Origin of the sequence: Bacillus sp. FSL K6-6038, from assembly GCF_038050455.1 — a bacterium.
Classification (GTDB): Bacteria; Bacillota; Bacilli; order Bacillales; family Bacillaceae_G; genus Bacillus_A; species Bacillus_A pseudomycoides.
On record NZ_JBBOUH010000002.1, the window covers coordinates 173,015 to 214,516 of the forward strand.

Consider the following 41,502-nt stretch of genomic DNA (forward strand, 5'->3'; position numbering starts at 1 on the left):
ACACGATTTACAAAGCGTCTACCTAAATGAATGGATGTAGCCATAAATAAATCCCACAACATAATACCTGCAAAAATAGCTGTACTATACCATAAAGCCTGTTCTTTCCCAATCGTATTTATTGCATTAGTGAGAACTGAACCATAAATCCCTATCCAAAATACAATGTTTAGTGGATTTGAAATAGCAATGGCGAATCCGGATAGAAAGGATTTGAAGGGATGTTCCTTTTCGCCTGTTAAAGAATGCTGTACTTGTTTAGGAGCATCTTTAATACTTTCATATCCTAAGTAAAGCATTGTAACAAAACCAAAAATCCAAATACAAAGTTGGGCAATTGGAGTCGTTAGATATGTCGAAACACCAAAATAAATTAGTAACATCATAATTATATCTGCTGACATTGCGCCTACTCCTACCAACCAGGCACTCCAAAAACCATTCTTTATTCCTTTATTTATTTGAGCTACATTAATTGGACCTACAGGAGCAGAAAGAGAAACTCCTAACAATATATAGCTAAATATCATGCTAATCATATTTCTTTGCGCCTGTAATAGGACATCTTACTACACTTTCATCATTCGTCTCGGGTAACATATATTGTCTCCATTCGTATGAATCTTTTGTACCATAATCACCTATATCAGGGTGAATTGAAATGTCATCATATGCTAACAATCGTTTTCTAATGACTTTACGAACTTGTTTCCCTTGTTTTGTATCGCCTGTAATATCATCCAGGGTTCCTCGAGGTTGTAAAGTAATTTCGAGACCAGTGTCTGTGTATCTACTCTTTCTCTCAGCATAAATAGGAGCTCTACAGACCACAAATATGGGTTCACCCGCAAAACAAAATTCCCACTTAGCATGATAAGGGTCTGTTGGTATCTCTGAATTCCATGGTTCAGGGTCATGTTTTATTAAAAATTGTAGTACGTTCCAGAATTGTTTTTTATACTCTTCAGCCATCAATTGTTTATCTGAAGGCTTGAAAAATATTACGAGTGTAGTTCGTTTTGCAATTTGTTGATATGTTTTTATATATTCATAAATCCCATCTCTAAGTTTCATTAACTCTCTTTCATCATAGGCCGAATCGGCAAATAAGTATCTGGACCATCCATGTTTCTCAGAATCTACTGCAAAATAGCAAGGGAATGGCTTAGAATTATCCATAATGCTAGTATGAAAATTATTGAAAGATTGTATTTTCCAATCTTCTAAGAAGTCTATACTTTGTTCTTTAAGAATTCTTTTTTGATCATACAAATAAGATTTGGTAGATTGTATTACCATGCTAGCTCCTCCTTAGTATGCCTATAAATTTATTATTTTTTCTCATAAAATAAAATACTATTTTTCACTATATCTAAAATTTTATCGATATCTTTTGTGTGTATTTCAATTGTTAGCTCAGGTACGCCTGGAGATAGTAGAAACTTATTATAGTTATAAATTTTTCGATCTATAACTAGGGTAATTTCCTCTTGATATCCGAATGGTGCTACACACCCAGGAACACAAGAAGTTTTTTCAATTAACTCCTCTTCTGAACAAATAGAAATTCTCTTGCCTGTTAGCTCTTTCATAAGTTTTGAATCTAATTTTTCTCCCTCAATGGTAACAAGTACATAATTGTTTCCAGATTTGTCTTTTAAAAATAAGCTTTTACTTGGGACTCCTTCCAAGTTGAATCTTTCTCTAATCTTTCTATCTGTATCATAATTTAAAATTGGTTCATGTTCATATTGTGAATAAGGTATATCGGCTTCTTCTAAAAGTTGTATTACTTGATTATACATATTCATTCTCCTTTTGCATTTTTTTTACTGAATAATACGCTTTTTATATCTATATAACTAATATTTTCTTAATAGTTCCAAATAAACAATTGGAGATACTTAGATTAATGGTAATAATAAGCATTTATCCCTTAATATTCTATATTAGGAATATATCACAACTTTTTTGCTGTTTTTAAAAATTTTAAACTTTTCTTATGTAATAAAGTATTGATAAATATTTTTCTGATTTCTTTTCGGGTTTTGAGTGTCTCTAAATGAAAACTCTTACGCAAAAAAGACCACTTAAGGAAATTAGTGTTCTTTTTTTATTTCATTTTGGAGGAATGTATTTTAGTGAAAAATCTTGTTTATCTTGTAGCTACTCCATCAGTAAAAGGGGTACCGCCACATCGCTATCAAGCTAACAAAATAAAATAACCCCTAAAATGAAAAAATACGCTATTTATAATGTTGCTTTTAAATAAAGTCACGGTGTTTTAAAAAAAGATGCGATGTTTTGAATGAAGTTAAACCGTTTGTAAAAATGTTTAATCAAAATCCTGTCCTGAAAAGCTGGACTTTATTCTCTCCTGGTATTAATGAGTAAAAGGAATTTCGTATTGAAATGAGAAATAATACATTATTATCTATTAATGAAGGAGAAAAGACAAAACGAATAGCATTAATTTAATAAAATGAGGAGGATTATTTTGAGCAATCGAGTTTTAAACCTTACTAAAGCAATTCATAACATAATAGATGAACAATTTTCTGGAGCTATTTACATCAAGGATAACAATGAAGTCTTATTTGAATCAGCATTTGGTTATGCGAACAGGGCTGATAAAAAATTGAATACTGTTCATACACGCTTTGGAATTGCATCTGGCTGTAAGTTGTTTACAGCTGTTGCTATTTGCCAACTCGTTGAAAAAGGTTTATTATCATTTGGAACTCGTCTTGAAGATTGTTTGAACATAAAATTTCCGCATTTTAACAAAGACATAACAATTCATCACCTTTTGACTCACACTTCTGGAATACCGGACTATTTTGATGAACAAGTAATGGATAACTTTGAAGACCTTTGGAAACAAACACCTATGTATCTTTTGAATGACGTAAAAGATTTTCTTCCTTTATTTCAAAAGGAGAATATGATGTTCCAACCTGGAGATAAATTCCACTACAATAATGCTGGATTCATTGTTTTAGGTTTAATCGTAGAACAACAATCAGAACTTTCTTTTACCAACTATATTGAATCAAATCTCTTCCAACGATGTGGTATGAGTGATTCAGGATATTTTCCTTTAGATCAACTCCCTAAAAACACTGCCTATGGGTACATAGATAATAAAGATGGAACATGGAGAACGAATATCTACTCTATTCCGATAAAAGGTGGAGCTGATGGGGGTGCTTTTATCACACCATCAGATATGATCAAATTTTGGGAAGCATTGTTTAATCATCAGCTTTTGAGTAAAGAATGTACAGAAATACTTTTGAATTCACAAATCCATGTTAAAGATGGGGTAGATTATGGATATGGACTTTGGATCACTAAAAATGAAGAATCTATAATTAAGTATCATGTAATGGGATATGACCCTGGCGTAAGCTTCCATTCTGCTTTTTATCCTAAGTCAGGAATCAAGATAGTATTACTTTCAAATAAAAGTTCCGGATCCTTTGAAGTAATGAAGGGAATTGAAGAAATTTTTGAGATATAATCAAACTTTTTTATAAAATAATGATTCAATTGAATATATTAAGAGCGTGTTTTGATCAATCTTTTTTCAAAACACGCTCTTTCTTTTTGAGCATTTATCAAGGTTATTAGTATCAATTTGATCAATCTTTATTCCAAAGCTACACGCCATCAAGCCAATGACAACAAATATCTCATAACAAAAGATTTTTTTAAGTTAATGGATGTGTAGCAAGACCCCATAAATAAAAAAGATAAGACCAGAGTTGGTCTTATCTATGGCATAAGGAGAAACAAATAGGGTGATAACCATCACTTTTTTATCATATTACATTAACTGTTAATTTTGAATATTATAGATAAAAACAGTGACAATATCCATATTGAGAAATTTATTACTAATTTGTTTGTACAGTATCAAAAGGTACACCTTTTGGAACGCTGGGAATTACATGAAATATACGTTCCAAAACCTTAAAAATCCACTTTTGAAACGTACCTAAAAAATAGACACCTTTTGAAACGAATTTGCTATAATATGTATTATAAAACATCAAGAAAAGGAGATTCTGATACATTGAATAACAGAAAATTCGGATACATCCGTGTGAGTAGTAAAGAGCAAAACGAAGGTAGACAGCTAGAAGCGATGAAACAAGTGGGTATTGATGAAAGGGATATTTTCATTGATAAACAATCTGGTAAAGATTTCAATCGCCAAAAATATCAACTTGTAAAAATGATGTTACGGGAAGGAGATATTTTATATGTACAATCATTAGATCGTTTTGGGAGAAACAAAGAAGCGATTTTAAATGAATGGAAGGATATCACTAAAAATATTAAAGCCCACATCGTTGTAATTGATATGCCTTTATTAGATACAACTAAGTACCAGGACAACTTAGGAAATCTTATTACAGACCTTGTACTTCAAATTCTTTCGTGGCTTGCTGAAGAAGAGCGATCAAAAATAAAATTTCGACAACAAGAAGGAATACATCTGGCTAAAAAACAAGGGAAACATCTCGGAAGACCGAAGGTAGAAATTACAGATGAATTTATCACTGCTTATAACGCTTGGAAAACAGGTACGATAACTGCTGTAGAAGCGATGAAACAAACTAATCTATCTAAAACTACATTTTATCGACTTGTGAAGAGATTTGAAAATAAAACGTAAAAACAAAGTTGAGGGGGATAAAAGTGGGTAGAAATGAATTATGTTTTTGTGGTAGTGGCAAAAAACAGAAAAAATGTCATGATGATGTAGATCCGAATAGTTATATAGGGGTCACCATACATAGATAACGCTTTTATATGCTGTCGTTATCTGACTTTTCTCCTACCTTACATCAATAAATTCAGATATAATAAAATGTATAGTTACAACAATTTATTATTAGGAGGTGTAATTATGTCATTTGCAGCATGGAGTGCAATTTTTATGGCCTTAATTGGAGCAATGTCCGGAGCAATATTTGGTACAATCTCTTCTAGAAATAAGAGCAAAAATACCAACTAAAAAACCTAATAATAAAAGTTAATACCTATTTCAGTGACAGCTGATACATCCTTAAAATTCCAGCTGTCACTTTCTCTTTAAATAAGGATTTTATTTAAATTTATTTATAATCCCTCTAACTAGGGGTACCGTCCATGCCCATCAACTTAAGAATTTTATAACGCCTCAAAACGAGAAAAATTACGGATATGTTTATCTAAAGAAGGGGGGATTAACTTGAGAAAATGTGAGCCAAGCTCAAGATATTGAGCTTGGCCCTTAGGGGTGTATTTTCTTAGTGATTGTAATTCATATTATCACCTCCTTTAATGGATATTTGGAGAACAAAAATTTAAAACACATAATAAATTAACTAATATTGTTAGGAAAAAGAAACTGGCAACAACTCAATACCTCTTGAAGTAGCTGTGATCCTACGTGTTGGGCGTCTCAATAATCGTAAACGACTCGACTCTTCTAAAAGACATAAAATCAATTCTTTAATTGCTAATTTACCAAAAAAAGTTCCTACACATGTATGTGGTCCCCAACCGAACCCCAGATGTGGATTTTTTGAACGGTCAAGAATTATACTATCAGGTTCAGGAAACACTTCCGGATCCCTATTGGCTGCAGCAAACAGTACTACAATTACATCACCTTTCTGAATTGTAGTTTCTCTAATTTTTGTCGTTTTGGCAGCTATGCGACCCGTTCCTTGTGCTGGTCCATCAAAACGAATTAATTCATCCACCCCAGTGTCAATTAAAGATTTATCATTTAACTTATTAAATACTTCTGGGTGTTCTAATAGAGCAAGTACGACATTACCAAATACAGCATATAAAGATCCAAAACTTGCATTAAACATCGTACCAGTTGTATTACGAATGTAATGCTCAGGAACATTTGTGTTTTGAGCATGTTTCCTAATGTATGAAACAATTCCTGGCCTATCTTCAGCAGCAAACCACTCACCAACAAGAGCATTGAGTTTTTCGCGTGCTTGATTACCTGGTTCAATATTCTCAGGTCTTAGTCCTGAATCCATTTGTCGAGTAATAGCTTCCGATATTTCAAGAAAAGAATCCAAGTTTGGCTCATCAACACCAAGCGTAATTGCTGTCATACTTAATGCTAGCGGAGCGGAAACCTCTCTCATAAAATCAAATTCATTTATTGATTTGTGTTTTTTTAAAATATCTTTAATTAATACATGTATTTTCTCTCGAACATTATTAATATCCTGTGAATTAAAAGCTCTCGTTAATAGATTACGCAAAGGTATATTGTCAGGTGGATCCAAAGATTGAACATTATGACGTACATCTGGAATTTCAACTCCAACTCGTCTTCTATCAGTTGTAAACACTTCATGATTACGTAGCACTTCTTTACAATCATCGTATCTTGTTAATACCCATGATTTCATTCCTTCATGCCAATAAACGGGAGCGTTCTCTCTTAACTTTTTATAAATAGGATATGGATTCAATAATGTTTCAGGATCGAGAGGATCATATTTAAGTTCTATTTTTTGTAACATAATCGTCTCCTTTCACAAGAAATAATGTTTTTATCTTTTTCTATAAATTAACAAGAGCTCTCCTAATCACCAATACCATCCTTAATTGTCTCCTCACGAAGGGATTCTAATTTGGAAATTGATCGAATCTTATTAACATAAATAGGAGCAGCATGAGTTATGCTAAATTCACTAGCTATTATTGCACTCGCTAAAGAGATGTCAGTAAACTTTTTTCCTTTCTTATTAAAACTCTGTAGTTGATTTATAATTGATAAATCAAATTTAACATTTTTAGCGTAAATGTAAATATTTTGAATTTGTAGAAATATTATTTTTACTATTATGAATATTGTGACATATACGATTTTAATTTTGAACAAAGTTGCGATGTTTTACCCCTTTGGATCTGTTGGTTCTGTTGCAAAGTTTGAAAAAAGCATAAACAGGTTGGTAAATGAGGAATAATGTTTAGGAAGTAGCTAGTAATTGTTGAAGTTCATTGTACGTTGAAAAGGCGGAGTCTCTTTGTAGACTTCGCCTTTGTTTATATAGGGCATGAATGGTCTCAATACCTTTTATTGTACGTGAAGCATGACGAAGATTTTGAAATCCTGCGGATTTGGCAAAACGTCTCTTTACATGCCTATGATCTTGTTCAATAAGATTGTTTAAATTCTTGTAAAATAATTGGCTCCTTTCATGGAGCTTTTTTTGTGGCTTTGAAATAGAGGTGAACTGTTTATAAAAAAGTCGATTATCCTTTAGCGTACGAAATTCGCGAAATGTTGGTGCTACCTCTTGTAGTTCCATTCCTTTTGTCTAAATAAATTTAAAAACATATTGTTATATTCTTAAATTCATAATATAATAAATTTATAAAATTCTTAATATTCAGAAAAATAAAAGGAGGAATTATTATGACAATCGCAATGGCAGTTTTAAAATTTTTAGGTGGAATCATTCCATTCCTACAAGAACTTTTAAAAGCGTTCATGTAATCTTTACTTCTTTATAATGAATTATCATCATACAAATGATCTGTTTATCAAGGCTAAATTGATGTACAGATCATTTGTGTGAGTCTAAATAGTAAAAAGGCTTATTTCCTCAAAAGGGCTAAGTCTTTTTTATTATTTCTTGTGAAAAATATATAAATTTACTCCTTTCCAAATACATTTAAGAATTATAGTTATCTATAACCATAATTTTATACTTATAGGCGTACCACCAACATTTTAACGAAAGTATACGCTGAAGATATGCAGGATTTCATGCAGATTGCGAGAATGGTTTGAACTACCAAATGCTATTGTGATAGTAATGTATGAAACCTTGCATACAGAGAAGAGAACAGAAAACTGGAAAACTCTTGGTATGAATGGCTTTCTGGGATTTGGTTACTACTGATAATAGGCGTTATGTTAACCGATCATGTATATCCTATACAACCAAAATTACACAACATATCACTTTTTCTGAATGGTATAATTAGGAAAAAGGGAGAAACTCAATGAATTTTCTCATAGAAAGTTTTGATGCTATATTCAATATACTGTATACGTTTTTTTCAAAGGGAATTTGGATAGTCCTGTTCTTCTTTTTCCTGAATAAGTTGTACGAGAGCCAAAGATTGGCGGCAACATCACATGTGATTACTGCCGTTCTTCTTGGGCTTTATCTCTTATACATTATTTTTAAGACCACTATACCACTCTTTTTAATAGAGAGAAGTTTGCTCTAAATTTTAGGAGGCATTGAGATAAACATGGAAGAATCATTCAAACAACCTGCATATTTGCCGATGGAAGCAGAAGTGCATGATTATTTGATTTATGGGTCAAGTCTTGTGATTTTTGTTGCTTTGGTCGTCCTTGTTTATGGAATGCTTAAATACAAAAGCAAAGCCGTAATTTGGTTTATTCTCCACCTTACCGCATTCTCTATTAGCTTGTTTATTCTACTCAGACTTTTGCTTGGACCTAACTTGTCAGACTACAATATGGAGTCGGAAAATAACTCTGTTCAGTTAGCACTTGCGGGGATTTCTTGGATGATTAGTATATTTTTCTTACTAAAGGGAGTTTTCAAATTACTTGCTCGACAAAAATAATCAACTTCCGTTTTCGATAATTATGTAAATGAGCTGTCCATATGGGCAGCTTATTGTATTTTTTGTAAAATGACAATAAAATTGTTGAATTTCCAAAGGAGTCGTTACATTTACAATAAAGTTATTTAAAAATGTCAGTGATGGTATTCAATTAACGAAATAAAGTTTATTCAGTTAACTGAGCAGTTTGATTAATACATAAAGGAAATTAAGCTGGTTTCATAGAATTAATTAGGCAATTCATTATCTTGGAGGAATGACTGAATGGCTGAATTGATTTACCATGTTGCGGTTTCACTGGACAATTTTATTGCGGATCAAGGTATGATAGAAGGAAATATTAATAATTCTCTCTTTTTATTTGAGGGGGATCATGTCCCAGACTTTTTAGCAGATATTCAGGAATACGATGCCGTGTTGATGGGGGGGAAAACATATGAGTTTGGGTTTCAATTCGGTGCTAAACCTGGTGAACCTGGATATAAGGGCATAAAACATTACATATTTTCAAACTCCATACAGTTTGAGGCAAACGAGGAAGTTGAACTTATTAAAGGAGATGCTATAGGGTTTATTAAGAACCTCAAAAAACAATATAACGGTAAAATTTGGTTGTGTGGAGGCGGAGAATTGGCTGGGTCGTTGTTTAAACATAAACTTATTGATCAATTAGTATTAAAGGTTAATCCAATTATAGTCGGTGAAGGTATTTCTCTATTTGGTAGCGTAAAACCACGTCTTAAATTAAAGTTAGTGGACATGAAACAGTATTCTAATGGAGTTATCAAACCTACTTACAATATTATTTATACTTAGAATTATCATGGAGAACTACTTTTTTAAATTAATTTTAAAAAATAAAATTTCATCCAATTGTTCCACTATTGCAGAAGAATACTTAACTTATTAAAAAACTTTATTGTTGCTGATTTTTTAAAAATTAGAGAGGGATAAATAAAATTAAACAACTATTCTAAACATCGTTCGATTGTTCGGACGGTGTTATGCGTGTTTATAGCGTAGAAATTAAACAACTTTATTATCATTACACATTTTTTGCTTAGCGTGTTTTTTTCCAAAATGTTGGCGGTACCCCATGCCAATCAACTTAAGAAAACAAATCCACCCCAAAACGAAAAAAGTGAACTTAATTATCATGAATAAATGTGGCGTGAAAAATGTTGTTATGGGCATATTTCGAAATCTTAGGGAGAATAAAAAAAGATATTGTTATATTCTTAAATATGTAATATAATGAATTTATAGAATTCTTAATATTCAGAAATTTAAAGAGGAGGAAATAATATGGCAATCGCAATGGCAGTTTTATCATTCTTAGGTGGAGTAATTCCACTGGTAGCAACACTTCTAAAAGCATTCATGTAATAGAATTCTCTGCACTTATTTATAAAAATTATCATACAAATGATCTGTATATCAAAAAAGAATTGATGTGCAGATCATTTGTGTGAGCAAACTTTAAACAAGAAAAAGAATCCCAGAAATCATAAGGGATTCTTTTTTCTTTATGTAATTACGGCATTACCATGTTTGCTACCGAGAAGTGGTGTTATGGTAACTAGGTGCGAATAGAATAAACAGTTTCATCATGTTATTTTTAATTATGTGATTGTATTAGAAAGTAGGTAATGATTTTGAATAAGTGGATTTTGTTAAATAGGGAAGAGTATGAGGAGGTTTGGGATAGATTTGAAGATGAATTTTGTTTTAATCCTAATATAGATGGTGACCAATCATTTGAATTTTCTTGTCCATATATTACTTATGATTTATCTAATTGTTTTGAAGGAAAATGGACTGATGACGACTATAATATTTTTGATCATATATTATTGGCAGCTCTTATTCTATGTACCAAGGAACATGAATATATATATGCGTTAGATTGGCAGCATGCTGGCTACTGGATGAATCCTAGTTTAAATTTAAATCTAAACGAAGATGATCATCAATGGAAAATCCCATTTTTTCCGGATGGAGATTATTATTTCTTTTTGCAAAAAGACTTTAAATGGGGTTATTTAGGACATCCTTGGGAAAAAACTATTTATATTTTCGGGGAAAAATTAATTGAAACATTTAAAGAATTGAGATCTAATATAAAAAAATAATAGAGTATAACTTTTTACTACAGTTAATGGGAATTATATGAAAAAGCTAGTATGGATCTAGCTTTTTTTTTAATCATGGATGCCCTATCCTCTTTATTTGTAGTGTTTTGGATGTATACTTTTGTTAGCGATTTTAGAGGGAATGGATAAAATGAAATGAATTCAATAAAATCAAGGAAATGAAAGTAAACTAATATTAAAAAATTTACTTTTATTAATAACAAAAAAGTCCCTTAATAATGCTAAAGGGACTTTGCTCACACAAATGATCTGCACATCAATTCATCTTTGATATACAGATCATTTGTATGATAATTTTTATAAATAATTGCGGAATAATGAACTTACATTACTGCTTTTAAAAGTTCTTGTACAAATGGAATGATTCCACCTACAAATTTTAAAACTGCCATTGCGATTGCCATATTATTTCCTCCTCTTTTTTCGTATTAAGGTATGATAATTTTTATAAATAATTGTGGAACAATGAATTTACATTACTGCTTTTAAAAGTTCTGTTACTAATGGAAGTACTCCACCTAAGAATGATAAAACTGCCATTGCGATTGTCATATTATTTCCTCCTCTGTTGTTGATGCTAAGATGTGATTTATCTTTATGCTTTCATTATAGTAAGCGCTTACATTTTTATCAATACATTCTTATATGCAATATTGCATATAGGGAGGTAATGAACTATCACATTTTCGCATTAAGACATGTATTAGAAATTAATTGTTCCCTAAAACAAAAAATGAACTGAATTCTCATAGACAACTGTAGTGAGGTGAAATTTTTGTTTTGGGATACTCCAAAGTATTAGGTTGATGGGCATATGGTGCTACCCCATCGCTATCAAGCCAAGAAAAAGAATTCCCCCCAAGACGAAAAAAATATACTATTCTTTTAATTGAAATCACCATACATACCAATTCAGAAGGAATAGTATATTTGGTTCTGGTGCAAAAACTCTAAAACTTTTGTAAGTAATCTTCTAAACTTGGACATACTGATAGTATTACTCTAGAAAAAGGTGTGTGATCGGTATGAAAAAGGAAAATTTGTTCAAATGGAAGCATTATCAACCTGATATGATTTTATTAACTGTGAGATGGTACCTACGGTACAACCTCAGTTTTCATGATTTGGTAGAAATGATGGAGGAACGAGGTTTGTCTATTGCTCACACCACCATTATGCGTTGGGTGCATCAATATGGACCTGAATTAGACGAAAGAGTACGACGTCATCTTAAGACGACAAATGATTCCTGGAGAGTCGATGAAACGTATGTGAAAGTAAAAGGTCAATGGATGTATTTATATCGCGCAGTAGATTCTGAAGGAAACACCATTGATTTTTATCTAAGTGAATCAAGAGATAAACAAGCAGCCAAGCGCTTTTTCAAGAAAGCCTTGGCTACTTCTCATATTTGTAAACCTCGTGTTATAACAGTAGACAAGAACCCAGCCTATCCCGTAGCGATTCAAGAGTTAAAAGAAGAGAAACATATGCCTGAAGGCATACAAATAAGGCAAGTTAAATATCTCAATAATATAGTGGAACAGGATCACCGTTTCATTAAGAAACGTGTACGTTCTATGTTAGGATTCAAGTCGTATGAAACAGCCACTTCTATATTGAGCGGCGTTGAAGCCATGCATATGATGAAAAAAGGACAACTTAACCTACAGGTGAAGTCTGCACAAAATGAAGTTGGGTTCATACATAAGTTATTTGGATTTGCATCATAATCTGTCATTGAATAGGCCATGTAGGTTCTATACCTCTATCAAATGGTTTTTGCACCAGAACCTTCTTTTTTATTATAATACATTGGTATATGTAAAATAATAAGTAGGACCGCTCTCAAATAGAGGCGGCCTTATTTACTTTCGTATTTTAAACTGTTGTTATTCCCCACATACTAAATTCATAATAATATTCCGTTCTCTCAATACATACACCGAATTCTAAATCATCACCAACTAATACAAAATCAGCATACCCAGTTAGAAATCTTGAAATGGTTGATAACTCTTCTAAATTATCAAATACTTCAGAGATGTTCAGCTTAACTGCTTCAATTTTACCACCTCTAGAGAAAAAGAGTCTTCCTTGATTAACTGGAAATTTAATACTTTTAGCTGTTTCTTTTAACAGTGCTATTGATAGTTTCCCATTTTCTTTATAATCAGTACTACCAAAATTTTTTATATTTGAATTTTGTTCTAGCTTATTAAATAATTCTTTACAAAGTAAATCATTAGATTCTGCATCCATAAATGAGTCCATAGAAACGGTAATAATATTAGAAAGTTCGTTTATAAGTTCCTTTCTACTAGCGTTTCTTTTTGCTTTCATTTTCAAAATTTCCATTCGACTTTTATTCGCATTACTCAAAACTTTTCACACCTTTAGTTTCTTATTTTTTGCCTTTTTTCTTGTAACCCTCAATATCTTCGGTTCTGGTGCGAAAACGCTAGGAAAATTGCAATGAATCTATAAATCTTGGACATACTGATACTACTAATCTAAAGAGGGTGTGTAATTGGTATGGAAAAGGAAAATATATTCAAATGGAAGCATTATCAGCCTGATATTATTTTATTAACGGTAAGATGGTACCTACGGTACAACCTCAGTTTTCGTGATCTGGTAGAAATGATGGAGGAACGGGGTTTATCCATTTCTCACACAACCATTATGCGCTGGGTTCATCAATATGGCCCTGAATTGGATAAGCGGATCCGACGTTATCTCAAACAAACAAATGACTCTTGGAGAGTCGATGAAACATATATTAAAGTAAAAGGTCAATGGATGTATCTGTATCGTGCTGTTGATTCGCAAGGAAATACAATCGATTTTTGCCTAAGCAAAACAAGAAATCAGAAGGCTGCAAAGCGCTTTTTCAAGAAAGCTTTGCGGTCTTTTCATGTTTCAAAGCCTCGTGTTATAACAGTTGATAAGAATCCAACTTATCCTATAGCAGTTGAAGAATTGAGAAAAGAAAAAAAGATGCCATTAGGCATCCAACTAAGGCAAGTGAAATATCTCAATAACATAGTGGAACAAGATCATCGGTTTATTAAAAAGCGAGTTCGTTCGATGTTAGGATTGAAATCCTTTCGCACAGCTACATCCATTATTTCTGGAATAGAAGCTATGCATATGGTAAAAAAAGGGCAACTTATTTTACTGGACAAGTCTGTCCAAAATCAAGTGAAGTTCATCCATCAACTATTTGGAATTGCTGCTTAAGACTAGATTCCACTAGGAAACTTTTCGCCTCTTCATATCTTTCGTAAGTATTTGCACCAGAACCTTTTATCTTAATTATTATCAAACAAAGGAAGAACTAATTCAAGCTATTGAAACATACATCTATCATTACAACTACAAACGATTCCAAAAAAGGCTTAACCATCGAGCTCCGATTGAATATCGAATCTCGATGGCTGCATGGTCTTTTTTTACAGCTGTCCACTTGACGGGGGTAAGACCAAGAAGTCTGTCCAAAAACAAATCAAGTTAATCAACTCTTCGGTCTCACCGCATAGTAGTAGATTCCTAACGGAATCTACACTGCTATTTCTAATCTACATATTATTTGCACCAGAACTGGTTTTTCTATATTCCAGCTTTGACGACTTTCCAAACCTGGTTGCTGCCTGCATTTGGTTTCCATACACCGACGGGTGCATCTTCTTCCTTAGATTCACCGCTTACGTCTAGTAAATTTTCACTCTGTGCATTAATGAATGTGTACTCTTGATTTCCGTATGTTGATAACATCCATTTCTGGTTAACGGCGCTTTCATCATCCTTTTGTACAACTGCAGACCCATTTTCAACACCGAGTACGTTCCCACTCGCAGTATCGACAATTTTGTAATATTCCTTCGTGCTATATCCATTTGTCACTTTCTGAATGCTCCACTGCTGGCTTTCTTTATCACGATCATAGGTTTTTTGAACGATCGATTTACCATCCAGTCCCTTATCAAGCACTTTTCCACTATTCACACTGGAAATTGTGTATTTATCATGCGTATTCAAAAAGATATTGTTTTTATTCACTCCACTCACACCTGATATCACAAACGTTGTAATGGATTGTGGTTGAACAACAGTCGATAAAGTTTTATCGGAAATCTTGATTTCTTCTTTTTTCTGCACATTGTCTACAGCTGATGTCACATAAGGTGTGGCTGCTGAAGTTTCGTTTACAGACTCGAACCCGGACAAGTCAACGTTTATCGATTTTTCTTCTGACGATGAGTTTGTATAGACCACAACAACCGAATTATTCTTGCTATCAATAGCCGCCAAGGTGTTCTGGTTATTAGAATTAATCACCTGGTCACCAGGTCGTATAAACTTACTGTAGTTGCCCATTGTATAGTACTTTTTATTTTTATTTATCTTCACATTACTAGGATCTTTCGGTGCAAAATCCACTTGCATAAGTCCCCAGTTACTATTTTCATGCTGAGGATCCATATTCACTTCATCTTCAATCGCCTGCCAAGCAACCCATGCTTTCGGTTCCAGTTGCTGAATATCAGCTTGAATTCTCTCTGATAAAGCAAGTCCTGGTCTGATATCCTCATGATTTTGGCCATCACCGCCATGACCGAGATCATTCTCAGACATCCATAATGGTTTCCCCGTACCTTTAGCAATATCTCTCACCGCAATTCGGTCACCGGTATTGTAAGTATGTACATTCAACCGCCCAATGTTGTTGCGAATAGCACTGTCATACTGGTCCCAATCGTGTCTAAAATGCCCTGGGCTGGTCTCGTCCATACCTGACACAGAAGTACTCAATCTTTTTTCATCCAATTGTTTCTTTACCTCATTGATAATTTTGGCTTGTGATGCAGGAGACCAGTTTGATCCTTCTTGTTTCCCTTTCGCTTTCCAAAAACCTGTATTTGGTTCATTTATTGGTGAAAGGGTTTTAAATTCAATATCCATATCTTGCTGTAAATGTCCAACTACTGTTGTTAAGTAACTTGCAAAATTTTCATATTGATCAGGCTTTAGATTGTCATCCCATGGATTCCAATTTCCGGATACATATCCACTCTGAGTCATAAAATATGGAGCTGAGTTTGAAAATGCTTCAAAAGTATCTGCCCCTCTTCCTTTGGCTGCCTGCAACCACCATCGCTGGTTGGCATCTGCACTCCAATTCCAATGCTCGGGAGTCTCGGGATTCCACCAATTCTTCTGCTCAGTCCAATTCTCAGTACTCCCATTTGGTGGCCCATATTCAGCAGGTCTATTCCAATAACCTGGGACCGCCCCTCCTTTACGCATATATGGAATCGTTTCAGAAGAGTCACCCCCGCCTATATTATAACGGGCGATATTGAAATTAAGTCCACTCTCACTATATAGAGCATCTGCCAGCTCATTTTTAATGTTATCCGGCCACCCGCCCGTAATATTAGCAAACCACGCCAGAGCTGTTCCCCATCCATCAAAGGGCGCATGTTGGTAGCTTGGGTCTAGTTTAATTTTCTCCTGGGTAATATTCTCCTGAGTAATATTCACTTTATTAACAGTTTCGTCATTTGCGAAGACTTTTGATGTTGTGGGTGCAAGCACGCCGAACGCAAGCCCGGTGACCAAACTACATGTTATAAGTTTTTTGTCAACTTTCTTTGATTTCCTTAACACCATTGAGTGCTTCCTCCTTTTAATTTAGTTTTTAAATATGTTTTATAAGCGAATCTCTGTCGTTTTTTAATTACAACCTAATCCCCCCCGTACACATGATTAAAGTAGGACCTCCCAGTTGTTTTACTGGTTGTAATTGAGCATGTTCACATTTTTCCATGTTTTGTTTTACACCTCTTTTTTGTAAAAGAGGAAACACAAGGCTTTTATTACATTTCAAGATTATAATAAAAGCTCTTAGAATTCCCCCTCAAATGTCCTATTCTTAATTCAATTTATATTATTTTTTTTCGATTCCCTTGAAAGTGAAGGAATACGTATAAGTTCGGTTAGCATAAAGTGTAAACTCCGGATGAGTTGGTTGTCCCCAACTATCATCACCACCGACACCCATCTGCTTGTGATTGACTCTTAACGCAACTTTATTGCTCTTAGGCAATTTGTACGGATGGTCATGTTCCTCCAACTCAAATGGAGTATACGGCAACGCATTGACTTCAACTGTTGGCAATCCGGAAACCATTAATCCGATTCCTTCATTATTTGTAATAGTCGCCCATCTTACGTCTACCTTATTTCCACACTCCTGTGGCTTTAGATAAGGAGTATATTGATCCTTTACTTTACCATTATGGATGGCAATCTTTGCTCCTGTTGCTCTGTCCCAATAGTTCTCATGAGGACCTTTTCCGTACCATGTGATGTTTTCAAACGCTTGGTCCATGATGACCATCATGCCAATTTCCGGGATTTCCGGAAGCTTTTCACCAGGGCAAAGTTCCTGCTTCACTTCAACAAGCCCATTACCTAGGATGATATAACGGATTTTACATTGTGACGGTGCATCTGTTGAAAGCTGAAATTCTGCTTCGATAGTTACCACATTAGCTTTACGATCAATAGTTAACGCTTTTAATTCTCTTTTTTGGCCCGCCTCTCTCCACGTCGCAGATCTTGAAGCCAACCCTCTTCCCCTTGCTATGTCATTGTCCGTGGAAGCTCTCCAAAAATTCGGTTCAAAGCCGCTCTTTAATAGTTCATGACCTTTATAAGAATACGATTCTATGTTTCCGTTCTCTTTGTTGAAAACAATCGCAAAGTCCTGACCCTCTACTTGAAGTTTAGTGTCACTTTCAACTATCTTTACTTCTGGATAGTCGTTTTCAATCGTTTTGATTTCCACCTTTTCAACCGGTATAATAAATTGTTCAAAGGCAATTTCATGGCCTTTTTCTGCCCATAATGTTTCCTCTTTTAAGCAAAGACTAACTGTTAAGATATATTCATCTGATGTTACTCTTTCTTCCGGCAACTGATAAGGTAGTTGAACAACATCGGCACTAATAGGCTGAATGTCCACAATCTCATACCCTGTTTCAATTACTTCTCCATTTTTCATGATTTCCCATTGCAGCTGATAGTCTTTGAGATTCGTAAATAGATGTTGGTTTATTATTTCAACTGTACCCTTCTTTAAGTCAACTGCTTTAATTTTTACACTTTGATAGCATTTCTTTACTTCAAAAATCTTAGGAGTGATGGTACCATCAGCAAAAATCAACCCATTTCCAGAGAAGTTTCCGTCATTTGGTGTATCGCCGAAATCACCGCCATAAGCCAAATATTCAATTCCATCAGCTGTTTTCGTCTTTAACGCCTGATCTTTCCAGTCCCAAATAAAGGCCCCTTGAAGGATTGAATATTTGTCAAATAAATCCCAATATTTAAAGAGATTCCCGCACGAGTTCCCCATCGCATGGCTGTACTCACAGAGAATGTAAGGTTTAGTCGGATTATTTTGAGCATATTTCTCCACATTATCGACATTAACGTACATAGTACTTTCAATATCCGACGCGGCTTCTGACGCACGATAATGAAACACACCTTCATAATGCACAAGTCTTGTTGGATCATTTTCTTTAAAGAATTGATGCATCTTAATAAAGTTATCACCACCGAACGATTCATTGCCAAGAGACCAGATTATGATGGAAGGGTGATTTTTATCTCTTTGAAACATCGAATTACAGCGATCAAGGACATTTTCTGTCCATTCAGGCTTACTCCCCGGTACCGTATCGCCCTCTTCCTCTTGTCCATATTCCCATGTACCATGTGTTTCAAGGTTCGTCTCGTCAATCACGTAAAGACCGTATTCATCACAAAGTTCGTACCATACTGGATGATTTGGATAATGTGAAGTTCGAACCGCATTGATATTAAACTTCTTCATCAGCTTTATATCATGGACCATATCCTCATAATTGATGTCTGCACGTCCTTTTTCCGCATCAAATTCATGACGATTAACTCCTTTAAAGACAATACGTTTCCCATTGATTTGCATTAGGCCGTCTTTTAGCTCAAATTTTCGGAATCCGACTTTACAGCTTTCCGTTTCAATAATGTGACCTTTTTCATCTTTCAAACTTAAGACAAGCGTATACAGATTCGGATGCTCTGCACTCCACTTCAATGGATTCTCTACAAATTTTGAAACATTTAAGACCACTTCAGCTTTACCATCGATCACTATATCAGCCGTAACTGGCTCATCAAACACTTTGTGATTGTCTTGATCGTACAACATGGCTTCAAACGAGACTTTACCTACATTCCGTTCAAAATAGTTTGTCACTTTCGCTTGAATCTTTACATCCGCATTCTCATAATTTTCATCCAAATCTGTTGCAACAGAAAAATCATAGATGTGTACCTCTGGTGAGGAATATAGATAGACATCTCGAAAAATTCCGCTCATTCTCCAAAAGTCCTGATCCTCAAGCCAACTTGCATCACACCAGCGGTAAACTTCGACAGCCAGCTTATTTTCACCGTCAATAAGATAAGGCGTTAAGTCAAAATCTGCTGGTGTAAAAGTATCCTCACTGTAGCCAACAAACTCCGCATTAACCCAGACATAAAAAGCTGACTCCACTCCCTGAAAACTAATATAGACAGGTTGTCCATCCCATGCTTTCGGTACAGTGAAAGTCGTTCTATATTGCCCAACAGGATTATACTCTGTCGGAGCAAACGGCGGTTTGATATCTTCCCTTCCTTCCCATGGGTATGTCAGGTTCGTATAGTGTGGGTAATCATATCCCTGAAGCTGCCAATGTGCTGGGACCTTTATTTCCTTCCATGTACTGTCGTCATAGTCGTTTTCGAAAAAATTCCGGATTCGTTTTTCTGGATTTTCTGAAAAACTAAACTTCCAATCTCCATTTAAACAGTGATAATAATTAGAAGTATTTCGATTCCCTTTTAATGCTTCTTCTACCGTTGTATATGGCATCAAAGTCGCATGAGGTTCCAGCCGATTCAGTTGAAAAATATCAGGATTGTTATTCCATTCCGGATATCCATTTTTAGGTGGTGTATAGTTGAATTTCTTTAATGTTTTTAACATATTATTCCTCCCCTTCCGAAAGAAAAATTCTACTTAATTTTAAAAATAGTCATAATCACTCTTACTCTATATCAAGAATATCAACCAGTGTTACAACATTTGTTTATATGGTTTCAACGTTATTTAACGATTTCTCGAAAGAAGTCTCTCTCTTCAATAACTAGAAATTTCGATTTTACTTCCCGATAGAAACCGGTTTCTTTTTAACAAAAATGACTCGAGTTCCTTTTGGTTAAAAAGGGCTCAACTACAATTTCTTTTTTCTCTTCTTTTTTGCTTTTTGCATCAATAATTAAATCGACTGCCGCTTTACCAATTTTTTTATAATTATGATTTACAGAGGTCAAGCTCGGAGTCACTATACTAGCTACAAAAGTATCATCATATCCCACAAAGGAAAATTTCTCAGGATTAATATTTTGATTGTTGCACTCAATTAAAGCACCAGAAGCGATCATATCATTCATACAAATAATGGCGGTGGGCAATTCCCTGTTTTGCAACAACGTTCTCATCGCATATTCTCCGCTTTCTACTGAAAACTCGCTGTATATGTGCCAATTAGTGTTATAGACTAAGCGGTACGCTTTAAGGGTCTGTATGAATCCCTGTACTTTAATATCAGTTGAAGTAACTCCCTTTCTCCCTCCAAGTAAACCAATGTTTTTGTGACCCATTTTCACCAAATAATCTACAATCATTCGAATTCCTTTATTTTCATCGGATCTTACTTTATAACAATCTACACTTTCCATTTCCCCATTGATCATTAAAACAGGTATTTTACTCATAACATCCAAGACCTCTTTGGCCTCTTCAAGAACAGTTACTGTTTTATTGATCCTTCCACCCATCATTATTATGCCTTCAACCTGGCGTTCAGAGAGAACTCTTAAATAAAGAGACTCCATGGTACTATCATTCATAGAGTTACATAAGAAAATGGTGTATCCCTTTATGAGTGCATATTTTTCAACTTCTATAAAAATTCTTGAAAAGAAAGGGTTCGTTATATCCGGTAAAATAAATCCAATCATCTTTGTTTCTTTTCTAGTTAAACTTCTCGCAATACCGTTAGGTTGAAAATTATATTCCTCAATTTTAGCCATTACTTTCTCTCTAGTTTTTCGGCTAACTGGATAATTTCCGTTTAGGACACGCGATACAGTTGCAGGAGAAACATTTGTCGCTTCGGCGATATCATAGATTGTGAATGTCTTTTTTTCCAACTCACTTCCTCCTAATAAATTCATATATCTTTAAAAAATAAATTAGCTATTATTTTTCAAAGTTACGATTAATAAATCAAGAATAATTAAACCATTTATTTGAAACCGCTTTCTAGAAACCGGTTTCTATTTAGAATATACTAATACTAATAGAAGCTGTCAACACTATTTCGATAGAATTACTTCATTTTTCAGATTTTTTTCACTGATGTCTATCCTATTAATTCTGGTGCAAACATAATATGAATTTAAAAAGCTAACTGGATTCTTATCGCCTGTAATAACACGAGGTTTAGAAACATGAAAAGACTGCAAAGCTTTCTTAAAAAAGCGCTTTGCATCCTTGTGATCTCTTGTTTTTGGTGCATATTCATAAAAAGCACGTCACCCTTTCTCATTAACATAAGAGAATAGTAACGTGCTTTTAACTTCAAAAATAGTCTAAATCCTTAAGTTGATGGATGTGTGGTGCTACCCCAATTTATAATTGCTATTCTAGAAATTTCATTCATTTTTCCTAAGTGGCCCGTGAAATAATTTCTTGTTCATCAAGTAAGAACTTCAAGCTTGATAAAGAGATTGTTTGGAAATTCTCTTTCGACATACGTTTTCGATAATACGTAGGTGTTTCTCCAGTCACTTTTTTAAATATGCGGCTAAAGACTACTAAACTATGAAAGCCCGCCTCATAAGAAATGTTCTCTACCGATTCATTTGTCATTGAAAGTAAATACGCTGCGTGATTAATGCGCACCCTTAAAATCCAGTCCTTCATGCTCATCCCGAAATGATTGTGAAAGACCCGAGAAAGATGGCTTCGATTGACCGCAAGATGATTCGCCACATCACTTACTGTAATCTCCTCTACATAGTGCTCTCCAATATATGTCATCGCTTCAACCGCTAGTCGTGAAAACTTTTGTTTTACTCCTGTTGAGAATTCGACACCATCTGTAAGTAATAATCTTAAAAAACGATAGGTCAACTCATTCAACTTTAATTCATCTTCTAATGTACCGTGGGAGCAATTCATACACTCCAAGATAATATCCAAATATTGTTGAATATTAGTTGAAGTAACAGAGTAGTTATCTTCTTTAAAACTCAAATAATAAATAATTTCGTCTGCTACCTTCCCACCAAATGACAGCCACGCATACACCCATGGTTCTTCTGCATCCGCGCGATAAAAGGTCGACTCTCCTGGGCGAATGAGAAAAATATTTCCTTTCTTTAATGAATATTTTTTATCTTTTACATAGTACGTTCCTTTTCCATCCAACACGACATGAATAATGTAGCTGTTACGTACAGCTGGTCCAAAGGTATGAAAAGGCAGTGTTTTTGAAAAACCACAAAAATCAAAATATAGTTCGCTTGAGAAGTGATGCTGTTCTTTTTTCATAAAGATTGCTTGTTCCATGGGCTTCTCCCTCTTCGTGATTACTATAACCTAATCTACCTTTTGAAGGAAGAAATGCAACAAAAGGTTAAATCAAAGTCACAAAATGATATAAAACGGAAAACGCTTTCTTGTTAAACTATACTTGAAAAAGAAAACCATAGGAAGGAGATTAATGTAGTTCGTTAGTTTTTTTATGTTTAACCTTGTAAGCGCTTTTATATCATTATTAAAATTCAGTGGAAAGAAATACAAAAAAGGAGAATGAAAATGAATGGAAAATTAAAACAACGTGTTTCCTATGCCTTAGGTGCATTTGGTCATGACATATTTTATGCAACTTTGAGCACCTATTTTATGGTCTTTGTTACGAGTGCGATGTTCACTGGGGCTGATAAAGCAACGACCGGAAAAATGATTGGAATTATTACGAGTTTAATCGTAGTAATCCGATTGGTACAAATTATTTTTGATCCGGTTATTGGAGGAGTAATTGACAACACAAAAACGAGATTTGGGAAGTTTAAGCCCTGGTTAGTCATTGGTGGTTTAGTTAGTTCTATCCTTCTTGCATTCATATTTACCAATTTCTTTGGTCTTGCAATTCATAATACTACACTGTTCATCATTTTGTTTACAATTATTTATCTCTTGCTCGATATTTTTTATTCATTTAAGGATATTGCTTTTTGGTCGATGATTCCAGCGTTAAGCACGGACACCAAGGAACGAGAAAAATTGGCAACAGTTGCACGACTTGGTTCATCACTTGGTGCCAATGGGACTACACTAGCAGTTGTACCAATCGTCACCTTCTTTACTTTCTTGATGACTGGTAAAGATTCTCAAGGTGCCTCTGGTTGGTTTTGGTTTGGTTTGATTGCTGCTGTTATTGCTGGTGGAACAGCGATTATTACAGCACTTGGCACAAAAGAAAATGATAGCGTAATTCGTCAGCAACAAGAAAAAGCAGGCATTAAAGATATTTTCAAAGCTATTACTAAAAACGATCAGTTGATGTGGCTATCACTTTCATATATTGCATATGCTATTGCGAATGTTGCAACTACTGCTGTGTTATTCTTCTTCTTCAAATATATTCTAGGAAATTCAGGTGAATTCTACATAGTGGGATTAATTGCATCTGTATTAGGCTTAATTGCTGTTCCACTTTTCCCAATGCTCACAAAATTAATTTCAAGACGTTTTGTCTATATTGGCGGTATTGTGATGATGCTTCTGGCATATATATGTTTCATCTTAGCTGGAACAAGTTTACCAATAGTTATTGTGGGATTGGTGCTCTACTACTTCCCTCAGCAGCTAATTTTCCTTTCAGCTTTGATGACTATTACCGACGCAGTTGAATATGGACAATGGAAAAATGGTACTCGAAACGAAGCTGTGACTTTATCGATTCGTCCATTACTCGATAAAATTGCCGGAGCTTTATCAAACGGAATCGTTGGGTTTGTAGCTGTTGCTGCTGGGATGACTGGCAATGCTACAGCAGCAGACATTACTGCACAGGGTGTTTCGACGTTCCATCTTTATGCGTTCTACCTTCCAGCAGCACTTATGATTTTCTCTGCTATCATTTTCGCATGGAAGATCACATTAACAGAGAAAAAACATGCACAAATCGTCAAAGAACTAGAAGCAAAGCTAAATCATGGCGAAAAAGCAACTGAAAAGTTCAATTCTAGTGCTGCACGTGCTCATTCTAAATAAAGAAGTAGAGGATATCTAAAATGAACATTACAACAAAAGATTTCGGTGCAGGTTATACGATTATCACTATTACCAATCTGAACGGCCTGCAATTGACTGTTTCAGATTTAGGTGCTCGCATTACGAGTTTAAAGGCACCAGCAACGAATGGTCTACGTGAGCTCGTACTTGGTTTTGATACGGCAAAGGAATATCTTGAAAAGGATTTATATATTGGTGCCTCAATTGGACGAGTAGCTGGACGGATTCAAAATGGAACTTTTCAAATTGATGAGCAAATCTATAAAGTACAAATTGATGAGACAACCGGAAACACTTTACATGGCGGTACTCCAGGATTTGAAAGCAAAAAGTGGCAGTATCAAGTTATCGATAATAATGATGAGGTCTCAGTGATATTTCACACGGTGAGTCCAGATGGTGAAAATGGTTTTCCGGGGAATCTTGATGTCGAGATACGTTACACGTTAACTAACATGAATGTTTGGAAAGTAGAAACTAGGGCGACAAGTGACAAAGATACGTTGTTTAATCCAACAAATCACGTGTACTTCAACTTAACTGGTGATGTAACGCAACCTGTAGATGAACACACATTATGGGTGGATAGTGATAGATTTTCACCACTTAATCGGGAAAGTATTCCAATTGGTGAAAAGTGGCCTGTAGAAGGAACTGCGTTTGATTTTCGAAAGCCAGTTAAACTCAAAGAAACCTTCAATAGTACTTTTGGTCAAAAAGAATTAGTGGATGGAATTGATCACCCATTTTTCTTGAACCGACCTGAACTATCACATAGTTCAGTGAAACTCATTAGTCCGGATGAAGTCGTTACAATTGAAATAGCTACAAAAGAACCAAGTGTCGTCATCTTTACGGCAAATTTTGGTGAGAATACTCCTCTCATGCATGGCAAGCAACTTGCAAACCATGGTGGAATTACCTTTGAAACACAGGTTTCCCCAGGTGCTGAACAATATTCTGATTTTGGGGATATGGTTCTTAGGGCAGATTCAACTTATCAAACGATGACAGAATTTCATATTATTGCCCCATCACTATAAGTTGGGGTTGAATTAAGCTAGATTGAATTATTTTCCATAAAGGACTATAAAAAAAGTGAAAACTCCCGTATCGCAATTGTTGTCGAGACAAACCACAAGAGGAGTTTTCACTTTGTACTCTAAGTTTATCAAAATGATTTTGCCATATAATTACGGACTTGGGTTAATTCATTCTTCCACGGCTTCGTTTCGCCTTGAAATTGTGCATCGTTGTCATGGTCGTGCCTTGTCAGATGTGGCACGGGAATACGACATTCCTTATACCACGTTAGAAACATGTATAGAAAAAATTAGATACTGCTATCAGAATTTATTTAAAATACGATGTTGTGTCTAGAAATAATGATGAACTGTTAGAAGTGATCTAGTGAATACTGAGATAATTTCCTTATTTAAAATGAATGCAAAAGAGAGGTTTATACTTATGGAAAAGAAACGTGAACTAGCTTTAAAATTTGCTGAGGTATTTGGACCTCAAGAAACAACTCAATATTTTTCTCCAGGACGTATCAATTTAATCGGAGAACATACAGACTACAATGGTGGCTATGTATTCCCTGCTTCTATTACTTATGGAACTTACGGAGTAGCTAGACGTCGTGAGGATGATAGAGTATTAGTTTACTCAACGAACTTTAAAGAAATTGGAGTAATTAGCTTCACGTTGAATGAACTAGATTACGATAAAAATGCTAATTGGGCAAATTATGTAAAAGGAGTTATCTTAACACTGAAAAAAGCAGGTCATAAAATAGACTGTGGTTTTGAGTTATTAGTTGAGGGAACGATTCCAAATGGAGCGGGACTTTCAAGTAGTGCTTCACTTGAATTACTTGTAGGCGTAGTATTAGAAGACTTGTTCAACTTAGACGTAACGCGACTTGAATTAGTGAAAATGGGTAAAAAAGTTGAAAATGAATTCATTGGTGTAAATTCTGGTATCATGGATCAATTTGCCATTGGATTTGGCGAGAAAGACAAAGCGATTCTCCTTGATACCAATACGTTAGAGTATGAAATGGTTCCAGTGGTTTTGGACGACTATGCTATTGTAATTATGAATACTAATAAACGTCGTGAACTAGCAGATTCAAAATATAATGAGCGCCGTGCTGAATGTGAAGAAGCACTCGCACGTCTCCAAACGAAGTTAGAGATTAATGCACTTGGAGAACTAAGCGAAACAGAATTTGATGCAAATCAAATTCTTATTGGAGATGAAATACTAATTAAACGCGCGAAGCATGCAGTTTACGAAAATGAACGCACAAAAAAGGCCAAAGCAGCTCTTACTGCAGGTGATTTAGAAGAATTCGGAAAGCTATTGAATGCTTCTCATACATCTTTAAGAGATGATTATGAAGTAACCGGGCTTGAATTAGATACATTGGTGGCCACTGCGCAAAAACAAGAGGGTGTGCTTGGAGCCCGTATGACTGGAGCAGGATTTGGGGGATGCGCCATCGCATTAGTAAAAGAAAGTGAAACCCACACTTTTAAAAACAATGTTTATGATGAATATCTCAAAGTTGTGGGATATGCGCCGGTCTTTTATGTGGCACACATTGGTAGTGGAACTACAGTGATTGGATGATGAGTGAGGTGGAAACGATGAACACATGTCAAGCAATTTATGATTTTACTACACTTGCAATTGAGAATGGGGCCATTGAGGAAAATGACCGAATTTATACGCACAATCAACTATTACGTTTGATTGGTGAATCGGAAATGGAAGAGATTACTAGCGTAGTCGAAACGGACCCACATGTGCTGTTAGATACGCTTATAGATAAAGCGACGGAAAATCTTATTATCTCTAAAAACCAAGCCAATCGTGATATGTTCGAAGCGCTTTTAATGAATGTGATTACACCACTTCCATCCAAGGTCAATGCGAATTTTCAGGAGGCATATCGCAAAAGTCCAGAACAAGCAACGGATTATTTCTTTGAACTAAGTAAACGCAATGATTATATAAAGACCCGTGCGATTGCAAAAAATATTCATTATTTAGCAGAATCAAAATATGGTGAACTTGAAATTACTATTAATTTGTCCAAACCAGAGAAAGATCCAAAAGAGATCTTAGCGGCTAGAAATATACCGAAGGGTAATTATCCAAAATGTTTACTTTGTATTGAAAATGAAGGGTATTTCGGTCGCTTGAACCATCCAGGTAGAAGCAGTCACCGAATCATTAACATCGAGCTAGATGGAGAAGCATGGGGTTTTCAATATTCACCATATGCATACTTTAACGAACACTCCATCGTATTATCTAAGAAGCATCGACCAATGAAAATTTCTCGTGAGGCATTCTCTCGTTTATTTAGTTTTGTAGAAATCATGCCACATTATTTCATTGGTTCAAATGCGGATTTACCTATTGTAGGAGGATCTATCTTAAGTCACGATCACTATCAAGCTGGACGCCATAACTTTCCAATGGCAAAGGCTAAGGTTCTTAAAACGTTTGAACTATCTGACTACCCAAATATTTCTTGCGGTATTGTCGACTGGCCAATGAGTGTGATTCGCCTCTCTTCTTTAAACAAAGAAGAACTAATTAATGCCAGCGCCTACATCTATGAAAGTTGGAAGAACTATTCAGATGAATTCTTACAAATTCATGCGCAATCAAAAGACGGCACACAACATCATACGATTACACCAATTGTGCGGCGTCGCGAAGAAAAGTATGAAATTGATCTTGTACTGCGTGATAATAATGTGAGTGAAGAATACCCTGATGGAATTTTTCATCCACATCCAGATGTACAGCATATTAAGAAAGAAAATATCGGGCTTATTGAAGTCATGGGCCTGGCGGTTCTCCCTCCACGTTTGATTGAGGAGCTTCATGAAGTTGAGCTGTACTTGTTAGATAAGGAAGCCAATGTTCCTGAAATCCATCAAAAATGGGCAGATGAATTAAAAGCCCAGGGCGGCTATACGGAAGAGACCATCCAAAGCTTTCTTCAAACTGAAGTTGCAAAAAAATTTGAACGCGTCTTAGAAGATGCTGGTGTCTATAAGATGAATAAGGATGGTAGAGCAGGGTTTGATTGCTTTATCAAAGAATTACAAAGCACAAATCGAGAGGTGATAACTAGATGACAGTTTTAGTTTTAGGTGGTGCAGGCTATATCGGTTCACATGCCGTCAATCAATTAATCACAAATGGCTATGATGTAGCGGTAATCGATAATCTATTGACCGGTCATATCGAGTCGTTGCATGAAAAAGCGCGTTTTTACAAGGGAGATATACGTGATAAGAAATTCATGTGTGAAGTCTTCTCTCAAGAAAAGAATATTGAAGGTGTGATGCATTTTGCGGCATTTTCACTTGTTGGTGAATCAATGGAAGAGCCATTGAAATATTTCAATAACAACGTTTACGGCACGCAGATTACTTTAGAAGTCATGAGAGAATTCGGTGTGAAATACATTGTCTTTTCTTCAACTGCTGCAACGTTCGGCATTCCAGAAGAGATACCAATTAAGGAAACAACTCCAACAAAGCCAATCAACCCATACGGTCAAAGTAAGTTGATGATGGAACAAATGATGAAATGGCAAAGTGAGGCAAGCGACATGAATTATGTGGCGCTTCGTTACTTTAATGTTGCAGGTGCAAAAGAAGATGGCTCGATTGGAGAAGCCCATAATCATGAAACACATTTGATTCCGATTATTTTACAGGTAGCGCTTGGTCAGCGTGACGAGCTCATAATTTATGGGGGTGATTATAATACGCCGGATGGAACGAACATCCGTGACTATATCCAAGTAGTAGATTTAATCGATGCGCATATCAAAGCGCTAAAATATTTAAAAGCTGGCGGAAAATCGGACGTATTTAATCTTGGTTCAGCAGAAGGCTTTTCAAATAAAGAAATACTTAAAGCTGCTCGTGAGGTCACAGGACATCCAATTCCAGCAAAAATCGGTCCGCGTCGCCCAGGTGATCCAGATGTGTTAATTGCATCAAGTGTGAAAGCCAAGGAAGTTCTTGGTTGGGAACCAAAATATACTTCTATTAAAGATATTATCGCTACAGCATGGAAATGGCATCAAAGTCATCCAGAAGGGTATTAAAACATTTGAAATAAAACTGCACTAGAGGTGAAATTTCTAGTGCAATTTTATTTCCAACCATAATAATTAGTAAGTAGTGAAGTTTGTAGAAATTGTAGGGATATGATATCTTAGTTAAATTGCTTTGGTAGCGTCAATAATTTTGTGTGGTAACTCAATTCTACATAAAAAGGTCTTCTTTTTTATTTATTCAAATGGCAGGATTATGACAGGATATTATTTAGATAAGTATATGTTTGAGTGGATAAAAGAATTTGGATAACAACTATTAAATACCTATGGAAAAGAGTATATAAATTCTAATACTATATAATATATATAACGAGAAACATGGGCGGCATGATGTAACCATTAAGGTTAAACCTTGATATATAAAGTTTTTAAACCTTAATAGTTACATTTTGTTCACCGATATTAAAATTACGAAGCCTTTCATTAGTTCACTGCACTTTTGGGAGGCTTTTTCTTCCATGCTTTTTGTCATGTGTGCGTATATATTCATAGTAGTTTCGATGTCTGTATGCCCTAAACATTGTTGGATTTCTTTAATACCTACACGATATTATATGTTCCTGATGATATCGTTCTTGAACCACATCATAAGCATGTCTCCTTAATTTAATTGTCGTTCACCTTTATAATTGGTGGGAAACCTAGATGATCAGCTTTTAAATTAAACAACTGTATTATTCCTCAACATTATAGAATTGAAGAAAAACTATGTTTTTTAAACACCTTTAATAAGGTTCTGGTGCAAAAATAAAACAAAAAAGAATACAGCACATATATTCCTAACGGAATCATATCTTATGCTGCAAGTCCAAATAATTTATGTATGAATCTAACTTCATTTTGGGCAGACTTCACCTGTAAGTGAAGTTGTCCTTTTTTCATCATATGCATGGTTTCAACGCCACTCAATATAGAAGTGGCTGTTGCATATGACTTGAATCCTAACATAGAACGTACACGTTTCTTAATGAAACGGTGATCTTGTTCCACTATATTATTGAGATATTTAACTTGTCTTAGTTGTATGCCTTCAGGTATACGTTTCTCTTCTTTTAACTCTTGAATCGCTACAGCATAGGCAGGGTTCTTATCTACTGTTATTACGCGAGGTTTACAAATATGAGAAGCAGCCAAGGCTTTCTTGAAAAAGCGCTTGGCTGCTTGTTTATCTCTTGATTCACTTAGATAAAAATCAATGGTATTTCCTTCTGAATCGACTACGCGATATAAATACATCCATTGCCCTTTTACTTTCACATACGTTTCATCGACTCTCCAGGAATCATTTGTTGTCTTAAGATGACGTCGTACTCTTTCATCTAATTCAGGTCCATATTGATGCACCCAACGCATAATGGTGGTGTGAGCAATAGACAAACCTCGTTCCTCCATCATTTCCACCAAATCACGAAAACTTAGGTTGTACCGTAGGTACCATCTTACCGTTAATAAGATAATATCAGGTTGATAGTGCTTCCATTTGAACAAATTTTCCTTTTTCATACCGATCACACACCTTTTTTAGAGTAATAGTATCAGTATGTCCAAGATTTAGAGATTATTTGCAATTCCCCTGAAGTTTTTGCACCAGAACCGTTTATCGTACATGAAGCATGGCGAAAGGTTTGAAACCCTGTTGATTTGGCAAAATGGTGTTTTACTGTACATGACGATGATTTTGTTCCATTGCTACACAGATCTCAAGGAAGGAGTTTTATCAAAAAACAAAAAATCGGATTGGAAATAAAAGTGAGTCTATAACCTATTTTTACAAGTATCCCGGCTGTACCCCGACGTAGAGGAATATGTAGCAATAGAACCAAAAAGGAATAAGCATTAGCGGACATTGTTCTTGCGCAAATAAGAATTTCACTCTAAATATTTTTTACTTTTGAGAAAAAGTAAGATAACCTTTGATAGAATTATTAATTTAACTCAAAAAAAGATATCAATATAAAATCTGGCCATTTTCTTAACGCCTAACGCTTTTAATGGTGGCGTCGCAGCTAATACAATTGAGCCATTTCTATTCACATCACCAACCACAGCTAATTTAGTGTGAAGAGGGTCTAATCCCATTTTGATGCAACTCACCGACGCATAAAAACTACGAAGATCTATACACAAAATAATTCGGTTAGGTAATAGAGAATAATCATACAAGGTAACCCCCCAAAAACAGAACGTTAGTTCTTATTATAAACCTTATTTTTCGGTTTATACAATCCTTTTGTAAATAATTTTTAATACAAATATGGTGCGTGAAATTATATGAGATTCTTCAAAATTCGACTACGGAACGCTTTTATATCTCTTAACTTATTAAACTCGTTTTCGTTTCTTTATAAATTAAGAAAAGCTCAAACCCTTATGTACCAATGGATTTAAGCTTTTTATTTTATAGGGATACTCGTTGCAACAAGTTGCCATTAGGCTAGTGTATCAGCAACTTGTAGCTATTACTATGAATGCTAGATTCCTCAAAATTATTACATATTTTTTTAGATATTCTTTATATTATTCTATGCAATAAGTTGTGCTAAATTCCAATTATTTAAGTTGTTTTAAAAACTTGAACTTTTGGACAAGATAGTTATAAAAATGAATTAATTGAGGTGAATACTATGAACTGGTTTGATTTAGGAAAACCAAGAAGTAAATTCGCTAAGTTTTTAGATCATCATCACCTAACGCAAAAAGAAGTTTCAGAGGCTAGTGGATTAAGTAAAGCAACAATTAGTCGTTTGTGTAAAGGTAATGCTTTTCACCCTTCATTTAAAAATGGCAAAATAATTCTTGCAGCATTAAAGAAACTTACAAATAAAAATGTTGATTACAGTGATTTTTGGTTTTAATTAAAAAATATCATTCATCACAAAAGTTCTCATAAACACATTTTGTTTTATAGCATATTGTTCTAATTTAGATTGCCGATAGTCTGACAGTGTAAAAAAGATAATTACTGGAACAATAGCATTCTGTCTTTTATAGATATCTGTTATATGGCCATATAACTGTACTTTGTGTTCGTTTGCTTTCATATGTTGCATGCGATCTATCTCAACAAAGTGAGGGACTTTATCTTCAAAATAGGTTGCATCAGGAATGATTTGGTATCGCTGACCACCGGTTGAAAATTCTATCGTTTGTTCTGTTTTCCATTCGGGAAATCCTAGCCACATCCAAGCTTCGTTTCTCATTAAAATGTGCTGTAATTGACTATTTTTCTTTACTGTCCTTGTGATTCCTAATAAATCACGTCCTTTTTTATTTAAATAATATACATGCTCACGAGCTATTTTTGTGATGTGACAATATGAAGTCAGATCCTTTAATACACGATTTGCATTTCGAATACTACCTAGACAGTGGATGGCTTGTAATTGCCTCCTCGTTGCAAAGTCTAACTTACTCAAAGTGGATAAAATCTCGATTTGCCTCGCCTTCTGTTTGAGAGTTTGATGCCTCATGCTTTTTCACCACCTTATATTGCTTCAGTAAATCCCACATGTCTTTATCCTTTAAATACGGTACCTGGATTTCCTCTGTCCGATCTGTCTTAAATAATGCTCTACCTGGAAGAGAAGGTAACTCCTCAAGACCTGATTCATCCAAAGCAACTTGTGAAGCAACCGCTGTTGGTAATCGGAAGCCTAGCTTTGCATCAGCATTTTGTTTAATTTGCCTTGGTAATGTATCCGAAGTAGGATATTGAGTGCAAAATATGAGCCGGAATCCTAAACCTCCTCCAACTCGTGCAATTTCAGATAACATCTCCTGGCACATAAATAATAAGTCACGTTGTTTTTTAGGTAAGCCTTGTGTAGGACAAAGGTTTGCTCCTTCATCTACTATGATGAAACAGCGTTCTCTAATTGATGTATCTATGATATTGGTCAAATAAGAATTCTTCATTATCTCAATCTGTCTTATCATATTTTTACGTACTTTAGCCAACATTTCTAACGCTTGTTGTGGGTTTTCAGCTACTTCTACTACTTGGGACAGATCCTTATAAGGACTAAATTCTAGACCTTCCTTCAGATCGATAATAAAAAAACTCACATGTTGAGGCTGTTGTAAAATTAAACTCGTCATCACATTTTTTAGAAATACTGTTTTTCCAAAACGCGTCATACCCGACACGCACATATGCGGTGTGCTCTCAAAGTCATGATAGATGTACTTATCTAATGATTTCCCCATCATAACACGCCATGTTTGCTCCTTTAACAAATCCTTAGACAATTCTACCTTTCAGGTATTTTTTGCTTAAATACCCGAATATGAAGCTCTCTTTGATGAAACGATATTTTAACAGGTTTGTAGAGTCCTTCTTCCAATACTTCAGCTAACTTTTTGATTAGCTGACTTGGGACACCAAGTGGTAACTTGTAAACATAATTCTTACTTATGTCATCTTCCATTTCCTTTATGAAAATCGGATATTGTAATTCCCCTTTATGCTGAACACAGATCTTTGTAATTTCAAAAAAGGTTGCAATTTTTTTCTTATCACTCATTCCTTTACCTTGGCAAAAATAAGCTACTGTTATAAAGGTTGCTGGAATTAATAAAAGTGATAACATTTCCTCCATACCTCCTTAAGGTAGTTGAGCCTGTATGGATGCTTAGAAAAAACACTTAAGATGCGCTATTATAATTATTTTCGACTACCAGATAAAATACTAACGTAGAAATACATCTAGTATATCCATTAGCACATACCAAACGCTCCCAATCAATAAGCATTTGAGACCCGCACGTAGCAACCAATCTGGAAGGTAAAGACCTTTCCTTTTCAGCAATTTAATCCCTAAAATAGAGACTCCTGTCACACCATACACAACTCCTAACTCTCCAATGATTGTCATGTTAATCCCATCCTTTTGGTTTAATGGACAAATTCCCTTTACGATCCCTGTAGAGTTGGTAGTCATCTAATAACTCATTCCAAGACAAAGCATGTTCATCCCCATACAGATCCTCTTCAATGTCTTGACTTAAATAATAGTACGCTCGATATTGTCGATCCAGATACACTTCATGTCTTAACATGTGGTCTCGTATAGCACAAAGATTTCCCTCTTTTTTTGTTTCTTTGTACATTTGTCTAAGCATTTTTGAAGAATACAAATAAGGTGTACTATACAGCATTTGATATTGGCTCATATCCTCACCATCCACATAAAATTCTAGATGCATTTAATACATATGATAATGGCTTCCTTTTTCGAATTTGTACCACAAAAAAGTACAAAAATACGCCATTCCCATTTTAGAATGACGTTCGACAATAATCTTTATAAGACTTCATAGCTTTTTCCAATATTTCAGTTACAAAATTAGTTTTACCTAAGCTATAATTCATTCGATCTTTTGCGTTTTTTGCCAAATCTTTTTTTAACTGTTCATATGCAATAATAAACTATTATTGCACTAATGGGTGCTTTAGTACAATAAGGCTCCTAGAAATGATCAAACTTTATTATAAAAATTATATACTTCATTTAGAGAATTAACTCCCTTTTGATCAATCTTTTTTCAAAATGGAGTTTTTTTGTTCGCTACTAATAATGGATTAACTGTTTCTTTTTTATCAATCTTAACTATAAAGCTACAATAGATCTGTTGATTGATAATTGAAACACAAACATACGTAAAGAGCCTATTTTATATCCAAAATAAAATAGGCTCTCTCACATTTCTATAAATATATATTTGACGATTACATCTTTTCTAATATCATTTGTCTCTCATACCACTTTGACATTTTTTCAACTGCATTAGCTGATAAACGCTTGGTTTGTCTATTGCAAAATCTAGATAACGTAGGTGCCGATATTTTTATTTCTTTTGCAAGCTCTCGTATACTTATATTATCAATATTGTGTCGCTCTAGTATTTTTTCTCGAACAACTTCTTCATCAAAAATGTCAGGTTCTTTACTAACTGTGCTTTGTGGCATATCAATAATATCTTTAGTCTTTTCACTATATTCTATTGTTGTTTCATTATTATTCTCTATTTCTAATGTTTTTTTCTTTGGTAAATTGTACATAGACTTAATTAATTCTTCTGGCGGAAGAATAGTAATATTTAAATCGATCCAATAATCTTTGAACCAATTTTTCTTATTTACACGTTCTTCATCTAATGTACTTGAATACTCCCACTTAGAGATCACATTCTCTCTCTCTAAATCAGTAAGAACATTCTCTAAGTGTTCTCGAATGCGACTTGGTTTCCATGTAAGTGGAATTGCCATGACAGCTAATAATCCTTTATCGCCTCCAATGGAGTATGGGCGCTTTAAAGTAGAATATATTTGCCTAATTCTCCATTGCCATGTTAAATAACGAATTAAGCGTTTATGATATTTATGTCGATAACTATTATATTCAAGTGCCTTTTTAGATAATAAAGCTGTAGTATTATTTGAACCATATAAATAACTTGATAAAAAGCTTCCAGGTTTAATTCGGCAGGATTCAATACCCATATATTCATTTGTTGTATTATGTCTCCATAATACAACTGAATCTAAAACAAATAACCTTTTAATTACTTCCCTTTTTACTTTATATTCCTCATCATTTTCATTTTCATCATTTAAAACAACTACTTCGTTATCATCATTTAAATATATAAAAATGCTCGCTAAAGCAGCAATCCTCTTAGCAACCTTAATTTTATCTTCAGGTCTATAATATTCTCCCTTACTTACTTTCTTTTTAGGTACATTACACATATCCAACACTTGCTCATATGAAAATTCGATGAACTCGTCCGGTGACTGCGCTTGAGCTAGCCATTGTATAGTAATTGAATCTAATACATCCGCTGTAAGATCATCCATATTACTCATTACATCATTAACTAAAGTGTTCCACCGGGACGCTTCATCATCTTTAATTAGCTTCAAATCCTCATCCCTATGCGAAGAAAGCTGAGCTATCGCATTACTTTCTTTCGTTTCAATCGGATAAGATTTGACACCCATATTTGAATCCTCTTCAAAATGATTCTTGGAGATCCCATCACGTAATTTAAAGTAAATTGCGGAATTATTAACCTCAAAATAATCTTTATCATCTGTTTCATCTTTGTTTTCTTCTGCCTGAATTACTGTTTCATCACTTAATTTTGGCTTGTTATCATTTTTAAACTCTTCTGTTAAAAGATGTTCAATTTCTGAATGGATTTCGTTCTTATAGTGATTCAACTTAATAGCAATTTGTAGTGAAGTTACTCCATTTTCATTCTTTTTACTAAGCCACGATACTAATGCTGAAAAAGATGGTGAAACATATTGTGAAGTTACAACCTTACTACTATCTTTTTCTACGTCTGCACTAAAAGAAGTCCATTTCTCCCAAATTGCTTTGTTATTTCCATATAAAGGTTCGGATATTAACAAAGCATCAGTAAACAATTGTGCTAATTTCTCCACGCTGTCACTCCCTCCTTTTGTACATTCCTTTCAAACAACCCAATATTTAGCGAATTATATATAAATCATTATTATTTTCCGGTTCTGTTATGTTCAAAAAAATAATGAAACACTTTTGTCTTGTTTGTACAAGTGAAATAACATTTATTATACATTACCAACCAATATACCATCAATTAATCTAACGAATTAATAACTGAAACACTTTTGGACATATTGTTAACCTTTTTTATAAATATGAAACACACTTTTTCCCTTATCAATTCTCTACCATACTCTTATATAAGCTTTTACATGAATAACACGTATATAATGAGCTAGATTCATTCATATCTATTTGAAACAAATAATTGAAACATCTTTGTCATATCCTTGACCTAAAATTCAAAAGATGAAACATTAGTTAATTTTTCTTATTTCGATTATATATTTTCAAATTTTTTTTACCATCCCATAAACTCATATATATCAACTGTTTTCCCATCTATGTACAAAACGGATCCTATATCATCCTGAAATATTTTTGCCATATCCTTGACCTTATCAAATATAAAAAACACGCATAAGCCCTTAAATATCAACGGTTTTTGCGTGTTCCTTTCTTTTTTCTCCTACATATAAAACATGAAACACTTTTGCCATATCCTTGACCTTGTAAATTTTAAAACATGAAACGGTTTTTGCCATATCCTTGACCTAATATCCTTTTCAATTCTCTTATAACTCTTCATACCACTACATTCAATGGATATTCCCATAATAAATGACTTATATATGAACATGAAACACTTTTGCCATATCCTTGACGTAAAAACATGAAACATCTTCATTTACCCCTTATATATCAACGTTTTTATACTGTTTCACTAATAATTTGACACATCTAAAACATGAAACAGTTTTTGCCATATCCTTGACACAAAAAAAAATGAAGAAAATCCTGTATCCCTTGTCACAACTGGTTTTATGTCGTGTTTCATATTCTCAAAATTCCCCTTAAAGGAGCACCTTTCAGCAATTTTCGATTTGTTATAATCAAAATTGGTATATTTTATAGTATCCTGGCATATATTTCTGAGTTTACAGGTAGGAGGTGAAAAAGATGGGAAAATCATTTATTATTCATAACCAACGTGGTCTAAATGGACAATCTACAAATGCAGTATTAGTAACACTGAAGTCTTGGCAAAAACTTGTTGAAACTTTCGAAGAGAAATACTACAGCTATAAAGATACATACCTTGAAGATCTACTGGATCAAATGACATATGAAGAACGTGTTGCAGATGTAGATGGCTTTGTAGAACAAGCGAAACCATCTTTTTCACGTCGTACCCTGTCTGCTGTTTCTGAAACTATGGGAAGGAAACATAAATTATATGGTATTACAAACGCAGATTTAGAGGTCTTCTTATACCTACACAAGAAATGTTACACAAATGGGGTTATTCCAAATGTAACAGTACATATGATGTGGGAAGATTACAAGCAATATAAAGAAGAGTTTGCTTACATACAGCATTCTCAATTCTATATTGCATTAAAAAAGCTAAGTCTACATAAAATTGTCACGATTGAAAAGGAATTAGATGGCCGATATACCATTAAACTAACTCATTTTATGAATGAAGAAACTGAAAAGGCAAACCCTTATGTTTATATTAGTCCAGTGGTATTTACAAAAGCTTTCTTTGAGCTGTCAGTTGCGGCTAAGAAACTATTCTTGGACATTGCTATGCAACAGCACAGCGAAACGACTCTAAAACGTTCCTTAGATAAACAAGATGAAAGAGGAAATACAACTCATTTTGGAGGGATGTACCGCTTTTTACATAAGAAATACCCACATCAAATCCGTGCGGTTATGACAGAATTAACAACTGCATTACCATGTACAGGGACTCCCCTATTCAAAATTTGCAAATTACAAAAAGGGGTTAAAAATAAAAAAAGATATACGACGTTATATCTATCCTTACATACAGATTTCTTATGTACAAAAGAAGCTGGAGAAGTACAGTATCGCGATCCATTCACGCCAAAGGTTACGTATGCACGAAAAGCTCGTTTTATTGAATCTGTGCTACAAGATATGAATATTGGTGAATTTACAAAAGACATGAATAAATTTATTCATGTACTTAAATATACATGCCACCGACAAATTCGTAGTGTAATTTATAGCTTACGTGACATGATAGATCGTAATGAGGAATATCCAAGTAAGTTAGTATATACACTGAAGAAACTATTAAACCAAACGTCACAATATCAAATTCTTGATACGGCGGCTAAGGAAGGTATCTATCCTCTTATTACACAACATGTACCTAAAGAGCAAAAAGAACAAGCTGTATTTGATTTCGGATTACATTTCTCTATGTACTCACTTCGAAACATCAAAAAGTTGTTCCGTAAAACGTATGAATTACTAAAATACAAATTTGCTGTACCTGTTACAGAGGAATCGTATCACCGCAACTATCTAAAGTATCAAGAAGAAACGTTGTTTAGAAAGTACGCCTATGAACAAGGTACAAATCTAAATGCTTATATGGCTTTAGAAATTGAAATACGTGAGCTTTTAAAAGCAAGAGGACATAAAGAGCGCTTTATTCCTAGTGATGTTCGCGAATTGTTTATTGAAAAGATAGATAGATTACCTAAAGAAACGCTTCGTGTTATTGAAGTACCAGATGACTTCAATTTGATTACATTTATGCGTGCCTTTGAAAAGTTAATACGCACTGGTATTCAAGTAACAACAGCTGAACAAGTACTTGAAGTAATAGAAACCAATTAAAAATACTTCGCTCTCTATTTTTGAAAGAATTAAAAGTAGAGGGCTATTCGTGTTTGTTCCGTTATTTGAAAGCCTTGCACTGATTCCTTATAACAACCAAATTTCGTCGATTCTATTAATAATAGAGTCTTTTTTTATGCACTCCTATACAACAACTGCACTGTAACTGACTAAATTTCCACACATACTTTCATATAAACACGTTATGAGCTGCCTTAATGCATTCAAATACCTACAAATAATCGCAAGAAAAAATTAAAATTTTGTGTATAAGTAGATAAATATAGTCGAATGTGAATAACATAATACAATAATCACTGATATAAAGGTATTCTAGTAACTTATCTATCAAAAATCATCAATATGTGTGTGAATAATTTGATAAATTCGGATTATGTTAATTATTTAGCACCTAATGTGAATGGTTTGTGGGTAAATAAAATAAAATTGTGGAAATGCAGTGGATTAATACAGAATTAAGCGCATGAATAAATATGTTTAACAATGTATTTATTTGTTTCATTTTTTATGTAGAAATATATGTTTTGTTTATGATTATTTGTAGTTTCTATATCAATATTATGCCTACTTTTCCGTTGTTAAATACTACTATTTTTGATTTTTTACGCTATAGCATCTTCAGAATCCTTGTGACAGTAAGAGCAACCTCCTATTTACTTGTCCTATATAAGTTTTATCTTTATATTTTAAATATATATAAGATATGTATTTATATTAGATTTTATTACAGAATTAGTTTGTTACTTGGGATAAGTTAAGCTATATATGCATAGCTCAGGAAATTATTAACTTTAATGATTTAACAGGGAAATATTAACGTTAAGTGGAATTGACGTTAGAATAAAAAATTTTGTCATTCTTTCTGATGGAACAACATTCAACAACCCTAGATTCTTCCGTATATTAGAAGAAAAATTAACAAAAACACAGCGTATTCTTTTCAGAAGAACAAAACTCGGTTCTGGTGCGAAAACTTCAAGATAATTGAAAGTAATCTCTAAATCTTGGACATACTGATACTATTACTCTAAAAAAGGTACGTGATCAGTATGGAAAAGCGAAATTTATTCAAGTGGAAGCATTATCATCATGATATTATTTTGCAAACAGTAAGATGGTACCTACGGTACAACTTGAGCTTTCGTGATTTGGTGGAAATGATGGAGGAACGGGGCTTATCCGTTGCTCATACAACGATTATGCGTTGGGTTCATCAGTATGGTCCTGAATTAGACAAAAAAATCGGTCGTCATCTCAAGCAAACCAATGACTCTTGGAGAGTCGATGAAACATATATCAAAGTAAAAAGTCAATGGATGTACCTGTATCGTACTGTCGATTCGAAAGGAAATACCATCGATTTTTACCTAAGCAAAGCAAGAAACCACAAGGCTGCAGAGCGATTCTTCAAGAAATCTTTGCAGTCTTTTCATATTTCTGAGTCTCGTGTAGTGACAGTCGATAAGAATCCAACTTATCCTATAGCAGTTGAAGAATTAAGAAAAGAAAAAAAGATGCCATTAGGCATCCAACTAAGGCAAGTGAAATATCTCAATAACATAGTGGAACAGGATCATCGATTCATTAAGAGGCGAGTCCTTCCTATGTTAGGATTCAAGTCTTTTTGCACAGCTACATCTATTCTTGCAGGAGTAGAAGCCATGCATATGGTAAAAAAAGGGCAACTTGTTTTACTGGACAAGTCTGTCCAAAATCAAGTGAAGTTCATCCATCAACTATTTGGAATTGCTGCTTAAGACTAGATTCCACTAGGAAACTTTTCGCCTCTTTATATCTTTC

General features: G+C 34.3%; 31 protein-coding genes and 4 pseudogenes (1 of these 35 running past the window's edge). 17 read left to right on the forward strand and 18 right to left on the reverse strand.

Going from position 1 to position 41,502, the window contains the following annotated elements:
* The 3 genes in view from NSQ40_RS28530 to NSQ40_RS28540 are tightly spaced (at most 32 nt apart) and all read right to left on the reverse strand, a layout consistent with a single transcriptional unit that may run on beyond the window.
* On the reverse strand, nucleotides 1–539 hold the 5' portion of the coding sequence (locus NSQ40_RS28530) for a LysE family transporter (protein WP_033796786.1). 100 nt of this gene lie to the left of the window's left edge; the window shows 539 of its 639 coding nt (coding positions 1–539); the start codon lies at nucleotides 537–539; the stop codon falls past the left edge of the window.
* Nucleotides 532–1,299: a YqcI/YcgG family protein gene (locus NSQ40_RS28535; RefSeq protein ID WP_003204157.1), complete on the reverse strand. Its 768-nt coding sequence runs from the start codon at nucleotides 1,297–1,299 to the stop codon at nucleotides 532–534. The genes NSQ40_RS28530 and NSQ40_RS28535 overlap by 8 nt, the downstream gene beginning before the upstream one ends.
* Before the next feature lie 32 nt (nucleotides 1,300–1,331).
* A complete protein-coding gene (locus NSQ40_RS28540) occupies nucleotides 1,332–1,805 on the reverse strand; it encodes a YbaK/EbsC family protein (protein WP_033796787.1) in 474 nt (157 codons plus the stop codon).
* A 677-nt stretch (nucleotides 1,806–2,482) separates the two neighbouring features.
* Between NSQ40_RS28540 and NSQ40_RS28545 the strand changes: the two genes are divergently transcribed.
* The 3 genes from NSQ40_RS28545 to NSQ40_RS28555 all read left to right on the forward strand — a co-directional run bounded on the left by NSQ40_RS28545 (nucleotide 2,483) and on the right by NSQ40_RS28555 (nucleotide 4,812).
* Nucleotides 2,483–3,523: a serine hydrolase domain-containing protein gene (locus tag NSQ40_RS28545; RefSeq protein WP_003204164.1), complete on the forward strand. Its 1,041-nt coding sequence runs from the start codon at nucleotides 2,483–2,485 to the stop codon at nucleotides 3,521–3,523.
* Nucleotides 3,524–4,078: 555 nt separating this feature from the next.
* Nucleotides 4,079–4,684 carry a recombinase family protein gene (locus NSQ40_RS28550; protein ID WP_098159452.1) on the forward strand — a complete coding sequence of 202 codons (606 nt, stop codon included), beginning with the start codon at nucleotides 4,079–4,081 and terminating at the stop codon, nucleotides 4,682–4,684.
* Between the two features lie 23 nt (nucleotides 4,685–4,707).
* Nucleotides 4,708–4,812: an SEC-C metal-binding domain-containing protein gene (locus tag NSQ40_RS28555; protein ID WP_080740819.1), complete on the forward strand. Its 105-nt coding sequence runs from the start codon at nucleotides 4,708–4,710 to the stop codon at nucleotides 4,810–4,812.
* Between the two features lie 575 nt (nucleotides 4,813–5,387).
* Here NSQ40_RS28555 and NSQ40_RS28560 read toward each other — a convergent pair.
* A complete protein-coding gene (locus NSQ40_RS28560) occupies nucleotides 5,388–6,551 on the reverse strand; it encodes a cytochrome P450 (protein ID WP_097787522.1) in 1,164 nt (387 codons plus the stop codon).
* Between the two features lie 450 nt (nucleotides 6,552–7,001).
* Nucleotides 7,002–7,211: pseudogene (locus NSQ40_RS28565) on the reverse strand (DDE-type integrase/transposase/recombinase); the annotation flags it as partial.
* 1,087 nt (nucleotides 7,212–8,298) lie between these two features.
* On the opposite strand from NSQ40_RS28565, the gene NSQ40_RS28570 reads away from it, so the two are divergent.
* The 4 genes from NSQ40_RS28570 (at nucleotide 8,299) to NSQ40_RS28585 (ending at nucleotide 12,529) form a co-directional block, all read left to right on the forward strand.
* The gene (locus NSQ40_RS28570) at nucleotides 8,299–8,643 is read left to right on the forward strand and encodes a hypothetical protein (protein WP_098159454.1); all 345 of its coding nucleotides are present in this window, start codon (nucleotides 8,299–8,301) and stop codon (nucleotides 8,641–8,643) included.
* Nucleotides 8,644–8,907: 264 nt separating this feature from the next.
* Nucleotides 8,908–9,459 carry a dihydrofolate reductase family protein gene (locus NSQ40_RS28575; protein WP_003202991.1) on the forward strand — a complete coding sequence of 184 codons (552 nt, stop codon included), beginning with the start codon at nucleotides 8,908–8,910 and terminating at the stop codon, nucleotides 9,457–9,459.
* An 839-nt stretch (nucleotides 9,460–10,298) separates the two neighbouring features.
* A complete protein-coding gene (locus NSQ40_RS28580; protein WP_098114919.1) occupies nucleotides 10,299–10,775 on the forward strand; it encodes a DUF2716 domain-containing protein in 477 nt (158 codons plus the stop codon).
* Between the two features lie 1,046 nt (nucleotides 10,776–11,821).
* Nucleotides 11,822–12,529 carry an IS6 family transposase gene (locus NSQ40_RS28585; RefSeq protein ID WP_341286183.1) on the forward strand — a complete coding sequence of 236 codons (708 nt, stop codon included), beginning with the start codon at nucleotides 11,822–11,824 and terminating at the stop codon, nucleotides 12,527–12,529.
* A gap of 148 nt (nucleotides 12,530–12,677) precedes the next feature.
* On the opposite strand, the gene NSQ40_RS28590 is transcribed toward NSQ40_RS28585, so the two are convergent.
* Nucleotides 12,678–13,178, reverse strand: a complete 501-nt coding sequence (locus tag NSQ40_RS28590) for a YxiF family protein (RefSeq protein ID WP_018783007.1) — start codon at nucleotides 13,176–13,178, stop codon at nucleotides 12,678–12,680.
* 153 nt (nucleotides 13,179–13,331) lie between these two features.
* On the opposite strand from NSQ40_RS28590, the gene NSQ40_RS28595 reads away from it, so the two are divergent.
* Together NSQ40_RS28595 and NSQ40_RS29585 are read left to right on the forward strand one after the other, a co-directional pair.
* On the forward strand, nucleotides 13,332–14,039 hold the full coding sequence (locus NSQ40_RS28595; RefSeq protein ID WP_309440406.1) for an IS6 family transposase: 708 nt from the start codon (nucleotides 13,332–13,334) through the stop codon (nucleotides 14,037–14,039).
* A gap of 49 nt (nucleotides 14,040–14,088) precedes the next feature.
* Nucleotides 14,089–14,313 (forward strand): IS3 family transposase, encoded by a 225-nt coding sequence (locus NSQ40_RS29585; RefSeq protein WP_367899899.1) that lies wholly within the window; start codon nucleotides 14,089–14,091, stop codon nucleotides 14,311–14,313.
* Nucleotides 14,314–14,408: 95 nt separating this feature from the next.
* On the opposite strand, the gene NSQ40_RS28600 is transcribed toward NSQ40_RS29585, so the two are convergent.
* The 5 genes and pseudogenes from NSQ40_RS28600 to NSQ40_RS28620 form a co-directional block, all read right to left on the reverse strand.
* Complete coding sequence (locus NSQ40_RS28600; protein WP_098159271.1) at nucleotides 14,409–16,472, reverse strand: glycoside hydrolase; 2,064 nt, start codon at nucleotides 16,470–16,472, stop codon at nucleotides 14,409–14,411.
* 277 nt (nucleotides 16,473–16,749) lie between these two features.
* Nucleotides 16,750–19,884 carry a glycoside hydrolase family 2 TIM barrel-domain containing protein gene (locus NSQ40_RS28605; protein ID WP_098604121.1) on the reverse strand — a complete coding sequence of 1,045 codons (3,135 nt, stop codon included), beginning with the start codon at nucleotides 19,882–19,884 and terminating at the stop codon, nucleotides 16,750–16,752.
* 203 nt (nucleotides 19,885–20,087) lie between these two features.
* Nucleotides 20,088–21,113: a LacI family DNA-binding transcriptional regulator gene (locus tag NSQ40_RS28610; RefSeq protein ID WP_033798303.1), complete on the reverse strand. Its 1,026-nt coding sequence runs from the start codon at nucleotides 21,111–21,113 to the stop codon at nucleotides 20,088–20,090.
* A gap of 261 nt (nucleotides 21,114–21,374) precedes the next feature.
* Nucleotides 21,375–21,482 (reverse strand): annotated as a pseudogene (locus NSQ40_RS28615) (IS6 family transposase); the annotation flags it as partial.
* 148 nt (nucleotides 21,483–21,630) lie between these two features.
* Complete coding sequence (locus NSQ40_RS28620) at nucleotides 21,631–22,536, reverse strand: AraC family transcriptional regulator (RefSeq protein WP_098136204.1); 906 nt, start codon at nucleotides 22,534–22,536, stop codon at nucleotides 21,631–21,633.
* A gap of 249 nt (nucleotides 22,537–22,785) precedes the next feature.
* On the opposite strand from NSQ40_RS28620, the gene NSQ40_RS28625 reads away from it, so the two are divergent.
* From NSQ40_RS28625 to galE, 5 genes are all read left to right on the forward strand, one after another.
* A complete protein-coding gene (locus NSQ40_RS28625) occupies nucleotides 22,786–24,246 on the forward strand; it encodes a glycoside-pentoside-hexuronide (GPH):cation symporter (RefSeq protein WP_052100718.1) in 1,461 nt (486 codons plus the stop codon).
* Nucleotides 24,247–24,266: 20 nt separating this feature from the next.
* Nucleotides 24,267–25,310, forward strand: coding sequence for a galactose-1-epimerase (locus NSQ40_RS28630; protein WP_098159269.1), 1,044 nt, complete (start codon nucleotides 24,267–24,269; stop codon nucleotides 25,308–25,310).
* A 424-nt stretch (nucleotides 25,311–25,734) separates the two neighbouring features.
* Complete coding sequence (locus NSQ40_RS28635) at nucleotides 25,735–26,904, forward strand: galactokinase (RefSeq protein ID WP_033798300.1); 1,170 nt, start codon at nucleotides 25,735–25,737, stop codon at nucleotides 26,902–26,904.
* Nucleotides 26,901–28,430, forward strand: coding sequence for a UDP-glucose--hexose-1-phosphate uridylyltransferase (galT, locus tag NSQ40_RS28640; protein WP_098217184.1), 1,530 nt, complete (start codon nucleotides 26,901–26,903; stop codon nucleotides 28,428–28,430). The genes NSQ40_RS28635 and galT overlap by 4 nt, the downstream gene beginning before the upstream one ends.
* The gene (gene galE, locus NSQ40_RS28645; RefSeq protein WP_033798298.1) at nucleotides 28,427–29,413 is read left to right on the forward strand and encodes a UDP-glucose 4-epimerase GalE; all 987 of its coding nucleotides are present in this window, start codon (nucleotides 28,427–28,429) and stop codon (nucleotides 29,411–29,413) included. Before galT ends, galE begins: the two co-directional genes overlap by 4 nt.
* Before the next feature lie 807 nt (nucleotides 29,414–30,220).
* Here the strand turns inward: galE and NSQ40_RS28650 are convergent.
* Nucleotides 30,221–30,928, reverse strand: a complete 708-nt coding sequence (locus tag NSQ40_RS28650) for an IS6 family transposase (RefSeq protein WP_258248641.1) — start codon at nucleotides 30,926–30,928, stop codon at nucleotides 30,221–30,223.
* Between the two features lie 450 nt (nucleotides 30,929–31,378).
* Nucleotides 31,379–31,588, reverse strand: a pseudogene (locus NSQ40_RS28655) (Y-family DNA polymerase); the annotation flags it as partial.
* Between the two features lie 461 nt (nucleotides 31,589–32,049).
* On the opposite strand from NSQ40_RS28655, the gene NSQ40_RS28660 reads away from it, so the two are divergent.
* On the forward strand, nucleotides 32,050–32,280 hold the full coding sequence (locus NSQ40_RS28660; protein WP_098159338.1) for a helix-turn-helix domain-containing protein: 231 nt from the start codon (nucleotides 32,050–32,052) through the stop codon (nucleotides 32,278–32,280).
* Here the strand turns inward: NSQ40_RS28660 and NSQ40_RS28665 are convergent, their stop codons facing one another.
* The 5 genes and pseudogenes from NSQ40_RS28665 to NSQ40_RS28685 all read right to left on the reverse strand — a co-directional run bounded on the left by NSQ40_RS28665 (nucleotide 32,281) and on the right by NSQ40_RS28685 (nucleotide 36,878).
* Nucleotides 32,281–32,895 carry a replication-relaxation family protein gene (locus tag NSQ40_RS28665; protein WP_098159339.1) on the reverse strand — a complete coding sequence of 205 codons (615 nt, stop codon included), beginning with the start codon at nucleotides 32,893–32,895 and terminating at the stop codon, nucleotides 32,281–32,283. It lies immediately after the preceding gene.
* Nucleotides 32,834–34,014: pseudogene (locus NSQ40_RS28670) on the reverse strand (FtsK/SpoIIIE domain-containing protein). Before NSQ40_RS28670 ends, NSQ40_RS28665 begins: the two are co-directional and overlap by 62 nt.
* A 99-nt stretch (nucleotides 34,015–34,113) precedes the next feature.
* A complete protein-coding gene (locus NSQ40_RS28675) occupies nucleotides 34,114–34,299 on the reverse strand; it encodes a hypothetical protein (protein WP_003203313.1) in 186 nt (61 codons plus the stop codon).
* A 1-nt stretch (nucleotide 34,300) separates the two neighbouring features.
* Nucleotides 34,301–34,597 (reverse strand): hypothetical protein, encoded by a 297-nt coding sequence (locus NSQ40_RS28680; RefSeq protein WP_029427758.1) that lies wholly within the window; start codon nucleotides 34,595–34,597, stop codon nucleotides 34,301–34,303.
* Between the two features lie 556 nt (nucleotides 34,598–35,153).
* Nucleotides 35,154–36,878: a helix-turn-helix domain-containing protein gene (locus NSQ40_RS28685; RefSeq protein WP_003203317.1), complete on the reverse strand. Its 1,725-nt coding sequence runs from the start codon at nucleotides 36,876–36,878 to the stop codon at nucleotides 35,154–35,156.
* 1,102 nt (nucleotides 36,879–37,980) lie between these two features.
* Here NSQ40_RS28685 and NSQ40_RS28690 point away from each other — a divergent pair.
* Both NSQ40_RS28690 and NSQ40_RS28700 read left to right on the forward strand, forming a co-directional pair.
* A complete protein-coding gene (locus NSQ40_RS28690; RefSeq protein WP_033796668.1) occupies nucleotides 37,981–39,681 on the forward strand; it encodes a hypothetical protein in 1,701 nt (566 codons plus the stop codon).
* A 1,070-nt stretch (nucleotides 39,682–40,751) separates the two neighbouring features.
* A complete protein-coding gene (locus NSQ40_RS28700; protein ID WP_098785915.1) occupies nucleotides 40,752–41,459 on the forward strand; it encodes an IS6 family transposase in 708 nt (235 codons plus the stop codon).
* The last annotated feature ends 43 nt before the right edge of the window (nucleotides 41,460–41,502 follow it).

Coding starts and splice junctions, on each gene's coding strand:
- NSQ40_RS28575 (WP_003202991.1), top strand. CDS start 8,908: ATGGCTGAATTGATTTACCATGTTGCGGTTTCACTGGACAATTTTATT.
- NSQ40_RS28630 (WP_098159269.1), top strand. CDS start 24,267: ATGAACATTACAACAAAAGATTTCGGTGCAGGTTATACGATTATCACT.
- NSQ40_RS28570 (WP_098159454.1), top strand. CDS start 8,299: ATGGAAGAATCATTCAAACAACCTGCATATTTGCCGATGGAAGCAGAA.
- NSQ40_RS28660 (WP_098159338.1), top strand. CDS start 32,050: ATGAACTGGTTTGATTTAGGAAAACCAAGAAGTAAATTCGCTAAGTTT.
- NSQ40_RS28620 (WP_098136204.1), bottom strand. CDS start 22,536: ATGGAACAAGCAATCTTTATGAAAAAAGAACAGCATCACTTCTCAAGC.
- NSQ40_RS28605 (WP_098604121.1), bottom strand. CDS start 19,884: ATGTTAAAAACATTAAAGAAATTCAACTATACACCACCTAAAAATGGA.
- NSQ40_RS28665 (WP_098159339.1), bottom strand. CDS start 32,895: ATGAGGCATCAAACTCTCAAACAGAAGGCGAGGCAAATCGAGATTTTA.
- NSQ40_RS28545 (WP_003204164.1), top strand. CDS start 2,483: ATGAGGAGGATTATTTTGAGCAATCGAGTTTTAAACCTTACTAAAGCA.
- NSQ40_RS28675 (WP_003203313.1), bottom strand. CDS start 34,299: ATGACAATCATTGGAGAGTTAGGAGTTGTGTATGGTGTGACAGGAGTC.
- NSQ40_RS28595 (WP_309440406.1), top strand. CDS start 13,332: ATGGAAAAGGAAAATATATTCAAATGGAAGCATTATCAGCCTGATATT.
- NSQ40_RS28635 (WP_033798300.1), top strand. CDS start 25,735: ATGGAAAAGAAACGTGAACTAGCTTTAAAATTTGCTGAGGTATTTGGA.
- NSQ40_RS28680 (WP_029427758.1), bottom strand. CDS start 34,597: ATGAGCCAATATCAAATGCTGTATAGTACACCTTATTTGTATTCTTCA.
- NSQ40_RS28650 (WP_258248641.1), bottom strand. CDS start 30,928: ATGAAAAAGGAAAATTTGTTCAAATGGAAGCACTATCAACCTGATATT.
- galT (WP_098217184.1), top strand. CDS start 26,901: ATGATGAGTGAGGTGGAAACGATGAACACATGTCAAGCAATTTATGAT.
- NSQ40_RS28690 (WP_033796668.1), top strand. CDS start 37,981: ATGGGAAAATCATTTATTATTCATAACCAACGTGGTCTAAATGGACAA.
- NSQ40_RS28625 (WP_052100718.1), top strand. CDS start 22,786: ATGAATGGAAAATTAAAACAACGTGTTTCCTATGCCTTAGGTGCATTT.
- NSQ40_RS28585 (WP_341286183.1), top strand. CDS start 11,822: ATGAAAAAGGAAAATTTGTTCAAATGGAAGCATTATCAACCTGATATG.
- NSQ40_RS28535 (WP_003204157.1), bottom strand. CDS start 1,299: ATGGTAATACAATCTACCAAATCTTATTTGTATGATCAAAAAAGAATT.
- galE (WP_033798298.1), top strand. CDS start 28,427: ATGACAGTTTTAGTTTTAGGTGGTGCAGGCTATATCGGTTCACATGCC.
- NSQ40_RS28700 (WP_098785915.1), top strand. CDS start 40,752: ATGGAAAAGCGAAATTTATTCAAGTGGAAGCATTATCATCATGATATT.
- NSQ40_RS28600 (WP_098159271.1), bottom strand. CDS start 16,472: ATGGTGTTAAGGAAATCAAAGAAAGTTGACAAAAAACTTATAACATGT.
- NSQ40_RS28540 (WP_033796787.1), bottom strand. CDS start 1,805: ATGTATAATCAAGTAATACAACTTTTAGAAGAAGCCGATATACCTTAT.
- NSQ40_RS28560 (WP_097787522.1), bottom strand. CDS start 6,551: ATGTTACAAAAAATAGAACTTAAATATGATCCTCTCGATCCTGAAACA.